This window comes from Pseudomonas sp., from assembly GCF_028293835.1.
In the GTDB taxonomy this organism is placed as follows: domain Bacteria; phylum Pseudomonadota; class Gammaproteobacteria; order Pseudomonadales; family Pseudomonadaceae; genus Aquipseudomonas.
This window is the reverse complement of sequence record NZ_JAQGNX010000131.1, coordinates 1-44,301: the sequence shown is the minus strand read 5'-3', so window position 1 is coordinate 44,301 and position 44,301 is coordinate 1. Positions and strand designations below refer to the sequence as shown.

The 44,301-nt window shown below is 57.1% G+C and carries 38 protein-coding genes and 3 pseudogenes; 17 read left to right on the top strand and 24 right to left on the bottom strand.

All coding sequences use genetic code 11. The features are described from left to right. The 3 genes and pseudogenes from JWR17_RS18605 to JWR17_RS18595 form a co-directional block, all read left to right on the top strand. On the top strand, positions 1-3,441 hold a 3,441-nt coding region (locus JWR17_RS18605), incomplete at its 5' end, for a calcium-binding protein (RefSeq protein ID WP_299833524.1). Positions 3,442-3,478: 37 nt separating this feature from the next. Further along, complete coding sequence (locus tag JWR17_RS18600; protein ID WP_299833522.1) at positions 3,479-5,221, top strand: ATP-binding cassette domain-containing protein; 1,743 nt, start codon at positions 3,479-3,481, stop codon at positions 5,219-5,221. Between the two features lie 136 nt (positions 5,222-5,357). Then, positions 5,358-5,516 (top strand): annotated as a pseudogene (locus JWR17_RS18595) (amino acid ABC transporter permease); the annotation flags it as partial. A 449-nt stretch (positions 5,517-5,965) separates the two neighbouring features. On the opposite strand, the gene JWR17_RS18590 reads toward JWR17_RS18595, so the two are convergent. Genes JWR17_RS18590 through JWR17_RS18580 form a run of 3 tightly spaced genes read right to left on the bottom strand, consistent with a single transcriptional unit; the run spans position 5,966 to position 9,156 of the window. Continuing rightward, a complete protein-coding gene (locus JWR17_RS18590; protein ID WP_299833520.1) occupies positions 5,966-7,504 on the bottom strand; it encodes a DHA2 family efflux MFS transporter permease subunit in 1,539 nt (512 codons plus the stop codon). Then, the gene (locus JWR17_RS18585; RefSeq protein WP_299833518.1) at positions 7,497-8,699 is read right to left on the bottom strand and encodes an HlyD family secretion protein; all 1,203 of its coding nucleotides are present in this window, start codon (positions 8,697-8,699) and stop codon (positions 7,497-7,499) included. The genes JWR17_RS18590 and JWR17_RS18585 overlap by 8 nt, the downstream gene beginning before the upstream one ends. After that, a complete protein-coding gene (locus tag JWR17_RS18580; RefSeq protein WP_299833516.1) occupies positions 8,692-9,156 on the bottom strand; it encodes a MarR family transcriptional regulator in 465 nt (154 codons plus the stop codon). Before JWR17_RS18580 ends, JWR17_RS18585 begins: the two co-directional genes overlap by 8 nt. Before the next feature lie 304 nt (positions 9,157-9,460). On the opposite strand from JWR17_RS18580, the gene JWR17_RS18575 reads away from it, so the two are divergent. The 4 genes and pseudogenes from JWR17_RS18575 (at position 9,461) to JWR17_RS18560 (ending at position 12,090) form a co-directional block, all read left to right on the top strand. After that, positions 9,461-10,489 (top strand): class I fructose-bisphosphate aldolase, encoded by a 1,029-nt coding sequence (locus tag JWR17_RS18575; protein WP_299833514.1) that lies wholly within the window; start codon positions 9,461-9,463, stop codon positions 10,487-10,489. A 139-nt stretch (positions 10,490-10,628) separates the two neighbouring features. After that, a pseudogene (locus tag JWR17_RS18570) lies at positions 10,629-10,933 on the top strand (IS21 family transposase); the annotation flags it as partial. 13 nt (positions 10,934-10,946) lie between these two features. Beyond that, positions 10,947-11,114 (top strand): annotated as a pseudogene (locus JWR17_RS18565) (winged helix-turn-helix transcriptional regulator); the annotation flags it as partial. A 79-nt stretch (positions 11,115-11,193) separates the two neighbouring features. Continuing rightward, positions 11,194-12,090: a LysR family transcriptional regulator gene (locus JWR17_RS18560; RefSeq protein ID WP_299833511.1), complete on the top strand. Its 897-nt coding sequence runs from the start codon at positions 11,194-11,196 to the stop codon at positions 12,088-12,090. Here JWR17_RS18560 and JWR17_RS18555 read toward each other — a convergent pair. Then, the gene (locus JWR17_RS18555; protein WP_299833509.1) at positions 12,080-12,481 is read right to left on the bottom strand and encodes a RidA family protein; all 402 of its coding nucleotides are present in this window, start codon (positions 12,479-12,481) and stop codon (positions 12,080-12,082) included. The genes JWR17_RS18560 and JWR17_RS18555 overlap by 11 nt on opposite strands. A 219-nt stretch (positions 12,482-12,700) precedes the next feature. After that, entirely contained in the window at positions 12,701-13,144 is a 444-nt protein-coding gene (locus tag JWR17_RS18550; RefSeq protein WP_299833507.1) for a helix-turn-helix transcriptional regulator, read from the bottom strand. 197 nt (positions 13,145-13,341) lie between these two features. Between JWR17_RS18550 and JWR17_RS18545 the strand changes: the two genes are divergently transcribed. After that, the gene (locus JWR17_RS18545) at positions 13,342-13,677 is read left to right on the top strand and encodes a hypothetical protein (protein ID WP_299833505.1); all 336 of its coding nucleotides are present in this window, start codon (positions 13,342-13,344) and stop codon (positions 13,675-13,677) included. 70 nt (positions 13,678-13,747) lie between these two features. On the opposite strand, the gene JWR17_RS18540 is transcribed toward JWR17_RS18545, so the two are convergent. Then, positions 13,748-13,894 (bottom strand): hypothetical protein, encoded by a 147-nt coding sequence (locus JWR17_RS18540; protein ID WP_299833503.1) that lies wholly within the window; start codon positions 13,892-13,894, stop codon positions 13,748-13,750. 165 nt (positions 13,895-14,059) lie between these two features. Here JWR17_RS18540 and JWR17_RS18535 point away from each other — a divergent pair, with 165 nt between their 5' ends. Both JWR17_RS18535 and JWR17_RS18530 read left to right on the top strand, forming a co-directional pair. After that, on the top strand, positions 14,060-14,599 hold the full coding sequence (locus tag JWR17_RS18535; RefSeq protein WP_299833501.1) for a hypothetical protein: 540 nt from the start codon (positions 14,060-14,062) through the stop codon (positions 14,597-14,599). A 126-nt stretch (positions 14,600-14,725) separates the two neighbouring features. Beyond that, positions 14,726-15,043 carry a type II toxin-antitoxin system YafO family toxin gene (locus JWR17_RS18530; protein ID WP_299833500.1) on the top strand — a complete coding sequence of 106 codons (318 nt, stop codon included), beginning with the start codon at positions 14,726-14,728 and terminating at the stop codon, positions 15,041-15,043. Between the two features lie 84 nt (positions 15,044-15,127). Here the strand turns inward: JWR17_RS18530 and JWR17_RS18525 are convergent, their stop codons facing one another. Together JWR17_RS18525 and JWR17_RS18520 are read right to left on the bottom strand one after the other, a co-directional pair. Continuing rightward, complete coding sequence (locus JWR17_RS18525) at positions 15,128-15,913, bottom strand: aldolase (RefSeq protein WP_299833498.1); 786 nt, start codon at positions 15,911-15,913, stop codon at positions 15,128-15,130. Further along, positions 15,903-16,634, bottom strand: a complete 732-nt coding sequence (locus JWR17_RS18520) for a haloacid dehalogenase type II (RefSeq protein ID WP_299833496.1) — start codon at positions 16,632-16,634, stop codon at positions 15,903-15,905. Before JWR17_RS18520 ends, JWR17_RS18525 begins: the two co-directional genes overlap by 11 nt. Before the next feature lie 111 nt (positions 16,635-16,745). On the opposite strand from JWR17_RS18520, the gene JWR17_RS18515 reads away from it, so the two are divergent. Continuing rightward, positions 16,746-17,603, top strand: a complete 858-nt coding sequence (locus JWR17_RS18515; RefSeq protein ID WP_299833494.1) for a LysR substrate-binding domain-containing protein — start codon at positions 16,746-16,748, stop codon at positions 17,601-17,603. 128 nt (positions 17,604-17,731) lie between these two features. On the opposite strand, the gene JWR17_RS18510 is transcribed toward JWR17_RS18515, so the two are convergent. Then, positions 17,732-18,454, bottom strand: coding sequence for a WecB/TagA/CpsF family glycosyltransferase (locus tag JWR17_RS18510; protein WP_299833492.1), 723 nt, complete (start codon positions 18,452-18,454; stop codon positions 17,732-17,734). 16 nt (positions 18,455-18,470) lie between these two features. On the opposite strand from JWR17_RS18510, the gene JWR17_RS18505 reads away from it, so the two are divergent. Further along, a complete protein-coding gene (locus JWR17_RS18505; protein WP_299833490.1) occupies positions 18,471-19,553 on the top strand; it encodes a glycoside hydrolase family 5 protein in 1,083 nt (360 codons plus the stop codon). 21 nt (positions 19,554-19,574) lie between these two features. On the opposite strand, the gene JWR17_RS18500 is transcribed toward JWR17_RS18505, so the two are convergent. The 8 genes from JWR17_RS18500 to JWR17_RS18465 form a co-directional block, all read right to left on the bottom strand. Then, on the bottom strand, positions 19,575-20,750 hold the full coding sequence (locus JWR17_RS18500; protein WP_299833487.1) for a hypothetical protein: 1,176 nt from the start codon (positions 20,748-20,750) through the stop codon (positions 19,575-19,577). A 142-nt stretch (positions 20,751-20,892) separates the two neighbouring features. After that, the gene (locus tag JWR17_RS18495; protein ID WP_299833485.1) at positions 20,893-21,834 is read right to left on the bottom strand and encodes a glycosyltransferase family 2 protein; all 942 of its coding nucleotides are present in this window, start codon (positions 21,832-21,834) and stop codon (positions 20,893-20,895) included. Further along, positions 21,824-22,954, bottom strand: a complete 1,131-nt coding sequence (gene gmd / locus JWR17_RS18490) for a GDP-mannose 4,6-dehydratase (RefSeq protein ID WP_299833484.1) — start codon at positions 22,952-22,954, stop codon at positions 21,824-21,826. The genes JWR17_RS18495 and gmd overlap by 11 nt, the downstream gene beginning before the upstream one ends. Before the next feature lie 83 nt (positions 22,955-23,037). Continuing rightward, positions 23,038-24,423 carry an oligosaccharide flippase family protein gene (locus JWR17_RS18485; RefSeq protein WP_299833481.1) on the bottom strand — a complete coding sequence of 462 codons (1,386 nt, stop codon included), beginning with the start codon at positions 24,421-24,423 and terminating at the stop codon, positions 23,038-23,040. A 161-nt stretch (positions 24,424-24,584) separates the two neighbouring features. Continuing rightward, positions 24,585-25,970 (bottom strand): undecaprenyl-phosphate glucose phosphotransferase, encoded by a 1,386-nt coding sequence (locus JWR17_RS18480; protein WP_299833479.1) that lies wholly within the window; start codon positions 25,968-25,970, stop codon positions 24,585-24,587. A 79-nt stretch (positions 25,971-26,049) separates the two neighbouring features. Further along, positions 26,050-28,266: a polysaccharide biosynthesis tyrosine autokinase gene (locus JWR17_RS18475; protein WP_299833477.1), complete on the bottom strand. Its 2,217-nt coding sequence runs from the start codon at positions 28,264-28,266 to the stop codon at positions 26,050-26,052. A 1-nt stretch (position 28,267) separates the two neighbouring features. Further along, positions 28,268-28,795, bottom strand: a complete 528-nt coding sequence (locus tag JWR17_RS18470) for a polysaccharide biosynthesis/export family protein (RefSeq protein WP_299833475.1) — start codon at positions 28,793-28,795, stop codon at positions 28,268-28,270. 114 nt (positions 28,796-28,909) lie between these two features. Beyond that, complete coding sequence (locus tag JWR17_RS18465; protein WP_299833473.1) at positions 28,910-30,067, bottom strand: outer membrane beta-barrel protein; 1,158 nt, start codon at positions 30,065-30,067, stop codon at positions 28,910-28,912. A gap of 632 nt (positions 30,068-30,699) precedes the next feature. Here JWR17_RS18465 and JWR17_RS18460 point away from each other — a divergent pair. The 5 genes from JWR17_RS18460 to JWR17_RS18440 all read left to right on the top strand — a co-directional run bounded on the left by JWR17_RS18460 (position 30,700) and on the right by JWR17_RS18440 (position 36,204). Further along, entirely contained in the window at positions 30,700-31,221 is a 522-nt protein-coding gene (locus JWR17_RS18460; RefSeq protein WP_299833526.1) for a hypothetical protein, read from the top strand. Between the two features lie 72 nt (positions 31,222-31,293). After that, positions 31,294-31,827, top strand: a complete 534-nt coding sequence (locus JWR17_RS18455) for a sugar dehydrogenase complex small subunit (protein ID WP_299833471.1) — start codon at positions 31,294-31,296, stop codon at positions 31,825-31,827. Further along, positions 31,820-33,466, top strand: a complete 1,647-nt coding sequence (locus JWR17_RS18450; protein WP_299833468.1) for a GMC family oxidoreductase — start codon at positions 31,820-31,822, stop codon at positions 33,464-33,466. Before JWR17_RS18455 ends, JWR17_RS18450 begins: the two co-directional genes overlap by 8 nt. A gap of 5 nt (positions 33,467-33,471) precedes the next feature. After that, complete coding sequence (locus tag JWR17_RS18445) at positions 33,472-34,848, top strand: cytochrome c (protein ID WP_299833466.1); 1,377 nt, start codon at positions 33,472-33,474, stop codon at positions 34,846-34,848. A 63-nt stretch (positions 34,849-34,911) separates the two neighbouring features. Then, entirely contained in the window at positions 34,912-36,204 is a 1,293-nt protein-coding gene (locus tag JWR17_RS18440; RefSeq protein ID WP_299833464.1) for a beta-propeller fold lactonase family protein, read from the top strand. Positions 36,205-36,311: 107 nt separating this feature from the next. On the opposite strand, the gene JWR17_RS18435 is transcribed toward JWR17_RS18440, so the two are convergent. The 7 genes from JWR17_RS18435 to JWR17_RS18405 form a co-directional block, all read right to left on the bottom strand. Further along, positions 36,312-37,001 carry an HAD-IA family hydrolase gene (locus JWR17_RS18435; RefSeq protein WP_299833462.1) on the bottom strand — a complete coding sequence of 230 codons (690 nt, stop codon included), beginning with the start codon at positions 36,999-37,001 and terminating at the stop codon, positions 36,312-36,314. Between the two features lie 33 nt (positions 37,002-37,034). Then, positions 37,035-38,063, bottom strand: a complete 1,029-nt coding sequence (locus JWR17_RS18430; RefSeq protein ID WP_299833459.1) for an ABC transporter permease — start codon at positions 38,061-38,063, stop codon at positions 37,035-37,037. Then, on the bottom strand, positions 38,060-39,556 hold the full coding sequence (locus JWR17_RS18425; RefSeq protein ID WP_299833456.1) for a sugar ABC transporter ATP-binding protein: 1,497 nt from the start codon (positions 39,554-39,556) through the stop codon (positions 38,060-38,062). The genes JWR17_RS18430 and JWR17_RS18425 overlap by 4 nt, the downstream gene beginning before the upstream one ends. After that, the gene (locus tag JWR17_RS18420) at positions 39,549-40,547 is read right to left on the bottom strand and encodes a sugar-binding transcriptional regulator (RefSeq protein WP_299833454.1); all 999 of its coding nucleotides are present in this window, start codon (positions 40,545-40,547) and stop codon (positions 39,549-39,551) included. Before JWR17_RS18420 ends, JWR17_RS18425 begins: the two co-directional genes overlap by 8 nt. Beyond that, the gene (locus JWR17_RS18415; RefSeq protein ID WP_299833452.1) at positions 40,544-42,064 is read right to left on the bottom strand and encodes an FGGY-family carbohydrate kinase; all 1,521 of its coding nucleotides are present in this window, start codon (positions 42,062-42,064) and stop codon (positions 40,544-40,546) included. The genes JWR17_RS18420 and JWR17_RS18415 overlap by 4 nt, the downstream gene beginning before the upstream one ends. Positions 42,065-42,163: 99 nt before the next feature. Next, positions 42,164-43,180 (bottom strand): galactitol-1-phosphate 5-dehydrogenase, encoded by a 1,017-nt coding sequence (locus JWR17_RS18410; protein WP_299833450.1) that lies wholly within the window; start codon positions 43,178-43,180, stop codon positions 42,164-42,166. 81 nt (positions 43,181-43,261) lie between these two features. After that, positions 43,262-44,239 carry a substrate-binding domain-containing protein gene (locus JWR17_RS18405; protein ID WP_299833448.1) on the bottom strand — a complete coding sequence of 326 codons (978 nt, stop codon included), beginning with the start codon at positions 44,237-44,239 and terminating at the stop codon, positions 43,262-43,264. Positions 44,240-44,301: the final 62 nt, after the last annotated feature.

Genomic DNA, 44,301 nt, shown 5'->3' with positions numbered 1-44,301 from the left:
ACCTCAGGCCTGACCGGCACAGGCAACGCCCTGGACAACGTTCTAACCTCCAACAGTGCGGACAGTACGCTGCTGGGCCTGGCCGGTAACGACACGCTGATCGGTGGTGCCGGCAACGACCTGCTTGACGGTGGTGCGGGTGCCGACTCGATGACGGGCGGCGCGGGTAACGACACCTACATCGTCGACGATGCAAATGACGTGGTTATCGAGGCCGCCAACGAGGGGACCGACCAGGTGATGGCCTCGGTGAGCTATACGCTTTCACCCAATGTGGAAAACCTTACGCTCACCGGCAATACCGCCAGCCTTGTTGGGACAGGCAACACGCTGGACAACACGCTCACGACCAACGACGCAGGCGGCACGCTCTTGGGGCTGGCCGGGAATGACACACTGATTGGCGGCGCGGGTAACGATACGCTGGACGGCGGTGCCGGCACCGACACTATGACCGGAGGACTCGGCGACGATACCTACTACGTCGACAATGTGGGTGACCAGGTGATTGAGGCCGCAGATGGCGGCACCGACACGGTCGTGTCCACCATTGCTTACACGCTCGCCTCGGGTAGCAATATTGAGAACCTGACCTTGGCGGGTACTGCTCCCCTCAGTGGAACGGGTAATGAGCTCGCCAACGTCATCACGGGCAACGACGCGGGTGATAGCCTTTCGGGCGGTGCGGGTAACGATACGCTTACAGGTGGCGCGGGCAATGACACGCTCGATGGCGGGACCGGCGCTGATGCCATGTCGGGTGGGGCCGGAAACGATACGTACTACGTTGACAATGTGGGCGATATCGTCAGTGAGGCGCCAGGCGGGGGCACAGATCTCGTCTATTCAAGCCTCAGCCATACACTGGAAGCGAACGTTGAAAACCTCACCCTCACGGGGAGCACCTCAGGCCTGACCGGCACAGGCAACGCCTTGGGTAACGTGCTGATCGCCAACAGTGCAGGCAGTACGCTGCTGGGTATGGCCGGTAACGATACGCTGACCGGTGGCGCCGGCAACGACACCCTTGATGGGGGCACCGGTGATGACGCCATGGCTGGCGGTGCGGGCAACGATACGTACTACGTGGATAGTGCCGGTGATGTCGTGACCGAGGGTAACAGCGCGAGCTCGGGCACAGACCTCGTCTATTCAAGCGTCAGCCATACACTGGAAGTGAACGTTGAAAACCTCACCCTCACGGGGATCGCCTCAGGCCTGACCGGCACAGGCAACGCCTTGGGCAACGTGCTGATCGCCAACAGTGCAGACAGTACGCTGCTGGGTATGGCCGGTAACGATACGCTGACCGGAGGCGCCGGCAACGACACCCTTGATGGGGGCACCGGTAATGACACCATGGCTGGCGGTGCAGGCGACGATACGTACTACGTGGACAGTGCCAGTGATGTCGTGACCGAGGCTGCCAGCGCGGGCACGGATCTGGTCTATAGCAGCGTGGGCTTTACCCTGGGTAATAACGTTGAGAACCTCACGCTCACTGGCTCCACCGTAAAGTTGACCGCGACTGGCAACACCCTGGCCAACGTGCTCACCGCCAACAATTCGGGCAGTACGCTTTCCGGTCTGGACGGCGACGACACGCTGATAGGCGGTACCGGCAATGACACCCTCAATGGCGGTGCGGGCAACGACACGATGACTGGTGGCGCGGGTGACGATACCTATTTTGTGGATTCGGCAAACGATGTCGTCGTAGAGAACGCCAACGAAGGCACAGACATCGTAAGCGCGAGCATCAGTTACACCCTGGGCACCAACGTAGAAAACCTGACGCTGACCGGCACTACCGTGGCGCTGATAGGCACCGGCAACAGCCTGGCCAACACGCTCATTGCAAGCAACGCCGGTAACACGCTGTATGGCATGGATGGCAACGATACGTTAACCGGCGGCACCGGTAACGATACGCTCGACGGTGGCACCGGCGCCGACACGATGGCCGGCGGTGCCGGCAACGACACCTACTACGTCGACAACGCGGGCGACGTCATCACTGAGGGACTTAACGCCGGTACAGATCAGGTCTTCAGCAGCATCAGCTACGTGCTCGCAACCGGCAACAATGTCGAGAACCTGACGCTGACCGGTATCGCAGCGATAAATGGCACCGGTAACGAACTCAACAACACCATCACGGGCAACAGTGCCGCCAACATCCTGACCGGAGGCGCTGGCGATGACATCCTCGACGGTGGGGCAGGGGCCGATACCATGGATGGTGGGGCAGGTAACGACACTTACTACGTGGACAACTCAGGCGACGTCATCATTGAGGCAGCCAACTCGGGTACCGATCTTGTTTATAGCAGCCTCTCCTACGTACTGGCTGTCGGTAACAATATTGAGAATCTAACATTGACAGGCACCTCCGCCATCAACGGGACAGGTAATGAGCTCGATAACGTCCTTACCGGTAACAGCGCAGCCAATACGCTGACCGGCGGTGCAGGCAACGACACGCTTGATGGGGGCGCGGGTGCCGATACGCTCATTGGGGGTACGGGCAACGATACCTACTACGTAGACAATGCTAACGATGTCGTGACCGAAGCGACGGGCGAGGGCACCGACCTGGTCATGGCCTCGCTCAGCTATACCCTGGTCGCCAACGTGGAAAACCTCACCCTCACAGGCACCACCGCAAACTTGACAGCGTCTGGCAACAGCCAGGCCAACGTACTGACCGCAAACAGCGCGGGCAGCAACCTCCTCGGGTTGGCGGGCAACGACACGCTGATAGGCGGCGCCGGCAATGATAACCTCGACGGCGGAACGGGTGCAGACTCGATGGCCGGTGGTGCAGGCAACGACACCTACACCGTGGATGACACGGGGGACGTGGTCACTGAAGCCGTGGGGGCGGGCACAGACCTTGTTTACACCAGCATCAACTACACGCTGGCCCCGAATGTGGAGAATGGCACGATCGCCGCCAATAGCTCTGCAGTCACCTTGACGGGCAACGCGCTGGACAACGTGCTCACGTCCAGTACCTCCGCCGATACCCTCAGCGGTGGCGCGGGCAATGACACGCTGGTACTCAACAGCACTAACTACCAGAGCGCCATTGTGGACGGGGGCGCCGGTACCGACACGTTACAGATTACAGGGCTTGCCGCTAACACCAGCGTGAACCTGAGTAACCTCGTCGGACGTGTCACCACCACCGAATCCATCAACGTCAAGGATGGCGTCAACGAGTTCATCTCGGTCTCGGCCTCGGCTATTCAGAGCATCGTAGGACAGGGCACGAGCTCTGCGCTCACCATCCATCTTGATACCAATGACAGCATCGTCGTGCAGTCCGGCAACTTCTACACGGCTAACGCGGGCGGCTCTGTCTACACCTTCTATAACGCGGATCCAACCCTTGGAGGCGCATCTCAAATTGCGCAAGTTAATGTCAGCACCGTTTGATTTGGTTGTGAAAGCCGAAGGGTCAGTAGAAGACCCTATGAGCATGCCCACGGATACGACGATACGCGCTGATAAGGTTGTAAGCAGCCAGGGCTCGGCTGTCGTGCCGCAGGTGCAGACGTCCCGGCATCTGCGCCTGCTGCAGGCAATCGCACCGTTTGCAGTTGAAATCGGCCTGGCCAGTTTGTTAGTCAACGCCTGTGGGTTATTGATGCCTGTGTTCTCGATGCTGGTCTACGACAAGGTTGTGGGCAACGGCAACGGCAACGATGAGACGCTGTGGACGCTTGGCGGCGGTATGGTGCTGGTACTCCTGCTCGAGTTTGTGTTGCGCATGATCCGTAGCTACTCGGCTGAACGGCTCGGTGCAGTCGCAGAGTTGCGTATGGACGGACGTTTGGTAGATAGAGTGCTCCAAGCGAATGCGCAACAGGTGGCCGCGCCTGGCGTGCTGATGTCACGTTACCGGGATTTAGCTGGCGCTCGGGATGCGTTGCTAGCCCAATATGCAGTCGTCGCAGCGGATCTACCGTTTCTGGTGATGTTTTTATTGGCAGAAGGCTTTATCGGAGGGCCGTTGGTTGTCATCCCCGTTCTCTTCGCGCTTCCTATCGTGTTGGGGCAATGGTTTACCAGCCGACCACAACGTGATTATGCGGCTCAAGGGCAGCTGGCTTCGGCCAGCAAGGCCACGTTGTTATCGGAAATGGTGGGCGCTCTAGCCTTTTTGCAAACCTCGCCCCTGCGCCACGTCTTCGCCGACCGGTGGGAAAAGGAAGTACAGCACGGCGCGGTGTTGCGCAGTCACCAGCGTTTTTGGCAGACCGCCTCCCAAGCCTGGGGCGGGATGTGCGTGGGTTTGGCTTCGGTTACCTTACTGGCGACCGGCGTCTTCCGTATCGAAGCGGGCGCAATGAGTGTCGGCTCGCTCATCGCATGCTCACTCATCCAACTGAGGACCATGATGCAGGTGTCTTCCGTCGTATCGCTGGCACTCGGCTGGAAAGACCTTAACCGCACGCAGCGCGAACTGGATGCTGCCGCCACGCCACAAGCTGAATCATTATCGTCGGATGTGCCTTCGCATGTGTGCGCCGGAGATATTTCGGTACTGCACCTGACGTGTCGCAGCCAAGGGGGCGGTACCTCTTTGCTGGACGTGAACCTGCAGATTGCGAAGGGCGAACGCGTGGCGGTCATTGGACGACCAGGCTCTGGCAAGTCCACGCTTCTGCGCTGCCTGGCCGGCATACAGGAAGCTAGTGACGGGCAGGTGCTGGTAAGCGGTATGCGCATACAAGCCTTTGCACCGGATGAGCGTTCGCAGTGGATGGCCTATAAACCACAGGATCCAATTATCATGGGCCCGACACTGCAAGACGATTTGGCATCTTTTCAAGGTGATCGTGCCGAACAGGCCCTATTGCAGACAGGGCTTGCCGCCATGCTGCGCGACGGCGAAATGCGACGCGACCAGGTACTGTCATCCCGTGCGGGGCAACCCTTGTCAGGCGGTCAGCGGCAGATCGTAGCGCTGACACGCGCGCTTGCTTCAGATGCGCAGATTTTTCTTCTCGACGAACCCACCTCAGGTGTGGATGCCGAAACCGAGGCCCGCTTGACCCAGGCGGTTGATCAGCTCACTCGTGGCCGGACGGTGGTCATCGCCACACACAGTACAACGATACTCAACAAGATGGATAAGATCGTTGTTTTAGACCGGGGAAAGGTAGTGGCTTACGGTCCGCCTGAGCAGTTGCTCACACCTTCCCGTGCTTAGATTTGGCTATGTCGACGAGTACGTACAGGGCTTGTGGGTTGCGTTCAAGGTATTCGGCGCCGAGCGACCCGCGCCGGTAGCGGTGAAGCGCATCGATTACGGATCGCTCGACGCAACGCAGCGCCTGGCTTTTTGTCGAGCGTTACCGTTTTTTAGTAATGAACTGATTTTGATGCTGCACTCCACTTCGGTGGCGTTCCCCGCAACGGTTCCCGATCTTCTGAAAATTGCCCAGGACGTTAACTCGGCGACCTACGCCTCGTTCACCGCGTTCGGCATTGCTGGAACCCTTTATACCGCCAGCGCGTCCTTCGTCATTTATTACGAATCATGGGGAGATCGGGGGTCTTCTATAAGTCCCATAACTGCGAGAGGTAGAATGTCAATCAACGAAATCCACCCCGAAGACGGGCAAGGTCTGCTCTGCGAGCTCAATGCAACTACGGAGGAAATGATGTCAATCGGACTCAATCAAGTCGGCAAAGCTGGTTGGCATGAGGCGCATCGTCGTCAACAAGCTGCTTTTGCCTGTTGCTTGCGATACCTCAGACGCGAACCCGAAATGATACTCAAAACCTCCGGATCAGCGGCCGCCTGATATCCGGTCACAAGGGTGATGCAATTTATACGGCCAAGGGATGCCCGAAGTGAGCGCGGAAGCCTGCAGCGTTGCGATGGCCACCGCCACCGCCACCGCCACCGCCACCGTATTGCTGCGCGATCGAGACATGGTGTGGGCGCCGATTACTCAATAACCTCTACCGGTTCATGATTCCCTTCAAGCCTGGGGCTTTTGATAATCAACAACAGCGGTATGACAGCCAGAGACAGCACCATCAGAAGCTTGAAATCATCTATATAAGCAACCCAGTTAGCCTGCACCGTTATCATTGCCTCTAATGCTGCGCGGCCGCTCGCGATCGTTGGGTCTAGGTAACGCTTGATCGCCCAGGCATCGAAGGCTCGATTAAACGGAGTGACGTAGGCGCCTATTTCCGCATGATTGACCTGAATGTTTTGGGTGAGCAGAACGGTAACGATGGAAATTCCTACACTGGAACCGACATTTCGCGACAGGCTGTACAGACCAGTGCCTTCCGCCCGCAACGAGGCTGGCAACGTCGCGAAGGCCACTGTTGTCAATGGCACAAACAGCATCCCAAGGCTGGTGCCTTGAATGAACCCGACATAGATGATTGTTTGCATCGACACGTCGGGCGTCCATCCGGTCATCAAGCCCATGGATAATGCCGAGAGCCCAAGCCCTACCAGCAGCAACAGGCGTGTATCGACCTTGCCCAATAGTCTGCCGGCGAGAAACATGGTCAGCATGGTACCCAGGCCACGCGGCCCCATGACCATACCCGCCGTTAGCACCGGATAGCCCATCAGGGTTTGCAGGTAGGGAGTCATCAGCGCTAAGGAGGCGAGGTAGGTAATCCCGATGATAAAAATGAAGACGATGCTGATAGAAAAGTTACGGTCCTTGAACAGCTGGGGGCTGATGAAGGGCTTATCGGTAGTGAAGCTATGCACTAAAAATACGTACACAGCCGCAACGGCGATCACGGCTTCAATCAGGATTTCACCGGAGGAAAACCAACCCAGTTGCTCGCCGCGATCCAAAAATAGTTGAATCGCCATGATCGCCACACTCAGTGAACCAAAGCCCAGCCAGTCCAGGCGTGACGATGTGTCGGTGGGCGTTTCGCGGACGTAGTAGAAAATCCCCCCCAGCGCCAACAAACCAATGGGCAGATTGATGAAGAACACCCACCGCCAGCTGTAACTTTCGGTCAACCAGCCGCCCAGCATGGGGCCCAACACCGGGCCGACCATGACGGAGACACCAAACAGCGCCATGGCTGAGCCGCGCTCCTTGAGACTATAGATATCGAGCAGGATGCCCTGGGACAGGGGCACTAGCGCGGCCCCCGCAAGACCTTGCAGCAGGCGGAACAGGATGATTTGTTCCAACGACTGCGCCAGGCCACAAAGAATCGACGAGACGACGAAGCCGACAATCGACCACAGCAGCACTCGTTTGCGGCCAAATCGTCTTGCCAGAAAGGCAGATGGCGGCGTCATGATCGCCGCGGCGACGATGTAGGAAGTCAACACCCAGTTGATCTGGTCAGTACTGGCCGAGATACTGCCTTGCATGTAGGGCAGGGCGACGTTGGCAATCGTGGTATCCAGCGCCTGCATGATCACCGCCAGCACCACGCAGGCGGTGATCATCGCGCGATGGGCCACAGGTTCAGTCGCTGCCGGATCACTCATGGGCTGCGCCCTTGCTGGCAAACAACCCTGTGAACATTTCCGGGAGGCCTCGCGCCTGCCCGGTATTGATCTGCGCTTCGGCACTCATACCCGTGCGCAATGGCGGTTTATTGCCCGCATCATCGATGCTGATACGCACGGGTATGCGTTGCACCACCTTGACCCAATTGCCGGTAGTGTTTTGCGCGGGCAGCAACGAGAAGCTGGAACCGGACGCAGGGCTGATGCTTTCGACCGTGCCGTGCCATTGCACACCTGGGTAACTGTCGACGCTGATATCGACTGGCTGGCCGGGCTTCATGTGGGTCAGTTCAGTTTCCTTGGGCGAGGCTGCGATCCACAGGTGATCGGCAGAGACCAGGCTGATGCCGGATTGAGGTGGTTGTAGGTAGGAGCCCACTTGAAGCGAATCAACATTGGTCACGATGCCTTCGAAGGAGGCCCGGACCACTGAGTTAGTCAGGTTGCGCTGGGCTTCATCGACGGCTGCTTGAGCCTGAAGGTAGGTCGGTTGTTGTTCGACAGCTGTCTCGACATGGCCGCCCAATTGAGCCAGCACCATCTGCGCCGTGGCCTTGGCTACGGCTATCTTTTGCCGGGTACTGTCCAGTGCATGTTTGGCGTCGTCGTACGTGGTTTTGGACACCGCAGAGACGCTGATCAGGGTTTGCTGGCGCTGGAAACTGGTCTGGTAATACGGCAGGTCGACTTGCGCCTGATCGATTTCGGCCAGTGCCTGGTTGTAGCTGGCTTTTAGATTGAGGATCTGGTTGCGCACATTACCCAGCTGCGCCTTGGCACTGGCTAGCGCTATCTGAAAGGGTTCTGGTTTTAGGGTGAACAGCACCTGACCTTGGCTGACTCGCTGATTGTCCTTGACCTCGACCGACGCCACGAGGCCCGAGACGTCCGTAGACACGCCTACGTGATCGGCCTGGATGTAGGCGTTACCGGTGGAAATGATCTGTCCTCCCGTGACATACAGGTAGCCGCCCACCAACAGTGCTATCGGCAGCATTGCAAACAGTGCAATCCGTATGTGCTGCCGTTGTGAGCGGGCAGGGGCAGTGCTGATTCGTGCTTCCATTTTTTGATCAGCGGGTTGGCGCGACTCGGTTGGAGAAGGGCCTTCCGAGCGTGCGACCTCAGGTGTCTCAGGATGTTCTTGGGGTGACTTCAGACGCTGATCAATCATGACGAAGGGTCTCCTCGTCGATGGGAAGACTGCAGGCTTCAATCAGATTCGCCCTCACGCGCGTCATCATTTGTAGCAAAAGCTGAGTCTCATCCTCGGAAAATCCAGCCGTTGCTTCTTGGCGCGTTGTTTGACCCATGCCGCGCATAAGCTCCAGCAGCGGATGGGCCTGCTCGGTCAAATACAGCAAGGAAAGGCGCCGATCCGTGGGGTGGCTACGTCTTTCGATCAAACCGCGCTCAGCCATCTTGTCCAGCAAGCGCACTAAGGTGATCGATTTCAGCTCCAACAAGTCCGCAAGGCCTTTTTGATGAATGCCTTCATGGGTTGTGAGCATGGCCAGCACTTGCCATTGCGAACGCGTAAGTCCGACGTGCCGAGCACGTTGCTCGAAGCGCTTACGCATCAGTCTAGCGCTGTCATGCAGGGCGAAACCGAGTGTCAGAGTGTCAGTCATGATGAAGCTCTTAACTAAAAAGTTAGCTTATGATAGTTGAGCTTGTAATTAGGATGCTATCTATATTTTGATGACAACTGAAGAAGATTTTTTCCCCGGCGGCTTTCTGGTGAAGCGGGGCAAAACGGGGATAAATTGATGGTGCTAACTGATCACACGTTGGCTTTTTGTGCATTCTGACTACACTGACAAGCGAATAAGAATCCACCGACAAGGGCAATCATGACCCGTAAGGCTGGGCGTTGGACGATGAACCAAGGGCAACACTGGAACGCCTGATTCCACTGTTAACAAGGGGTTGAGTATGAATGCGCAAGCGCTAATAGACACCGCAAGGAGACTGGTCTCGGACGACAAAGGGTTGCTGGCCATGGACGAAAGCAACCCCACGTGTAACCGGCGCTTTGCCCAGTTGGGTATTCCTCAGACCGAGGAGACTCGGCGCGCCTATCGGGAGCTAATTGTGACCACGCCGGGTCTCGGTAAATACCTCAATGGTGCAATTCTCTACGATGAAACAATCCGTCAGCGAACAAAAGATGGCGTCTCATTTTGCGACGCCCTGAGCGGCGCGGGCATTATCCCTGGCATCAAAGTGGACATCGGTACAACCGACTTGGCGGGTTGTCCTGGGGAAAAAATTACCGAGGGTCTGGACGGGTTGCGTGATCGGCTAAAAGAGTACTTTCAAATGGGCGCCCGGTTTGCCAAGTGGCGCGCGGTGATCACCATAGGAGGTGACATTCCCAGCACTGGTTGCATCGAGGCCAACGCTCAGGCGCTGGCCCGTTATGCCGCGTTGTGCCAGGAGGCGGGGATGGTTCCGATCGTCGAGCCGGAAGTGCTTATGGACGGTGAACATACCTTACAACAGTGCGCCGAAGTAACGGAGGACGTTCTGCGGATCGTCTTCAAACAGCTGCACGCTCAACGGGTGCTGGTTGAGGGGATGCTTTTGAAGCCTAATATGGTGCTTTCCGGCTTGGCTTGCGCCACCCAGGCAACGGTGGCCGCAGTAGCCGACGCGACCGTGAGTTGCCTCCTGCGAACCGTACCCGCCGCGGTGCCAGGCATTACCTTCTTGTCGGGGGGGCAATCGGGGGAGTTGGCTTCAGCCCGATTAAATGCCATGAATATGAGATTCAAGTCGCGGCTGCCTTGGGCACTGGCATTTTCGTTTGCCCGTGCCGTCCAGCAGCCGGCGTTGGAGATTTGGCGCGGCGAGTGGGCCAATGTGGTGGCCGCACAACAGGCTTTATTACACCGGCTCAGATGTAACCACGCGGCATGCCGTGGTGAGTACGACGCTGCTCGGGACGGGCCGGCCGTATGATGGCGCCGGGATTCCACGGCCATCCGGCCACCCATTCCACGCACATCCGGCCACCCTTAAAGCAGGCAGCGACGCAGGATTGATTTACTACTATTGGCCTTTTTTATCGAAGCAAAGAAGTTGTCGTGAAAGGTTATCCATGCGTAAGATTCGAGAAGTATTACGTCTCAAATTCGAGGTCGGCCTGTCTGCTCGCCAGATCGCTGACAGCTTGCAAGTGAGTCGTGCCAGCGTCGATGACTGCCTCAATCGCTTTGCTGCCAGCGGGCTGATTTGGCCCTCTGCTCTGACCATACCGAACTGCAACGGCGTCTTTTCCCACCACCGCCCGCCGTCCCCAGTGATCAACGTCCGACACCCGACTGGGCAAAGGTTCACGCCGAACTGCGCCGTCCCGGTGTCACGCTGGCCCTGCTCTGGCAGGAGTACCGCCTCAGCCAGCCCGCCGCGACGAGTCATGGGTTTGTTTACCGTCAAGTGGGTCAGACTGGTGCTGCACGCGCTGGAGCGCTGGCCTGGTGGGCGTTGTCGTACCGGGCAGTTGCAGCGGGCCTTGCCCGGCATTTCCAAGAAAATGCTGGTGCAGACGCTGCGCGACATGGAAGCGCGCGGGTTGGTCGCGCGTAACGTTCAGACAGCTGAGCTGCCGGGTTGTTTTGTACGATCGAGTGAAGCCAGACACCTACGTTTAGAAGGGCATCAGCATGAACCAACTTCTCGCCATGCGCGCCTTCGTCCGCGTCATCGAAACCGGCTCATTCAGTCGGGCCTCCGACCAATTGGGGCTACCGCGCTCCACCGTCAGCAAACTGATTACCGATCTGGAAAAACACCTGGGCCTCAAGTTGATGCAACGCACTACTCGCGTTCTGACACCGACGTCGGACGGTCTGGAGTATTACGCTCATGCGAATCGCCTGGTGGCCGAGCTGGACGCCGTGGAAAGTGCCATGCGTGGTAAAAAACTCAAGGCTCATGGGCACTTGCGGGTGGATGCGCCAGCGTCTTTCGCCAATTGCCTGCTGATCCCCGCGCTAGTGGATTTTCATCGCGAGTATCCCGACATCACCATCGCCCTGGGCATCAGTGACCGCGCCGTGAACATTGTGGGCGAGGGGGTGGACTGCGTGATTCGCGCCGGCAAGTTCGAGGATATGTCGATGATCAGTCGCAAGATCGTCGAGCTGGGTTTCGTCACCTGTGCAGCCCCCAGTTACCTGGCGCGCAGGGGCACGCCGACCTCGCCCGAGGATCTGGAACAGCACCACCTGCGGGCCGGTTATTTCTTTGCCGGATCGGGCAAGTCGGAGCCACTGATTTTCGAGCGCGGAGCGGTACGCCATGAGGTGGCTGACTACGCGTTTTCCACCAACGAAGGCAATGGCCTGAAGGAAATGCTCCTCGCCGGACTGGGCGTCGGGCAGCACTTCAGGGCGATTGTCGAGGGTTACGTCGAGGCGGGCCAGTTAGTCCCGGTGTTGCAGGACTGGTCGCGACCCGGGTTGCCGCTGCATGTGCTTTATCCACCCAATCGTCATCAAAACGCCCGGCTAAAAGTGTTTATCGATTGGGTGATTCAGACGTTTGGCGTCAGACAATGATTGCTGTCACACGGATCTCCACGCGCATGGTCGGCAAGCCGAGGCTGTCGACCCCAACCTGTGTCCAGATCGGTGTGTGGTCGGGCATGTAGTGGCGGTACAACTTGACCATCGCCTCGTTGACCTCGGGAGCAAATCCACCGACATGATACGAGTTGACGTGAATGACATGCTCCCAGCCTGCGCCCGCGGTCGCCAGGGTGCGCTCCAGGTTGCGAAAAGCCTGGGCGATCTCTTCGGCGATGGACTCGGGAATGATGAACTCATCATCCCAGCCGCCTTGTCCTGACGTTTCCACGCGATCGCCAACCTTGACCGCCTGGGCATAGTGCAGGTTCTCGCGCAAATAATCGCCATAACCTGGCGTGATAAAAAATTCCGGCTTGCTCATGGTGTTTTCCTCGGATCAGTACACTACCCGGCGCATGCTAGTGGACTCAATGGAAGAGAAAAACCCCTGGTTTTTGACATGACTATTCACCGGTGTGGACAGTCGCGCATTTGGCTTTCAACCCAACCTGAGCGCGTTGTCAGTGAGCAACCGGCGCAATCACCCGCTGGGCGAACACTGTCTTGGATGTGCGCCACAACACACTGCGAGGCGGCACAATCAACTCGGAACGTTCGCCCGTCGCGCTGCCAGCGGCAGATAGAGATTGCTACCCAGTACTTTCGCCACCATCTTCTCAAAATTATATTCCGGGCGCGGCCCCCTTCTAAGGTCAACCGTCCGGCGAAAGGCAGCCAATATCGTTACTAAGTAAGCGATTGCCGCTTGATCCTTTTCAGCCAAGGCGCGGTAGCTGCAAATAAGAATGCGCTCCGTCTCGGTGAGACGCTCTTCTCTTATCACCGGTCGCGCGCCAACCAATACATACATCACGTCTACACCGTAGCGGATCAAGGCGGTTAAATAACCCGATCCGGGATGCCGCTCACCGTTTTCATAGTGGCCTTGAGCGTTGGCCTGGACGCCGCACAGGCGCGCTAATTCTTTTTGAGTCAAATTCAACCTTACCCGCTCGGCTCTAAGCCGCTTTCCGAAGTTTTTCACCGTGATGCTCCATGCGAGATTCGCCGCGACCCAATTCGCGGCGTAATGGGGGCCGGACATAAAACTGTAGCAGGGGATTGCGCAACATCGAATGTGATTGATGCACCGTCAGGTCGTTTGACGTGGCATTTTCTCCATCAAGAAGGAAAGCGTAGGGGCTGGGATGGTTACAGGACTAGAGATCTGACGGACCGTCGATGAAAAAGTCAGGCAGTTCAAGTGTCCTCTATCGGCTGCGGGAGGTGCTTTCATCGCAAACGCGGAACGTCATCGTTGTCAGTGCATCCATCGAGAACACCTATTTGGATGCTCAGGCAATGGATGTCTTCAGAATCGAATTAGAGAGCGGGCAATTTACGCTGTTCAAGGCCCATGGATATAAGCCAATTCTTCGTGCAGCGAGCCATACGGTCCTAATTGAGCATGTTATCGCTATGACGCAGGGGACTGGAGCAGTGATTCGCTTCAACGCAGATGGAGGGGTCAGAGAGCTTCGGGTGGGAATATTTGATGAGGACGACGTGGGAAGGTAGCGGCGTGTTTAGCCATTCAGAATTAATAGTCCGGTGGCTGGGTCCAAGCCAATAATACCGCTCCTGATTCTTAGACTGCCATGGCATTGACGATTTCGGCGCCATCCTGGGACGGGTCGATGTGGCGTCGGAACGGACGGGAGCCGAAAGGCATGCCGACGATCTCGACGATGGCGTTGGCCACATCACCGACATCTGCGCCTTTGGCTGTAGGCAAACGACCGGGTCCTAATCGCATGGCGATTAGAGGCTACCGCTTGAAGGTCGTAGGCCTACTGAAGATTCGGACAGTTACATGGTCGTGTGTTGCGCGTGGTCGCGCCGAGGCCCTCGTCTGTGATGTATAGTAGCGATACACCCGGCAAGACCAACGAGAACTCCCATGGTATCCATCGTCGAAAGCAAAAGCCCAATCGCCAGCAAGCTTGCGCTTGTGTGTGCACTGGCTATGTCTGCGGCTGCGTTTGCCGGTGATGGTGCGCCGATTGGGCAAGAGCCGACATATCGGACTGGCGAATTGGTAACTCTAACCTCTGCGGACGCCGATGCCTTGGCTCGTATTCCGGGTCTGATCGAGATGGGTGAAGGTGTGAATGTGTTTCTTGATCGGGCTTACGCTGCCATCCTTGCGGGTGAAGTTCCGCATCAGCATATGCTGAGTAATCCATTCACGACCGTTTCGGAGATTTTTGGCCGGGCTTTGAGGGAGGTTAAAGACCTCAAAGGTACAGGCGAATTAGGCTATTACGGAGACAGGTTAATTACCGTACTGGCTGAGTCTCGCCACAAGGCTGATCGCAATGCAAACCTGATTCGCCAAATGGTGGTTGAGCCAAAACCTTACGTCAGCTCTGTTGATCGTAGAGGCTTGGTAGCCCTTGCCAGGCTGGGTCGAGAAACCGCTGCGTCGTTCAGCTCCTGATTGATGGACCCCGTAGAGGTATCATTCCATCCGGACACCTACGATAGGTTTTTCAAGCCTCTCGAATCATCCCATCCTGGCTTTCTAGATCAACTCCTAGTGGATTTTTGCCGCTATCAGCAGTCGATGCGCGATGATCTGCCAGACTACTTTGGATTTGACGTTGAATATGGATCGCCACCAGCAATAGCGGGTTGTATCGAGCACATTCATCTGTGCATTCCACCTCGGAACTTCCCTAAGCGTCAAAAACAAGCACAACGTAAATGCCGAAAGGGCGAGCCAGAGAATGATGTTGCTCTGGTTTATGCCAGGGGCCTCTTTGAGAACAACCAGTTCTGCATTATTGGGGTACTGATGCCGGATGCGCATGAGCAGGCCAACAACAATGACCTAATGCTGTACTTAGGTCGGCTGGGTCGTGAGTTTCGCAGCGATAACTGATATCCCTGGTCACAAGTCAAAGAGGGGCCCCGCGCTAGGCTTCACTTAAGATGCCCAGCGCTCTGTCCTCCTCCTGTCTAACAATCAATCAGCAAAATCCGGCTCAACCCGTGCCAAAATTCGTTTCACGCTCTCCAAATGCACCCGCGCACTTTCCGCATCTCCAATATTGATCTGTCGGGCGGTCTTTTCCACGGTGTCCGGATCTATCTTCTTCAGAGGCCGGCCAGTGCTCATGGCTTTAAGCTGTACTTCGGCGGCCCGTTCTAGGTAATACAAATCGTCCCATGCCAGGGCGATGCTCGATCCTGTAACCATTACTCCGTGGTTCTTCAAGAACACGATGTCTGCGTGGCCCATGGTTGCAGCTATACGATCACCTTCGGTGTTGTCCAGTGCGAGGCCGTTGTACTCTTCATCCACCGCCACTCTCCCATAAAATTTCAGCGCTGTTTGTCCGGCCCACGCCAAGGGTTCACCTTCGATCATTGCCAGTGCGGTGGCGTTGGGCATGTGTGTATGAAAGGCTGCCACCGCGTTGGGTTTGTGCAAGTGCAATCGAGCATGGATGTAAAAGGCCGTGGCTTCAGGCTGGCCGTCACCCGAGATCACATTGCCGTGAAAATCACAGATCAGCAGATTCGACGCGGTGATTTCGTTGAATGCCAGCCCATAGGCGTTTACCAAAAAAAGATCCGGGTGCCCGGGAACCAAGGCTGAGAAGTGATTGCAAATGCCTTCGCTCAAGCCCAATCGTGCCGCCATGCGCAGGCTGGCGGCGAGATCGCGGCGCGCTTCCATCACTGCCGGGGCATCAAGACCGTCGTAATTTTTCTCGCTACGGGTTGTCGCGCCCAGATCATGCGCCATGGGATTCTCCCTGATCGTCGGTCCATCCCATGCTGCGGATGTACTCCGGGACCTGCGCTAAATCCGACAGCACAGCGTCAGGGGTATAGTCGGGCAACGCCTTACGTCGTGTGCCGCGGTCAATCCACACGCAGCGAAATCCCATGACTTTTGCCGCTGCAAGATCAAGATGTGGGCTGGCACAGATGTGCAGCACTTGATCGATGTCGACCCCAAGTTGACGGTGAGCATGGTTGAACAACCGGTGATCCGGTTTGTAAGCCTGTGCCTGCTGTGCGGTGATCACGCGGTCAATGTACCCCCCCAACTGAGCGACATTCCCGGAAATGATGTCGTCGTCGGTGTTGGACACGATGCACAGGTTGAAACCTTGGTCCTTCAGCCACTTCAGTGTGGCCGGGACCTCGGGAAAGGGCGGCATCCAGCCGATGCGCTGAATCAGTCCGTCTGCGTCTTGCGACTGATAATCCATGCCCAGTTCGTTCAGCGTCAGTTCCATGGACAGTCGCGAGATATCAGCGAACGATCGATGAGGCGGTGTTTGCTCCAGGCGATGCTCATGTCGATCGTACAGGTTGATAAAACGATCAGGGTCGAGGCCTTCACCCTCTTTGCTGTCCAGTAAACGCTGAACATAACTCAGCAGACCTTCATCCCACTGGATCAAGGTTCCGTAGCAATCGAAGGTAATCCAGGTAGGGCGAGGGATAGACGCGGTCATGAGGAAGCTCCGTTAGATGAACAGGCTTCCATTTAAAAACTTTACATAATCATCGTAAAATTAAATTAAGATGCCTAATTAATTTGAAAATCAAATGCAGAGGGCGTCGCCATGTTTGATCTGGAATTGCTGCGCACCTTCGTTTCGGTGGTTGATGCTGGAGGATTTACCAAGGCGGGCGAACGGGTCAACCGGACCCAATCGACGGTAAGCCAGCAGATTCGCAAGCTTGAAGAGCAATTGGGGCGACCGCTGCTGTTGCGTCAGCGAGCCGGCAAAACCGTTCAACTGACGGAAGATGGCGAGAAGTTGCTGGGGTACGCCCGTAGGCTGGTTGCACTGTCGTTCGAAGCTCACAGTGTGCTGAGTTCTCCGGAACAAAGCCAAGTGGTGAAGCTCGGGGTTCCCGAAGATTTTGACGTTCAGCGGTTGATGGTGCTGCTGTCTGGATTTTCCCATCAGCATCCCTTGGTGCGACTCGATACTTTGAGCGGGCTAAGCGTTGACCTGCATGCAAAGCTGGAAACCAAGGAAATTGATCTTGCTCTGGTCAAGCGTGATTGCAAACAAAGCTCCGCTCCGGCCTTGTGTCAATGGCCCGAGCATCTAACGTGGGTAGCTGGGCTCAGCATGCAGACGCTCGCCGATCCTCTGCCTTTGGCGGTGTTCCCTCAAGGCTGTATTTATCGCGAGCGAATAATACACGCGCTTGAGTCGGCGGGACGGCGCTGGCGCGTAGCCTTCGCGAGTCAAAGTCTGGTGGGGATTCAGGCGGCGGTCTCGGCGGGGTTGGGCATCAGTTTGCTGCCGTCGACGGCTGTGCTGGCGGAGCATCGTCCTTTGGGGATAGACGAGGGCTTCATCGAGCCACCACCGAGCGAATTGGCATTAATTTCAACCAGTCGGCTGATGCCTCCGGTACATCGGACACTGGCGGATTACCTGAAGACGCACTTGTCGCGAAGTTGAATCGTCGTTGTGCAGCATAACCATTCAGTTATCTGTAGAGCGAACGTGTGGGCGAAGCGGCGTATCAGACACACCGCGCCGGGCCGCCTCGCCAACAATCGGCGCTACAGGACTTGATCCAACACCCTCTAACGATCACGGAACTGCCGCGCAATGATAGGCAGTATCCGATAGGCATCCATCGCATAGCGCCGAGTCAGGCGCTTGGGCTCGGTGAGCAGCCGATGCAACCATTCCAGCGACAGGCGTTGCATCCATACCGGTGCGCGTTTGATTTTGCCAGACAAGAACGCCAATGATGCTCCGGCGCAAATCCCTACCCCGGTGGCACCGCCCCGTTTTAGCACTTCGGCAGCGAGTATCTCCTGGCGGGGCGACCCTACCGAAAACACTGTCATGCGTGCTTCGTGTTTCTGAATAAATGTTACGCAGCGGTCAACTTCCGCGGGATTATCAATAAAGCCCATCGGCGGGTTGTAGTGGTAGAACGTGACCGACGGGTAGTTGATTTTCAGCGAGGCGATGACGTCCTCTTCACAGCCTAATACCGTCACCGGCCAACGCCGATCCTGGGCGATGAGCATCATCGACCGAGTCAGCGTGCTTCCTGGAATAGGTTCAGCGATCTCGGCTTTGAAACGCTGCAACAGCGGGAACAATACACGGCTGTCACAGATCCGATGTCTGGCGTGCTGATAGGCCTGACGAAACCGCTCGTCGTGATCGAGCAGCACGATGTGGTTAACATTGGCGGTCACCGTATAACTGAAGGGTGCGCTGCTTAAGATGATCAGCTCGGCGATGAGATCCTGTTGCTGCCCCTGATAAAAATCGATTCCGAACACGTTCATAGGATGGGTTCCTAAAATGAAAAGTAGCGCGCACCACTGCACCTTGGCCTGGCTGAGGAAATCGGTGCTGACCGGTATAGGGCTGGCATTGGTTCATGGGCTTGTCGCGCAAGCGGAAGCCGCGACGCTGCCCATGGTTTTGATCAACGTCTCAGGGGCCGAATTCTCGGAAGGCGTGTGGCCCGGCGAAAACGGCACAAACTACTTTTTTCCCCGTGACGAGTTCTTCGCCTTGTGGAAAGCCAAAGGCATTCGGACAGTGCGCTTCCCGATAATATGGGAGCGCCTGCAACCGAGATTAGGCGGCGACTTAGATAGCACTTATGCCGGTTTGATCGACCGCATGCTGGCTCAAGCGGGCCAGCAGGGTATAAACGTGATTCTTGATGTGCACAATTACGCGCGTTACAGAAATCAGGTGATTGGCAGCTCGGCAGTGTCCGTCGATCAGTATCGACAATTAATGCAGCGCATCGCCCAACGCTGGCACAGCGCACCGGCGTTGTACGCCTATGACCTGATGAACGAGCCCCACGACGACTCCGATGCCCATTGGCCACAAGCGGCGCAAGCGGGGATTGATGCAATTCGCAAAGTGGATCCACGGCGGTTGATTATTGTCGAGGGCCGCTCATGGTCCAGCGCCGAGCGTTGGCCGCAGTCCAACGATGATTTGCTGGCACTGAAAGACCCGGCCGATAATCTGGTATTTTCTGCACACCTGTACATGGACGAAGGCGGCGGTGGTGAGTACAAAAAACCTAAGGACCCACGGATTGATCCCGACGTTGCGGTCAAGCGGGTCAAGCCGTTTATCGAGTGGTTGGAAAAGCATGGCCGTCGCGGGCAAATTGGCGAGATGGGCATTCCCGACGATGACCCGCGCTGGATCGATGCGACCGACCGTTTGCTCAGTTACCTGCGCGACCATTGCGTGCCGTTGGCGTACTGGTCAGCTGGCGAGGCGTGGGGCAATTACAAACTGGCGGTCCAGCCGATAAATGGCCGTGATCGCCCGCAATGGCCGGTCCTTGCCAAATACCTCACTGCGCCGCAGTGCACCGATTACGGTCCCATTGCCAACCGAAAAGGGCCTTGAATCACATTAGGGAACGGGAGCTCATGCATTTCCCTGCAAAAGATTGCGCCTCGTTTCCCTGGCAGGTACAGCCTGGTTGGCCGCTACCGATACCCGGGCAAAGTAAACGAAACCGGCGATGGCCAAACCTGCCAATTCGCCGCCATACATGATTGACGTAGACAGAATAAAGTTCACGCAGTTGAGTGCGAAATCCAGTTGGAACGCATTCAGCAAGTCACCCTTATTGCGGCATTGACGCATGATTCGCCAATACCCAATGTAGTAAATCAGCGCAACGATCGGCGTGAGAAAACCGTAGCGGTAAAACACGCCCATCAGACCGACGTCAGATAAGTAAAAGTAAATACTGTAGAGCCGCGCAAAGCCGCCATTCCATTGCAGCGACAAGGCCCCCATGCCGATGTAATAGTTCTGCGCGACATCACGCAGAACCAGGGCAATGGTGTTACCGCGTACGCCACCCCCGCTGGTGGCTTCGCCGACCATCGCGTTGAGTTTTGCGTATTGTTCGGCAAAAATACCCTCCGGTAGAAAGAAGTCCGCCACTAACAAAATGACCATTACCGCAATACCCACCTTGAGCAGCGTTCCCCATTGACTGCGGAAAATCCATACGCCTGCCACTGCCCAAATCAACATGGTGTTGCGGGTCTGCAGTACCAGCCATAGATAAGAAGTAAACAGCAGCAGTAACAGAACCGTCCCCAATGAGAACTGCCGCTTGAGGCGGTACATCAACATGAAGGCGCACGCACTGACGTAAGGCCCGGCAATGTCAAAGCGATTGGGTCGCAGCGGATCAGACCCGTAGTCTTTTTCGTCAACCATAAAGGTGACATCGTTGTTTTGGGGAATAATACCTAAGTAATACAAGTAGCCGACGGCAACACACGCCAGCCCGGCAAGCAAAAAATAGCGTTCCAGTTGCTCCTGAGTGAGCCGGGCTTTGATCATCAAGTACAAGACCGGGAAATACATCAGGTACAAAAAACTGCGACGCTCTTCGAGTAAACCGTATATCAGCGGTTGGCCGAATTTGGCCTTGGCCAACAGCGCCGATAACAGAGGCAACACTAACCCAAGGCACAGTATCCAAAGACCGGCCCGCGACTGATGTGTGCGCTTCCAGACCAATAGCAAAAACAGCGCGGACACCGTAATCGCCGCGATGAACAACTCACGTATATAGGGCAATCCAGCGGTTTTGTTATCTATTAAAAACAGGCACCTCGAATTGACAAATATCACCATCAATAAAAGGGTTCGATAGGAAAAGAGCGTCCTGATCACAGCCGATACCTTCGTGGATTAAACCCATGGAAAGCGCCGTATTTGCTCAGCGCCAGGAAAAAGTTAACCCTTCGCTGATGCCCTTGAGGCCATAGCGGATATTTTTCAGGCTCCGACGGTTTTGCAGCACCGTGATCGACGCCAATGCCAGCGCCGACACGATGCAGCAGGTCATGGAGTGAAATTTGCGGTTGTACATGATCGCGGCGCGATTACGATAAAAGTGAAATAGATGGCTTTTTCCCTGGGTACTGCCGCTGTCGCCGTGGCGCGCGAAACTGCGCAAAGAAACCTGACAGCGAATACCTTGGGCAGCGGCCCTGCGTTGCCAATCGACTTCTTCGGAATACATGAAGTAACGTTCATCCATCAGTCCCACCCGCTGAACGACCTCGCGGGAAACCAGCATTGATGCTCCCATCAAATAATCCGGCGTGGGCAAAGGGGTCTGGTCTAATTGCGAACGGTCCAGTTTTTTACCGATCAACCTAGTCTTGCCTAACCATGGATACAGCGTTCCGCCGCCGACACACTGAACCACTGCGGGGTTGTCGGCATACACCAACACCGATGCGCTAAAGCCGCACAGTGGATCGCTGTGCATTGTTTCAAGCAACGCCTGCAATGCGCCCGGTTCAACCGTGATGTCGTTGTTCAATATCCAGAAGTAGTCGTAGCCGGCCCGGTATGCGTAATCAATGCCAACGTTGTTCCCGCCCGCATAACCGAAATTACCGCTGTTCTTGATCAGACAACGGGAGTATTTGCGCTCACTGTGTTTTATTTCGTCTTGGGTAGTGACCCACGATTGCTGCGGGTCTTGCCCGGCCATATAACTTAGTAGTTGCTGATAGTCATCGGGCCGGGAATCGTTGTCGATGATCACGATGGGTATTTCGCAGCTGGCTTCAATAGCGTGAATACACGCTATCGTCTGCTCGGCACCGTTCCAGTTAAGAACGATTGCGCACACATTTTCATTGCTCATGGTAGCTATCCAGCGAGGGCAGATGCGCATCTGCATTGATAAGCATGACCTTGCGCCTGGCGGCGGCAAGGTCTTCCTGCATCATTTCGGCGCACATGTCCTGCGCAGTGATCTCGGGGACCCAACCCAGCTTGAGCCGCGCGTTAGTCGAGTCGCCCAACAACGAATCGACCTCGGCCGGGCGGAAGAATCGAGGGTCGACCCGCACCACCACATCGCCTACTTTTACCGCCGGGGCCAAGTCGCCCTCGACTTTCGATACTGCGCCGAACTCATTGACGCCGTTGCCCTCGAACCGCAGCTGAACGCCCATGGCGGCGGCCGACCAAGTGAGGAAGTCGCGCACCGAATGCTGGACGCCAGTGGCGATGACGAAATCTTCAGGATGCTCCTGTTGCAGCATCATCCATTGCATCCGCACGTAATCCTTGGCGTGCCCCCAGTCACGCAGGGAATCGAGGTTGCCCAGCATTAGACAGGACTGCAGGCCCAGCGCAATGTTGGCCAAGCCGATGGTGATTTTCCGAGTCACGAAGGTTTCCCCGCGACGAGGAGATTCGTGATTGAACAAAATGCCGTTGCAGGCATACATGCCATAGGATTCGCGATAATTGACGGTGATCCAATAGCCGTAAAGTTTGGCCACCGCGTAGGGCGACCGGGGGTGAAAGGGGGTGGACTCCGTCTGTGGCACTTGCTGCACCAGACCGTACAGCTCGGACGTGGAGGCCTGATAGAAGCGGGTCTTGTGACCCAACCCCAACTCATGGATAGCCGACAACAAGCGCAACGTGCCGATGCCATCGACATCAGCCGTATATTCCGGCAACTCGAAACTGACCCCGACATGGGATTGTGCCCCCAGGTTGTACACCTCGTCAGGCTGAACCCGGCTCACTACGCGGGTCACGCTGGACGTATCGCTGAGGTCTCCTTCGTGGAGAAAAAACCGGTTGGCCAGTTCCGGGTCTTGATGCAAATGATCAATACGCTGGGTGGAGCGGAGCGATACATGGCGCTTAATGCCGTGCACCTCGTAGCCTTTTTCCAACAACAATTCGGCCAGGTAAGAGCCATCCTGACCGGTGATGCCCGTGATCAATGCGCGCTTTCTGTCCATATCGTCGATACCTGCTCAGCCACGTGTTGAAGAAACCAGTTACATGTCGAACGCTGTCGTCAGGCACTTGCCGTCAGAGGTATTCAGGTCGCGCTGGACAGCGCGGAAGCGTTCGACTCCAGCCGGCGATACCACCGTTGCCCTTCGAACAGCACAATGATGATCATCGATAAGTTGATAGCCACGTTCGCGGCAGCAAAGGCCATGACCACCGCCAATGCATCTTTAAACACAAACGCGCCAGCGAACACCGCCAGGATTCGCAGGCTGGTGCTGATGACCTCGACGACCAGAAAGCGTTTTTGCAAGGACAGCGCGGGGACCGCCACCAAACATGGGCCACCGATAAAGCCGGCGAATTCAGAGAGCGCCAGCCATCGCGCGTACTCGCCGGCCGGCTGCCATTGGGCGCCAAACGCGAGACCGAACAGCCACGGTCCGGCGATGGCCAGCGTTATAAAAGGCACCAGTCCGGCCAGGGCCATGCCAGCCACACCACGCACCAACAGGCCGGTCACCGGTTCACGGGCGTGTATCGTTTGAGTAATTCGTGGGTAGTAAACGCTGCCTACTGCTTTGCCAATAAAATTGCTCGGCATCGCCAATACCTGCAGACACAGGGCAAAAAATCCCGCAGGCACCGCGCCAAAGGCCGACGCCAGGACCAGGGTAGGCATGTGTACCGACAGCGCATTAATCAACACTTGAGGCGCGCGATAGAGCGGAAAATCTCGGTAGTCGGCGGCCAATTGCCGCAGCTTTTTAGGCGCTTCAGGAACTTGCCGGGCACCGGCCGATAATTGGGCGGTGCCCCGCAAGCGGATGCCTATCAATAACAAAGCGCTGTGGATGACGTAATACAGCGCACTGGTCACCACCAATACCGGGGCCGATGATTGGACCAGACCGGCGAGGCTCCGGGTGGCGTTGTACAGCAAGGCATGGAGTGTCGCGGCTCGGGCCGTGAGGCTGAACGCTTGGGTGCGATACAACCATTGCTGGGTGATTTCCAGCACGGCGGAGCTGAACATAACGATCGGTAACAGCATCAGGTACGGGATCAAAATATCGATGCCGAGGGATGCGGCGAACCGCGCGCCAAAGCCATACAGCAGCAAAGCCGATGCGCCGCAAATCACGGCCGCGACCAGCAGCGACAAGCGGATTAACCCTCGGGCCTCGCCGTCGCGCAACGGCAATACAATCGCCATGGGGTAGGTCAGCGCACACCACGGAATCAGGATAATGCTCAGGCTCTGAAAGGTCCCGACCACGCCGAACGCATCCGGACCATATATGCGCATGATCACCGGAATCAGCGCCAAATTGATCGCCTGCGCGCCGGCGCTGCCGGAAATTGTCGTCAGGATATTGCGCACCAGACGACCTCGGTAAAGCTGCTGAAGCGCAGCGCGCCATCCCACACTGCTGCGCTGCGGCGCGGTGACGCTTAAATCGGGGTCTGCCATGCCGTTCTCCGCACCAATGGATCGGATCTTTATTCTTTGCAATGAAATCAAAACTCGTAGGCGCTGCCGAAGGCTGCGATTCTCTGGCGCAATCGCAGCCTTCGGCAGCGCCTACAGAGTCGAATTCCATGCAGACTGCATAGGTTTTCGCCATGCACGGCTTAGTAAATGTTCCGTGAAAACAAGCTAAACGGTGTTTTAAGCAAAATCTTGATGTCTAGCCACAGCGACCATTCGTTGATGTAGGCCAAGTCTTTTTCGACCCGCTGTTGCATTTTTTCCAGTGTCTCGGTCTCGCCACGCAAGCCGCTTATCTGTGCCAGGCCGGTTATGCCGGGTTTGATTCGGTGCCGGGCCATATAGGCCTGGATCTTGTCGCCGTAATATTGGTTATGCGCAACCGCATGGGGACGTGGCCCCACCAGTGCCATTTCACCGCGCAGCACGTTTATCAGCTGCGGCAATTCATCCATCGAAGTGCGTCGTAAAAACGCCCCGACGCGGGTGACGCGTGGATCACCTTGGGTCGCCTGTTTGACCACCACGTCATCGTGCAAGCGCATGGAGCGAAACTTCCACACGTTAATCACCGAGCCGTTCCAGCCATGGCGTGGCTGGCGGAAAAACACCGGCCCGGGTGACGACAGTTTCACCGCAGCCGCCACCGCCAGCAGCACCGGGAACAGGATGATCAGGGTGATCAGTGCTATCCCACGATCAAACAGCTCTTTGCCTAAGACCGCTGCCGGATGGGAGCTGCGTGGCGTTTCATTGAGGTAAATCGCCGGAAATTGTTCAATTTGCGCGACCGACTGATTGAGCAGCGTCATGCTGCCGAAATCCGGTATCCAAACCACGTCAACGCTGAGGTCCAGCAACTTCAGGTAGATCGTCTCAATTTGCGCCGCTTTATTCAGGGGCAGAGCGATGTATACCCGCCGCACCTTGGCGCGCACCACCAGATCGGACAGCCCTGACAAACCATCCAGAACCGGCAAGTCGCTGTCGACCTCGGCGGACTCGCTATCGATCGAAACCAAACCCAACACCGGCACGCGCACGCGCAATTGCTTGGCCAAGGCGTACGCCAGGGGAGAGGTGCCAATAATCACTGCTGTGCGCTCGAAACGCAGCCAGCGCGAATGCAGGTTCATCAGGTAGTGCAGAGGCAGATACGTGCACGCCTGGGCGACAAATCCGAGGGCCGCAGCCTCGCCCAGCAGCCTGTGATTAAGATTGCCGTAGCCCAGGCATAACAGCGCCGCTCCATACACCGCCGCCATTAACAGCGTCCAGCCCGCCAGCACCCGAAGCAACCCTGAACCATAGCCGTAGCGCTTGTGGTACACGTGCAACGCGCTATAAATCGGCACCGAACCCAGCACCCCCAATAGCATCAAAACTCGATATTCAGCCGGGATGGCGCCAAATTCATGGAACACCAGATAGCAAATCGTCAGGTTGGACATCACCGTCGCGCTAAACCATTGGCCCCAGAACGTCAGGCCGCGGCGATTAACCGAAGGGTGCAGGCGTGGAGCAGTCATGGTTGATATCCCACTGATTGCGGTTACCTGTAATGCCTTGCCCAGGTGAATGCTAGTGATTTGAGTTAACCCTGTTGGCTTAACTCGTTTCGCCCGGTAGGTAGCCGTAATACCCCTGGTGACCATACCGCGCGTTGAGAGCAGACACCTGATTGAGGATCACTCCGGTGACGGGAGCCCCATTGCGCAGCAACTCGCCAACACCGCGTTGGACCTGCGGCACCGACGTGCTGTCGGATTTGACGACGTAGAGCACTGCATCCGCCATGGCGCACAGCAATGCGGCGTCACTGACCGACTGGCTGGCGGGCGAATCGATGATAATTCGGTCGTAACGTTTTTTCGCCCACTCGAGAAAACTCCGGAAGCCCGGCGATGCGAGTAGCTCCAGCGGATTGGAGGGCACGGCCCCGGCAGGCAGAACGTCTATATCGCCAACGTGCCTAACGCAGTCTTCGCCCCGGGCACTGCCATTGATCAGGTTTGCCAGGCCGACCTTTTCGTTACTTAAACCGAAGTTGCGGGCCAGGGTAGGGCGACGCAGGTCGGCCTCTATCAACAGCACCTGATCGAGTCGTCCCAGGGCACAGGCCAGATTAACCGCTATCGCGCTTTTGCCTTCGCCGGGAATCGAGGATGTGATCACCACCACACGGCGTCGATCCTCGATATCGTCGAGCATCACACTGGTCCTGATGGTTCGAATAGCTTCGTTGAACGCCGCGTTGTCGTTGCGCTCGAACTGGCGAGCAATACGCGCGCGGCTCTTCTTTTTCAACAGCGGAACGACGCCCAGCACCGGCAAACGCAGTTTTTTCTCGATATCGTCGCTGGATTTAAAGGTGTTTTTCATCGAGTCGCGCAGCAACTCGAAGGCACAGCCCAACCCCAGCGCCAACAGGGCAACAATCGACAAAATCAACGATTTGCGCGGGGTGTTGGGCTGCATCGGCAGCATGGCTTCGTCAACAATGCGTGCGTTGCTCAGTCCGATATCGGCAGTGGCGGTGGTTTCTCGCAGGCGAGTGAGGAAGGTGTCGTACAGCGAGCGGTTGCTGTCTACATCGCGCTGCAGTTCACGCAGCTTGAACTCTTTGCGCGAGATGTCCTGGATCTGTTGTCGACTGCTGTTAACCGACGCACGCAACGAATCCTCGTTGGATTGCGCCAGTTGGTAATTGCGCTTCAGCCCGGCCAACACCTGATTGACCTGGATGCGCATGCTCGCTTGAGCGGCCGCCAAATCGGAGCGTGCGGCGAGCATTTTCGGATGGCGGTCGCCGTAGCGCCGCGACAGCTCATCGACCTTGGATTGCGCCCGGGCCTCGTCGGCCTGGAACTGTTGAATGACCGGATTATTGATCACCGCTGGAATGCTCGACAACTGATCCGCGCCCTTGCCACTCATGGACAGCACTTGCTGGTACTGGCTTTGCGCATCGGCCCGCTGACGACGCGCCTCGACCATGCTGTCGCTGGTTTTTGCCAGCTCATTGGCGCTGATGGTGACCACGCCACCCACGTCAACCAGCCCTTCGGCGTCACGATAACTTTGGAGTTTGGCTTCCGACTGTTGCAACTGCGTGCGTAACTCGACCAAGCGCGTATTCATCCACTGGCTGGCCGTCACTGAATCACCGATTTGCGCATCGAGACGGCTTTCCAGATAGCCATGGGCCAAGGCGTTGGCGGCCGATGCAGCGGTTTGTTTATCTTTGAGCGTCACGGCGATGGTGACCAGTTGGCTTTTGCCCACGGCTGCCACAGCGGTATGGTCCATCAGTGCCAGTACAGCACCGTCGAATACTTCAGACGACGTCAGCGTTTCACCCGTGCTCCACGAAGCGGGGAACAACCCGGGCGACAGTTCGGCGAGCAGCATTTTGCCACGCTGCATGAGGTTGACCTGTTGACGCGGATCAAACTCGGGATGCTCGGTAAGGTTCAACTTGCGTACTGCACGCTCAGCCACATCTCGGCTTTGGATCAGGCTGATTTGTGTCTGTAGGTAATCGTTGGTGGGATTATTCGGGTCGGCAGTTTGCTGAAACGAAATCAGCATTGCGCCCTTTGGTTCAATGACCAGCGAGGCGACGGCCCGGTAGACCGGCGTTACCGACTGCATCAGGAGTGCCACCAGCACCGTGGCTATAAGGGCCAGGGTCAAAATCCGCCACTTGCGTGCCCACAGTGTGTAGCCGATTTTGCGCGAGTCGAGGAAATCCCGATCATCTTCCAGCGGCGCCATGTAGCGCGTGTTGATCTCGCGTCTGTTGCTAATGCTGACCTGGCCCATATCAGAAGAACCCCTGTTCAATGTTGATGGTGTCACCCGGTTCAACCAACGTATTCAGGCTGGCTTTGATGCTGCTGCGGGTTGGGTCTGCGCCACGCACAATGGTGATGCGCTTATCCGATGCACGCTCCGTCAGCCCACCCGCCACGGCGATGGCGCGGTCCAGCGTCAGGCCCGGCTGGAACGGATAGCCACCGGGTAACTTGACCTCACCGCTGATGTAAAACTGTCGATACGTCAGCACACTGACCGACACCCGAGGCGCCACCAGATACCCGTCCTTGAGTTTGTCGGTGATCAATTTTTCCACTTGGGCCGGGGTTAAGCCTTTGGCGTTGATCTCGCCAATGAACGGGTAGGAAAAGGTCCCTGCGTCGTTCAGTCGAATTTCCTTGAAGCTGAGGTCCGTTTCGCCGAAGACGTTGATGTTAATGACATCGCCCGAACTGAGCTGATATTGCCCCGCAGCCAATACCGGCACGCTGCAGACCAGCAGTAACACTGTGATGAGTAATTGACGGATGAACATGGAACAACCTCTCTCAGGTTATGAAGTTGGCTGTACAGGAGATTCCGATGTCTCCCGGATTTCTGTAGAACCTGTATCGGGAATCAGGCGACGCGGTTTGTTGTGCAACTGATATCAAAGGCTCAACCCAATGCTCATTAAGTACACGTTGCGGGTGTAGGTCTGATCACTGTCATTGGAGTCGTTTTTCCAGCGTTGATAGCCCATTGTCACGTCGGCCCAGCGAGTCGCCGAATAAATCACCGAGGCGCCGTAGGTATTAAGCGTGTCGTCGCGCCCTACGCCCAGATAACGAAGGTCCGCATAGCGATAGTTGACCTCCGTGGAAATCCACGGCGTCCACGTATGTCGCCAGCCCAGCCGGGTGCTGGTGTCATGGATGGTACTGGCGCCGTCGTCACCTTCTTCGAATCGTTTACTGGCGTTCAATGAAAACGTGGAGTAGGTGCGCGGCTTATAGTCCACGCCCACTTCCCAGGTTGGGCTGCTGTAGTCATTCACAGCAGCACTGTCGAAATTCTTCTGCTCGTAGCCTACGCGTATGCTGCCGCTGAGCTTGGCGCTGACGTCCCGCGTCAGGCCCACCAAGGCGACATCGCCAGTGCTGTCACGGGTGCTGTTTGACAGTAAGTAATTGAAATCGCTGTGCCGCACCTCAACCAATGTGCGGGTTCGGCCGCCGAGGCGGTGAAACCAGGTCGCGTCAAGGGTGGTGGTGTTGTGCTCTCGGTCGTCGTTGAGGGTGCCACTGTTTTGGAAGCGCAACTCTTGATAACCGGCCAACACGTCAATCTGGTTCATACCGCTGAGGACGCCGAAGCTGTAGCCCAGGTTAGCGTTCTTCACGGTGTACTTGTCATTCTCGCGAGGCTGGGTGGTTTGCACGGTGTCTTGGGCGCGGCGATAGCCAAGCTCCCAGTTCACACGGTTGCGCGCGTTCAATTCAACAATACTTTTTGCGGTGAGGCGCTGATCGACATGGTTGGCGTCGGCGTGGTCCTCGTAGGTTTGGCTGTCGGCGGAGTACTCTACCTGGTAGCCACTGGTGCCGGTTTGCGTCCCTAAAACGAAGGTCGGACGCACAGACGTGACCCACGCCGACTGGACCTGATTGGGCAATGTCCGAAAGTTATCGTCATAGCGCTCACTGACTTTCAAGGTCGGAGTGAATTCAAACCCGCCGATTTCCACGCTTCGCGGTTCGTCTGCCATCGCCACCAGCGGAAAAGGAACTAGCACGAGCATCGTCAGCAGATTTTTCCCATAGATCATTAACGATTCCTTTTTCGGAACACGCATAGAAAAAATTTCTCAGCCACACGGCGTTAATGCGCAATAGCGACGGGTGCTAGCAAAGAAGAGGAAGACAAATGGCAATGCTACCGCCCACCTGTACCTTGGGCACAAGCTGCGGGTTTCTTCACATCAACTATGCATAAAGCGGCATAGACAGCCGATGACTGCGGTGTACCCTGCGCGAAAGAGTGTCGCGTTAAGGGGAAACTACAAGGGGAAAAAGGTCAGAACCAATGGGTGGCTAGGGGCGGAACTGTTCTGTGTCGTAATGGCTAGACAATCTGATTATGAATAAAGTTTTTGGCTTTTGTATGTTGGACGACAAACGGAGCGGAACCCCGCCCAATGACAACCCCATTGATATTAAAGTGTCGATATATTGACTGATGGATGAAGTTATAATAGTAGGCTTCATAAGCAAATGAATCACAAAGAAAAATAGTTACACTCCATAAAGAAATATCGAATTAACTGTGGTGATCACGCCATGTTCGACGGGCGAATCTCTTAAGGGGGTGCGGAGCATGTCCTAAGGCTTGAACTCCCCCGACAATCGCACGTCAATATGTCTCTTTCGATTCACCGAGTTCGCCGTGCCAAAAATTATCATGTCGCAATCGTCGGCCCCGGCACAGACCGAGGAAGAGGCGAAACTATTCGGTACTCCGAAGGACCGACTGGATTTCTATCGCCGTGAAATTCATTTCGAAACCACCAATCTGTCCAGCCGTACCAACGCTTATCTTTCTGCCCAGGCGTTTCTGGTCATTGCTTACGCTTCGTCCATGGCCAATCTAAACCCCAATTGGGGTGCGGTTTTCACCTTGGTTGTGCCGCCGATCCTGGCCCTGTTCGGGCTGGCAAGTTCAGTCAGTGCCTGGCCCGGTATCAAGGCCTCGTGTGACATCATTGATCACTGGTACTACAAGCAAAGCGGGCTGCTGCGAAGTGAACCGGTTATCGGCCTCGCTTACGACGATTCGCCTTTATTCAGCAGTTGGGAATCCAGTGACAGTGGGCATAAAAAGTCGCTGCTGTTCTCGAAAAGAACGCCCAGGATGTTTGCAGTGTTATGGTTGTTCCTCGGTGTTTTTGCAGTGGTTATCCATCTGAGTCACCCCGTGCATTAACGTCTGTTATACCGATGCCCTACGTAGGGCAGGGTCCGGGGAAGACAACACTGCCTTTTTTGCAGGAAAGACATGAACTCTCTAACAACCAACAAACACTCCAAAGCGCTGACGCCAACCCGGCGAACTGTTCTTAAAACCCTTCTGACTGCCTACACCGCTTCACTGATCCCCTGGGCCTTGGCCGAGCCGATCAACAGCGCCGATCAGGGCGCTTTTGTCGCGATGTCGGCCATTATTGCCGGGCGCCAAACCCTCAACGGTGAGCTGGCGCAAAACCTCTATCTGGCCCTTGTCGCAGACGACCCGACCTTTGCCGCTGGGGTGAAAAACCTTTTGGCGCTGGTGAGTCAGCGCCAGATCGACCCGATCAATCTGCAAAAAACACTCGATGACGAAAAATCACCTTTAGCCGCCGTGCCGCGAAAAATCGCGACGGCGTGGTTTATGGGGGTGGTTGGCAGTGGCGAACACGCACGCTGTATCGCCTACGAGAATGCCTTGAACGCGGTCATGGTCGCCGACGTGCTCAAGCCGCCGACCTATGCCTATGGCCCTTATGGCAGCTGGGCCGCCAATCCAAACGACGAGGTGCCCAATGCCTGATGCGCTTTCGGCTGACATTGTGGTTATCGGTTCCGGTATTTGTGGGTCACTGGCGGCGCTAAAATTAGTCAAGCAAGGCGCTTCGGTGTTGATCCTTGAAGCGGGCGGGGCGATAGAGCGCGGGCGGATTGTCGCGGCGTTTCGTAACTCCACGCGCAAGAGCGACTGGATGTCCCCCTACACCTGCTCGGAATGGGCGCCGCACCCGGTCTACAAACCGGTGGAGAACGGCTACCTGGTCCAGGCTGGACCTTATCCATACCCGGCGGAATACATTCGCGGCGTCGGCGGCACCACTTGGCACTGGGCCGCCCAGGCCTGGCGGTTGGTGCCAGATGATATGCGCATCCAGAGTTTGTACGGTGTTGGTGTCGACTGGCCGCTGAGCTATGAAGAACTCGATCCGTTCTATCAGGAAGCGGAAGAAATCTGGGGCGTCTCCGGTGCCGAAAACACTGGATCGCCGCGCAGCAAACCCTTCCCGATGGAGCCGGTCACCGAGGCGTACGCCATGCGCCGGGTGCGTGAACGGCTAGCGCCCACCTACGCTGTGGTTGGCAACACCACTGCCCGCAATAGCCGCAGCTACGATGGCCGACCGGCCTGCTGCGGCAATAACAGCTGCCAGCCGATTTGCCCCATCGATGCGCAATACCATGGCGGCATCGCCATCCAATCGGCAGTGGATGCCGGTGCGAAGCTGCAGATCAATGCCGTGGTTTACCGTATCGAGCATGACGACAACGGCAAGATCGTTGCCGTGCACTATTTCGACCCGGACAAAAACACCCATCGTGTCACCGGCAAGACGTTTATTCTGGCGGCCAACGGTATCGAGAGTCCCAAGCTGTTGTTGCTGTCCTCCAGTAGCAAATACCCTGATGGTTTGGCCAACAGTTCCGGCATGGTCGGCCGCCACCTGATGGACCACCCCAGCACATCTATCACCTTTGATGCCGACGAAGAACTGTGGCTAGGGCGGGGGCCGCAAAGTCCAAGCTCGATCAACAGCATGCGCGACGGCGAATTTCGCAAGGATCACGCGCCGTATCGCCTGGACTTCACCAACATTTCCCGAGTCAACAACGCCACCGATTCGCTGATTGCTGCCGGAGTTTATGGTGTCGAATTCGAGAAGCAATTGCGTCACCGCGCAGCCTTTGAAATGAGCCTCAAAGACGTGTTGGAAGTGCTGCCTAATCCGCAGAACCGCATCATCCTCAGCGCGCAAAAAGACGCTCTGGGGATCCCCAAACCTGAAGCGCATTACGCCATCGATGATTACACCCGGCGGGGCGCCCAGGCGTCGCACAAGGATTTCGCCCGCATCGCCGAACTCATGGGTGGCACCAACCTGCGCTACAGCGCTGAAGGTGCGTTTTCCAATAACCAGCACATCACCGGCACCATGAGCATGGGCAGCGACCCGAAGACTTCCGTGTGTGACAGTTTTGGTCGCACTCACGATCATGAAAACCTGTTCATTTGCAGCACCGGTGTGATGCCCACCGCAGCGACCATGAACTCAACCTTGACCGGCGTCGCCCTGGCTTTGCGCACGGCGCACCACATACTGCCTGATCGGGTTATTGCCCGGGCTTCCCCCGATGGTTCATCGACCGAACACGTGGGGGGCTGACCTCAATGAACTGGAAAACGTGCCTTCTCAGGCAGATGGTTATTTTCGCGATTGGCTCGGTATCGTTACAGGTCAGTGCGGCCAGCAGCGAGCTGATCCAGCGCGGCAAGTACGTGTCCACCGTTGGCGATTGCGTGGCATGTCACAGCGTCCCCGGTGGCCAACCGTTCGCGGGCGGGCTGGATTTGTCGACGCCGATTGGCACCATCATTTCAACCAATATCACCCCGTCGAAAACCGCTGGCATCGGTAATTACACACTAGAGCAATTCAGCGACGCGCTACGCAAAGGTATTCGCGCGGATGGCGCGCATCTGTATCCGGCAATGCCTTACACCTCGTACGCCAAAGTCAGCGACGATGACGTGCAAGCGATGTATGCCTATTTCATGAATAGCGTCGCGGCGGTGGACACGCCGACCAAGGCCACTGAACTGCCTTTCCCGTTCAGTATCCGGCTGTCCATGGCTGGCTGGAATCTGCTGTTTCTCGACAGTCATCCATACACGGCAGATCCCGCACACAGCGCCGAATGGAATCGCGGCGCCTACTTGACCCAGGGCCTGACCCATTGCAGCGCCTGCCATTCGCCACGCAACCTGTTGATGGCAGAAGTCTCTTCCGAGGACCTGGCCGGTGGCGATGTGGGAACCTGGTACGCGCCCAATATCACCGCTGACCCCAACGCCGGCATCGGTGGCTGGGAAACGGATGAGTTGGTCAAGTACCTGAAGACTGGCTCGAGTCTTGGCAAAGGCCAAGCGGCTGGGCCAATGGCGGAAGCGGTCGACCATAGTCTGCAGTACCTCACCAGCGCGGATGCGCAGGCAATTGCGGTCTACCTCAAAAGCGTTCCGGCGCACCGCGACCCGGCTGACAGCAAACCGGTGTATGCCTTGGGTCAAAAGACTGATGAATTGGGTAGCGTACGTGGGATCGCTTTACCGGCTGACCCAAACAAAATGAGCGGCGCGCAGATCTATGACGGTTATTGCGCGTCTTGCCACCAGGCGCAGGGTCAAGGCAGCTTCGAGGGTGGCCTGCCTTCCTTGTCGCACAACACCGCAGTCGGTCGTAGCAACACGCACAATCTGGTGATGGTCATCCTCGAGGGCATTCATCGCAACAGCGATGGCTCAGACCTGAGGATGCCTGGTTTTGCCAGAACCTTGACTGACCCGCAGATAGCAACGCTCGTCAGTTATTTGACCAGGCTGTACGGCAATCCCGAGGCGAACGTCAGCGTTGCGCAAGTCCAACAGCGGCGTGGGGGCGGTGCTGAATCGTCGCTGATTGCGTGGGTTCAAGGCGCGATGGTCGGGGGAGTTATGATCGTTCTTACCTTAATGGTGTGGTTTGTCCGTCGTCGCCGTCGTATGTAAATCGACGCTAAGACGCTAATAAAAAGGGGGCTTGAGCCCCTGCGTACCACGAGGAAGTGAGTAATGACCATGAAGCGGGTTTTCACTGGTGTGCTGTATGCGGCAATTGCATCGGCATCGATGCACGGCTTTGCGGCGGATAAACCGGGCATAGCCGCTCACACAGAGGTATATGCGAGCGTTGGTGAAGAACTTCGGCATTACTCTTTAACCAGCGGCTCTTTAATCAGCGGCTCTCAGACCAACAACGGGGCCAGCCTGAAACTGGATGAAACGCTGCGGTTACCGGCGACTATACAGTTCGCCGTGGCTGATCGTGCCCACCGGCATCTGTATGTAATTTCCAGCAACATTAGCGCAACCAACCCTGGCGACGTCAACCTCCTCAACGTTTTTACGATTGATCAGCACAGCGGCCGCCTGACCGCGCTGGGCTCCCCGGTTAATTTGAAAGAGCGGCCGATTCACCTGACCCTGGACCGTGAAGGACGCTATGCATTGGTCGCCTACAACAAGTCGGCAACCCTCAGCGTGCACCCGATTGAAAAAGACGGCCAAGTCGGCGCGGCCATCGAGCAGCAACAACCGGTACAAGCGGGCATCTTTACCCATCAGGTCACGGTGATGCCGAGCAACAAATTCGTGATCGCAGCCGGGCGTGGCAACGATGGGACGCCGGGACACCCGGAGGATGTGGGGACGTTGACCACCTTTACCTACACCAACGGTCAGTTAGGCCAAGGCAGCCGGGTAGAATTCGAACCCACCGTGGGACCGCGGCATGTGGCATACGCGCCGAAAACATCGCTGGCGTACGTGGCGACTGAGCGCGGCAGCAAAATTTATACCTACAAGATTGCCGACAGCGGCCAACTCGCCGAACACGCTTCGTTCAAAACCTCGACCCTTGATCCGCACTGGAAACCTGAAGCAGACGAGGGGATCAAGAAGGGCGGGGTGATTCAGCTCAGCCCGGACGGCAAATTTTTGTACGTGACCAATCGCTCCGACGAGACGGTGAGCAAGGGCGGCCAGACAGTCTTCAAGCACGGCGAAAATGACATAGTGACTTATGCGCTGGATGCAAAAACTGGCGAGCCGAAGCTGTTGCAGCATATCGACAGCCAAGGCATCGAGGCGCGGACATTTGCCGTCCTTGCAGACCAGCACCTGTTGATCGTCGGCAACCAAAAAAGCGGGCTAGTGACCAAAGACGGCAAAGTGCTTGAGATCAAGGCTAACCTGGCCGTGTTTAAGATCAGGCCCGATGGCAGATTGAAATTCGTCGAAAAATATGAGATCAGCGACCCGACTAAATCGCTGATGTGGGTGGATGCCTACAGCATTGGCGGCTGATCTGTAGGAACCAACTTGTTGGCGATAGGCACATTGCGGTGTGTCAGCCCGCGGCCTCACCAACAAGCTGGCTCCTGATGAATGCAGCAGCGCGGGCACCGCTCGATTCAACGCAACGGCAATCCGTAACCCTGGGGCTGAAAGCCTTCCAGGCTGCGGATCACTCTATCTGCATGAGCGAACTTTTCGGCAGGCATGGCCGAATCCGGCACGGCGATAGCGAGCATACCTGCTGCTTTCGCGGCGGTAATGCCGAACGGCGAGTCTTCGAACACCATGCACTGCGCTGGAGGAATGCCGAGGCGCTGGGCCGCGATCAGGAAAATATCAGGTGCGGGTTTTGCCGCTCCCACCTGGGGGTCATCGGCGGTGACTACCGTGTCGAACAGCGCAAACCAGTCTTTGTGCAGCGTGGTTTTCAGTTCAAAAAAGTGCTTCGAAGAACTGGTGCCCACGGCGATTGGCACCTTGTTCGCTGACAGGTGCCTGACCAGCGCTTCGGCGCCTGGCATCGCTTTAGCCCGCGGAAACCGTTCGTTCATCAGCGGCGTTCGTGCGTCCAGGTATTCATCGATGCTCATGGGCAATTGCAGTGCGCCGATGATGTAGCTCGCCAGATCACGAGCGCCGAGGCCGATGGTGTTTTGCTTGAGGCTCCAGTCAAATTTTCGACCCTCGTAACGGTCGGAGATGATCTGGGTAACTTCGGTATAGATGCCTTCGGTGTCCAGCAACAGGCCATCCATGTCGAAAATCACGGCGGTTATGGCGCCGAATTCATTAAGCGAAGCATTCATCGGGTGTTTCCACAGGTTAAAAGTCGAGGCGGTTCAGGTGCGGCCTGCATAGTGGTCGATCAGTCGATTCAGGAGAATGGCCAGGATGATAATTACCCCGGTAATTGCCATCTGATAGAACGAACCCAAGCCCAGCAAATTGAAAATGTTACGCAGCACTTGCAGCAGCATAACCGCAACCGCCGTGCCAACCACACTGCCGCGGCCACCGAACAGGCTGGTGCCGCCCAAGACCACGGCGGCAATGGCATCCAGTTCCAGCCCTTGGGCCGCCGTCGGCTGACCCACATGCAGGCGTGATGTCATGAGCATGCCGGCGAACGCAGCCAACCCGCCGCAGATGGCAAACACAGCGATGGTCACGGCGCGCACCGGCACCCCGGACAAGCGCGCGGCCTCCAGATTACCGCCGGTGGCCAGTACGTATTCACCGAAGACGGTGTAGCGCAACACCAGCCACGCCACCAGGGTGATTACGATGAACACCAAACCCAACACCGGAAACACGACGCCTTGGCTCGGCAGAATATCGATCATTGCTGAGCCAATGCGGGTAAAGCCGGCTGGCAGGTTACCAATGGGGGCGCCGTCGGAGGCCAGGAATGTCGCGCCGCGCAGCGATACCAGGCCGGCCAGGGTCACGATAAAACTCGGGACTTTGCCAAATACGGTAATCGCGCCCATAAAAGTGCCGATGAATAGCCCGACCAACAACGTCGCCGGTACTGCCAGCCAGCCGCCGATCTGCTGCTGGAGCATCACCGAGACCACGATCCCGCCAAACGCGCAGACGCTGCCCACCGACAGGTCAATGTTGGCGGTGAGAATCACGAACGTCATGCCAATCGCGACGATGCCAACAATGGCTCCTTGCTGGAACAGGTTGGCGATGTTGCCGAAGGTCAGGAAGTCGTCAGACAGAAACGTAGCGACCACCACGGCCAGGAGGAAAATGAACACGAAGTTGTAACGCATGACCCAATCGAGCACAGCGCGACGACGCAGGGCGCCGAACAGAGAAACTTTTTCGAAAACAGGCAGGCGATTGCTGGTAATGGTCATGATATGTGCACTCTTTTACCGGTCAGAATGGTGTGCTCGATATGGTCGCGAGGGGTCGTCAAGGGATCGAAACACTCCGCGTTGCGGCCCTCATGCATGACCCAGATGCGGTCGCAGTTGACATACAGCTCGTCCAGTTCGCTGCTGGCCACCAATACGGCAGAGCCTTCCTGGGCCAAGCTGCGGGCCAACGCGTACAAGTCAGCCTTGGCGCCCACATCGAGGCCACGGCTGGGCTCGTCCAGCAGTAACAGGCGGGTGCCTTCGATCACCCACTTGGCCATCACCACTTTTTGTTGATTGCCGCCGGATAATTGCCGAACCGGTTGATCGAGGTTGTCGAACTTGGTTTGCAAACGCTTGAGGACCGGCTCGCTGCGCTGCTTGGCCTGCCAATGGGAAAACCAGGTCAAGCGGTGGGTGTGCACCAGCGTTGCGTTGCGATAGATCGGCGCATCCAACATCAAGCCTTCGGTCTTGCGACTTTCCGGAACCAGCCCAATGCCTTGGCGAATCGCGTCGCGTGGGGTGTTGGGTTTATAGGCCTGACCGAACAGTTCGATGTCGGCGGTGACCCGTCCGGAGCCGAACAGCGCTTTAAGCAGGCTGCTGCGACCGGCGCCATTAAGCCCGGCCAGTCCAACGATTTCGCCTTGGCGCACTTCAAGGCCGTGAACGTTCAGACCTTGAGCACCCTGTAGATTATCAACTTTCAGCGCCAGTTCAGCCCGGGGAGGGGTGCGTGCGCTGCGTTCCAGCAGTTCCCGGTGCTCGCCCACCACAGCGTTGATCAGTGCCTGATCATCCACCTCGCTAAGCTCGCGGGTTTCCAAGGTGCAGCCGCCGCGCAAGACCGTAACCCGGTGGCCGATCTCGCGGATTTCATTCAGGCGGTGGCTGACGTACAAGACCGCAACACCCGCCGCCGTGATCTCGCGGATCACCTGGAACACTCGTTTCAGCTCGGTCTCGTTAAGCGCGGCGGACGGCTCGTCCATCACCACCAGCTTGGCGTCGCAGGTCAACGCGCGGGCAATCGCCGCCAATTGTTGATTGGCAATAGACAATGTCTCGACCCGGGCCGTGGCGCTGAAATTGGCGCCGACCCGCTTCAAGGCTTCAGCGGCCCGGGCGCTGCGTTTGGCTCGGGAAATAATTCCGTAGCGGTTGGGTGTGTAGCCGAGCATCAGGTTCTCTTCGACGGTCATTTGCCCGATCAAATCCAGTTCCTGATAAATCATCACGATGCCGGCTTCTCGGGCCTGCTGAGGATTTTTCAAATCAACGTGGCGCCCGCCCACCAGCATTTCACCACCGTCGGGACGATGGGCGCCGGCAACGATTTTCAACAAGGTACTTTTGCCCGCGCCATTGGCACCGAGCAAGCAATGAACTTCGCCGGGGCGAACGGTCAGTGACGCGTCGGTCAGCGCCACCACATTCGGTGGAAAGCGCTTGGCGAGGTGGCGGATATCGAGGGCCATTTCAGTCATGGTCTTGCTCCAGCAAGAAACGTGCGGTGGCCTCGTCGGTGGCGAGTACGTTGACGTAGCCTGCGCGGACGCTGGCTTTAACGATCTGATGCTTATGCGCGCCGACGCAGACCGCAATCGACCAGGCTTTATCGCGCAGCGCCTGTGGGCGTAAGCCAAGGGTCCGGTCGTCCAGTTCAGGCATCACCACCTGACCGTCGGCGCCGATAAAACGACCCATGATGTCGCCGACTGCGCCGCGACGCTCCAGCTCCGCCAAAAGCGCGGCGTCTATATAGCCGGACTCCATCAGCACCGAGTGCGCCGTCAGTTCGCCGAGGCTGAAACACGCCACTGAGGCTTGTTCGCCCAGGCGCAACACGTCAGCAATAATAGGGTCTTGTTCCAATGCCTCGCGGGTCCGAGCGTTGCCGAGGATCGCCGGCACCGGCAACAACGTCGCTTGGCCGCGGGCCGCATGGGCGAAGCGCTCGGCGACGTTGTGGCTGGGTTCGCCCACTGAGCGCGTGTTGATAGCACCGTTGAGCAGCACCACATTGACTGATTCATTCCAGCGCGGGACCAGCCATTGAGCCATCTTGGTCAGGGTTCGGCCCCACGACACTCCGATCAAATCCGGTGCTGGTTGCAGGCTGCACAAGTAGCGAGCGGCGGCCTGAGTCACCGCATTCAAGCCGCTGTCGTCACCGACCACGCCCAGCACCAGGGCTTCGCGCAAGCCAAACGTGCGCTGCAACGCTGCTTCCAGTTCGGGCAAACGAGCGGAGCGGGGAATGATCTCGATTCTGACCACACCGGTTTCCCGGGCTTCACGCAACAACCGGCTGACCTGCCAGCGAGTCAGGCCGGTTTCTTTTGAAATATCGCTTTGGGTCTTTTCCAGGTCGTAATACAGCTTGGCCACCTGGACCATCAAATCCTCGCGCTGGGCGTCGGAAAATAGGCGGGCGGGTAAGGTGTCAGGGTTTTTTGAGTCGGACAGAGCATTCATGCGGCAGGCCTCACACCGCGCAATCTGGCGAGTGCGGGTTTACAGCTGATAGGCGCAACGCTGTCAGTGGCGGCGCGATAACGACCCAGCAGCTCAACGTACTGTTCATGGGCTTCGGCGTCAGGTTCGATCAGGGTGCCACGGGTAGTAAAGTTGTCGGCAGCTTGTTGCAGATGGCTGAACTCGCCCAGCGCACAGGCTGCTGCTGCGGCGGTGCCGATCAACGTCAGGTTGTCATGGGCGACCATCTCGAACGGTACGCCAGTGGCATCAATGGTCGCTTGCAGCCATAACGGATTCTTCTGAAAACCACCGGCCGCCACCACCCGGGTAATCTCGATGCCTTGAGAGCTCCAGGTGTGAAAAATGTTGGCCGAGCCGAGGGCAATCGCTTCAACCGACGCGCGGTACAAGTCATGCCGATCATGGTTCAGTGACAGGCCCAGAATTGCCCCGCGCATGTCTGGCGAGCGGTACGGCGTGCGGTTGCCCATCCAATAGTCCAGCACCAGCAAACCCGTGGAACCCGGCTGCAGCAGGGCGGCTTTTTTGATCATCTGTTGATGTTCGGCATCGTTGAGTCCGAAGATTTTCTGCGCCAGCCAGTTCAGGATCGAACCGGCCGAGACTTGACCGCCTTCCATCAACCATTGGCCATCGAGCAAGGCGCCAGGGTAGGGGCCCCAGATGCCGGGAACGTCCATGCGTTGCGGTGTATGCATCAGTTGCACCACCGATGTGCCGCCGATGAAGAGTAATTCGCCAGCACCCGTGGTCCCGGCACTGAGCATCGCCATGTGTGCGTCTATTCCGCCCTGGGCAACCAATGTGTCGCGGCTAAGTCCTAAATGGCTGGCTGCGTTGGCGCTCAGCTGACCGATGCGACCGCCCACCGGAATCACTTCACGAGGCAGTTTTTCCGCCAATTCAGGAACGCCAAGTTCTTCATATAATTCCACCGGGAAACGCTGATTCAGGGTGTCGTAGTTCCATTTGCAACTGGCATTCAACTGCGAGGCCACCCAGCGGCCAGTTAACTGATAGTTGATCCAATCCACCGCTTCGCAGATTCGATCGGCCTGGGCATACACCTGCGGTTCGTTGTGCGCCAACCACATGGCCTTTGGGATCAGCCACTCCACCGCATCGCCCCCGACATTCATCATCGGATGGGTTACGTGGGCGGTGTGCGCCGATGCTTCGGTAGCGCGGCAGTCCATCCATAACAACGCCGGGCGTAACGGTTCACCGTTGCTGCGAGCCGCGACAACCGTAGAGGCGGTGGCCGCCACGCAGACCGCCGCGACGTGCGGGTGTCCGGCTTGGGCCATCAGCGTTCGACACGCGCTGCCGAGCGCTGACCACCATTCTTGCGGCGATTGTTCGGCCCAGCCTAACTGCGGATATTCGGTGGCGTAGGGCGCTTCGGCAACCTGCACCAGCTTGTGGCTGTGCAGATCATACAAGCCTGCGCGAACGCCACCGGTTCCGAAATCCAGTCCCAGCAACAGGGTCATGGTTGTCCTCCTGCGTCTCTGGCGACGCTTCTTGTTTTATCGGCTTTGCACAGCATCTGACCGATGGCTAGCAGCTTAAGTCGCTAGCCACGTATGCGTTCACGGCCGGAAAATAACTTTTGCCGCGATCTCTTTGCGTTCGGCGTAGCGCTTGAACATGTCCGGCAATTCAGACAGTGGCAGGTCATGGGTAATCATGAACTTCCATTGCAATTCGCCGCTGGCCAATTTGTCGATGGAGGCGGTCCATTCGTCGCCAGGGAAGGGCGCGGAGAACGAGTTCCAGGCGCCGTGCAGGGAGATTTCCTGACGCAGGAAGTACGAAAACGTCGCGGTGGTAATAGGTACGTCAGTGGTTGGAATGCCGATGAATACAACGTGACCGCCAGCTTTGGCCAATTGCACCGCCTGGGTGAATGAGCTTGGATGACCCGCCGCTTCAATCACCAACTGGCAACGTGGCAACTCAGCGTCCGAGCTGCCACTGAGCAGGCTATGGGTGGCACCCGCTTCGCGTGCCATGGCGAGTTTTTCCTCGGCGATGTCGATGGCAATAATATCTTTGGCCCCCATCAACCGCAGCCATTGTATGGCGAACAAACCAATCGGCCCGCAACCGACCACCGCGGCGCTTTGCCCGGCCTTGAAGTCAGCTTTCCAGATAGCGTGCAGGGCGATGGCTGCCGGGTCGACCAGGGACGCCGCAATCGGGTCCATGCCCGCCGGAACCTTGATCAGATTGGTCAGCGGTACGTTGACGTATTCGGCGTAGGCACCGTCGCGGCGGCTGCCAAAGTAGTCGTAGTTTTCCGAGCGGGACGGGAATCCGCGTTGGTATTGGTCGCTGCTGACGTCCGGGATCATGGGCGGCACGGTGACCAGTTCGCCGACGGAATAGCCTTCGATGCCTTCGCCGATTTCTTCGATAAAACCTGCGAATTCATGACCGCAGATCAGCGGCATGCGGTGCGCGCCCTTGCTCAGCATCCGTGGGATGTCCGAGCCACAGACACCGCAGGCAGCGACACGGACCAATGCGTGGCCGGCCTTGACCGTAGGTTTTTCAACTTCTTCGACCCGGATATCGCCCGGTTTGTACATGACTGCTGCTTTCACGATGACATCCTCTGTGTTGAATGACGTGCAGGGAGGGACCTCTCGTGAGAGGCGCCCAAAACGTTGATGAATCAAAAAGGCTTATTGCGCGCCGGGGCGATACTCACCGAAAGTCGCGTCGTGCTTGACCTGGGCCGCGTTGGCTTTGGTCACGGCTTCGGTGCCAGCGTCGACAAATTTGTCCACGCTTTTGCCTGTAGCCAATTTACGGGCGGCATCGATGGCGATTTCCCCCAGGTAACGCGGGTCGTTCAGCGCCGTAGACACGTACTGGTCACCGCTTTCGATGGCATTTATCGCCTCGGACAAACCGTCGACGCCTGCCACCAACACGTTGGTCATGCCGCGTTCCTTGAGCACCTGCAACGCACCCATGGCCATGTCATCGTTGTGGGCGAACACCGCTTTGACGTCGGGGTTGGCTTGCAGCAAGTCCTGCATCGCGGTCACGGCATTGGCGCGCATGTATTCGCTGTACGGCCCTTCGATGATTTTAAAATCGCTGCCTTTGAGTGCGGTGTGGAAGCCGTCGCGGCGTTGTTTCATGACCGTGCCGCCAGCATCGCCCTGGATTTCGATAATTTTGCCTTTGGTCACGCCTTTGGCTTTTAACGCGGCGAGCAATGCGGTGCCGGACAACTCACCCATTTTCTCGTTGTTGCGGCCGATGGTGGCCGCTATGTCGCCATTGATCGCTCGATCCACGGCGAGTACCGGGACCTTGGCGCGCTTAGCGGCATCAAGGGCAGCACCGACGGAGTCAGGGTTGACCGGGTTAATGATCAGCACGTCGACCTTGCGCGTCAGTAAGTCTTGAATGTCGTTGTTCTGCTTGCTGATATCACCGTTGGCGTCGAGGAAGATCAGCGTGTCGCCGTCTTTTTCGGCTGCCGCTTTGGCACCGTCGCGCAGTTGCACATAGAACGGGGACTGTAGCGTGACCTGACTGAAACCGATTTTCAGGTCTTTGGCCTGGGCTGGAAGACTGGTCAGCGCGGCAGCACTGATGGCGAGAGCCAGAGAAAGGGCATGAACAGGCTTGCGAGTTATCTGCAACATGGTGGGTTCCTGTTTTTATTGTTGTGGTTTTTGCGTGTGGAACTGGGAGCGCTACCTCGTGC

Coding starts and splice junctions, on each gene's coding strand:
- JWR17_RS18545 (WP_299833505.1), top strand. CDS start 13,342: ATGAAAAAGTCAGGCAGTTCAAGTGTCCTCTATCGGCTGCGGGAGGTG.
- JWR17_RS18465 (WP_299833473.1), bottom strand. CDS start 30,067: ATGATCTATGGGAAAAATCTGCTGACGATGCTCGTGCTAGTTCCTTTT.
- JWR17_RS18510 (WP_299833492.1), bottom strand. CDS start 18,454: ATGAACGTGTTCGGAATCGATTTTTATCAGGGGCAGCAACAGGATCTC.
- JWR17_RS18520 (WP_299833496.1), bottom strand. CDS start 16,634: ATGACCGCGTCTATCCCTCGCCCTACCTGGATTACCTTCGATTGCTAC.
- JWR17_RS18585 (WP_299833518.1), bottom strand. CDS start 8,699: ATGATTGATCAGCGTCTGAAGTCACCCCAAGAACATCCTGAGACACCT.
- JWR17_RS18405 (WP_299833448.1), bottom strand. CDS start 44,239: ATGTTGCAGATAACTCGCAAGCCTGTTCATGCCCTTTCTCTGGCTCTC.
- JWR17_RS18580 (WP_299833516.1), bottom strand. CDS start 9,156: ATGACTGACACTCTGACACTCGGTTTCGCCCTGCATGACAGCGCTAGA.
- JWR17_RS18535 (WP_299833501.1), top strand. CDS start 14,060: ATGGTATCCATCGTCGAAAGCAAAAGCCCAATCGCCAGCAAGCTTGCG.
- JWR17_RS18470 (WP_299833475.1), bottom strand. CDS start 28,795: ATGTTCATCCGTCAATTACTCATCACAGTGTTACTGCTGGTCTGCAGC.
- JWR17_RS18555 (WP_299833509.1), bottom strand. CDS start 12,481: ATGAGCAAGCCGGAATTTTTTATCACGCCAGGTTATGGCGATTATTTG.
- JWR17_RS18415 (WP_299833452.1), bottom strand. CDS start 42,064: ATGACCCTGTTGCTGGGACTGGATTTCGGAACCGGTGGCGTTCGCGCA.
- JWR17_RS18480 (WP_299833479.1), bottom strand. CDS start 25,970: ATGACTGCTCCACGCCTGCACCCTTCGGTTAATCGCCGCGGCCTGACG.
- JWR17_RS18590 (WP_299833520.1), bottom strand. CDS start 7,504: ATGAGTGATCCGGCAGCGACTGAACCTGTGGCCCATCGCGCGATGATC.
- JWR17_RS18435 (WP_299833462.1), bottom strand. CDS start 37,001: ATGAATGCTTCGCTTAATGAATTCGGCGCCATAACCGCCGTGATTTTC.
- JWR17_RS18485 (WP_299833481.1), bottom strand. CDS start 24,423: ATGGCAGACCCCGATTTAAGCGTCACCGCGCCGCAGCGCAGCAGTGTG.
- JWR17_RS18560 (WP_299833511.1), top strand. CDS start 11,194: ATGAACCAACTTCTCGCCATGCGCGCCTTCGTCCGCGTCATCGAAACC.
- JWR17_RS18495 (WP_299833485.1), bottom strand. CDS start 21,834: ATGAGCAATGAAAATGTGTGCGCAATCGTTCTTAACTGGAACGGTGCC.
- JWR17_RS18525 (WP_299833498.1), bottom strand. CDS start 15,913: ATGGCGCATGATCTGGGCGCGACAACCCGTAGCGAGAAAAATTACGAC.
- JWR17_RS18440 (WP_299833464.1), top strand. CDS start 34,912: ATGACCATGAAGCGGGTTTTCACTGGTGTGCTGTATGCGGCAATTGCA.
- JWR17_RS18445 (WP_299833466.1), top strand. CDS start 33,472: ATGAACTGGAAAACGTGCCTTCTCAGGCAGATGGTTATTTTCGCGATT.
- JWR17_RS18430 (WP_299833459.1), bottom strand. CDS start 38,063: ATGACCATTACCAGCAATCGCCTGCCTGTTTTCGAAAAAGTTTCTCTG.
- JWR17_RS18515 (WP_299833494.1), top strand. CDS start 16,746: ATGTTTGATCTGGAATTGCTGCGCACCTTCGTTTCGGTGGTTGATGCT.
- JWR17_RS18530 (WP_299833500.1), top strand. CDS start 14,726: ATGCGCGATGATCTGCCAGACTACTTTGGATTTGACGTTGAATATGGA.
- JWR17_RS18460 (WP_299833526.1), top strand. CDS start 30,700: ATGTCGCAATCGTCGGCCCCGGCACAGACCGAGGAAGAGGCGAAACTA.
- JWR17_RS18420 (WP_299833454.1), bottom strand. CDS start 40,547: ATGAATGCTCTGTCCGACTCAAAAAACCCTGACACCTTACCCGCCCGC.
- JWR17_RS18575 (WP_299833514.1), top strand. CDS start 9,461: ATGAATGCGCAAGCGCTAATAGACACCGCAAGGAGACTGGTCTCGGAC.
- JWR17_RS18600 (WP_299833522.1), top strand. CDS start 3,479: ATGAGCATGCCCACGGATACGACGATACGCGCTGATAAGGTTGTAAGC.
- JWR17_RS18505 (WP_299833490.1), top strand. CDS start 18,471: ATGAAAAGTAGCGCGCACCACTGCACCTTGGCCTGGCTGAGGAAATCG.
- JWR17_RS18455 (WP_299833471.1), top strand. CDS start 31,294: ATGAACTCTCTAACAACCAACAAACACTCCAAAGCGCTGACGCCAACC.
- JWR17_RS18425 (WP_299833456.1), bottom strand. CDS start 39,556: ATGACTGAAATGGCCCTCGATATCCGCCACCTCGCCAAGCGCTTTCCA.
- gmd (WP_299833484.1), bottom strand. CDS start 22,954: ATGGACAGAAAGCGCGCATTGATCACGGGCATCACCGGTCAGGATGGC.
- JWR17_RS18450 (WP_299833468.1), top strand. CDS start 31,820: ATGCCTGATGCGCTTTCGGCTGACATTGTGGTTATCGGTTCCGGTATT.
- JWR17_RS18475 (WP_299833477.1), bottom strand. CDS start 28,266: ATGGGCCAGGTCAGCATTAGCAACAGACGCGAGATCAACACGCGCTAC.